This window comes from Pseudomonas parasichuanensis, assembly GCF_021601385.1.
GTDB lineage: Bacteria > Pseudomonadota > Gammaproteobacteria > Pseudomonadales > Pseudomonadaceae > Aquipseudomonas > Aquipseudomonas parasichuanensis.
Genome location: NZ_BQHO01000033.1, coordinates 1 through 56,628, shown reverse-complemented (window position 1 = coordinate 56,628; position 56,628 = coordinate 1). Strand labels below are relative to the sequence as shown.

General features: G+C 64.7%; 49 protein-coding genes and 1 pseudogene (1 of these 50 only partly in view). 22 read left to right on the top strand and 28 right to left on the bottom strand.

Translation table 11 applies throughout. The features are described from left to right. From L6D77_RS22235 to gloB, 11 genes and pseudogenes are all read right to left on the bottom strand, one after another. Positions 1–501, bottom strand: the 5' end (the start) of a protein-coding gene (locus L6D77_RS22235; protein ID WP_232883915.1) for a DUF2235 domain-containing protein. The gene continues 552 nt to the left of window position 1, outside the view; 501 of the gene's 1,053 nt are visible here — the first part of the coding sequence; the start codon lies at positions 499–501; its stop codon lies beyond the left edge, outside the window. A 502-nt stretch (positions 502–1,003) separates the two neighbouring features. Further along, positions 1,004–1,444, bottom strand: a pseudogene (locus tag L6D77_RS22230) (N-acetyltransferase family protein); the annotation flags it as partial. Between the two features lie 240 nt (positions 1,445–1,684). Continuing rightward, positions 1,685–1,954 carry a DUF3077 domain-containing protein gene (locus L6D77_RS22225; protein ID WP_232883916.1) on the bottom strand — a complete coding sequence of 90 codons (270 nt, stop codon included), beginning with the start codon at positions 1,952–1,954 and terminating at the stop codon, positions 1,685–1,687. Positions 1,955–2,124: 170 nt separating this feature from the next. Continuing rightward, a complete protein-coding gene (locus tag L6D77_RS22220; protein ID WP_232883917.1) occupies positions 2,125–2,370 on the bottom strand; it encodes a hypothetical protein in 246 nt (81 codons plus the stop codon). 468 nt (positions 2,371–2,838) lie between these two features. Continuing rightward, positions 2,839–4,449, bottom strand: coding sequence for an ABC transporter ATP-binding protein (locus L6D77_RS22215; RefSeq protein WP_232883918.1), 1,611 nt, complete (start codon positions 4,447–4,449; stop codon positions 2,839–2,841). Between the two features lies 1 nt (position 4,450). Next, positions 4,451–5,470 (bottom strand): ABC transporter permease, encoded by a 1,020-nt coding sequence (locus tag L6D77_RS22210; protein WP_125859437.1) that lies wholly within the window; start codon positions 5,468–5,470, stop codon positions 4,451–4,453. A 1-nt stretch (position 5,471) separates the two neighbouring features. Continuing rightward, a complete protein-coding gene (locus tag L6D77_RS22205) occupies positions 5,472–6,545 on the bottom strand; it encodes a microcin C ABC transporter permease YejB (RefSeq protein ID WP_125464850.1) in 1,074 nt (357 codons plus the stop codon). 1 nt (position 6,546) lies between these two features. Then, entirely contained in the window at positions 6,547–8,373 is a 1,827-nt protein-coding gene (locus L6D77_RS22200) for an extracellular solute-binding protein (RefSeq protein WP_232883919.1), read from the bottom strand. Beyond that, positions 8,370–10,202, bottom strand: a complete 1,833-nt coding sequence (locus L6D77_RS22195) for an extracellular solute-binding protein (RefSeq protein WP_232883920.1) — start codon at positions 10,200–10,202, stop codon at positions 8,370–8,372. The genes L6D77_RS22200 and L6D77_RS22195 overlap by 4 nt, the downstream gene beginning before the upstream one ends. A 235-nt stretch (positions 10,203–10,437) precedes the next feature. After that, entirely contained in the window at positions 10,438–11,865 is a 1,428-nt protein-coding gene (locus tag L6D77_RS22190; protein ID WP_232883921.1) for a lytic transglycosylase domain-containing protein, read from the bottom strand. Positions 11,866–11,965: 100 nt separating this feature from the next. Continuing rightward, positions 11,966–12,745: a hydroxyacylglutathione hydrolase gene (gene gloB / locus L6D77_RS22185; protein ID WP_232883922.1), complete on the bottom strand. Its 780-nt coding sequence runs from the start codon at positions 12,743–12,745 to the stop codon at positions 11,966–11,968. An 85-nt stretch (positions 12,746–12,830) separates the two neighbouring features. Here gloB and L6D77_RS22180 point away from each other — a divergent pair, with 85 nt between their 5' ends. The 4 genes from L6D77_RS22180 to L6D77_RS22165 all read left to right on the top strand — a co-directional run bounded on the left by L6D77_RS22180 (position 12,831) and on the right by L6D77_RS22165 (position 17,319). Next, on the top strand, positions 12,831–13,604 hold the full coding sequence (locus tag L6D77_RS22180; protein WP_232883923.1) for a class I SAM-dependent methyltransferase: 774 nt from the start codon (positions 12,831–12,833) through the stop codon (positions 13,602–13,604). A 13-nt stretch (positions 13,605–13,617) separates the two neighbouring features. Then, complete coding sequence (rnhA, locus tag L6D77_RS22175; RefSeq protein ID WP_232883924.1) at positions 13,618–14,070, top strand: ribonuclease HI; 453 nt, start codon at positions 13,618–13,620, stop codon at positions 14,068–14,070. 164 nt (positions 14,071–14,234) lie between these two features. Then, positions 14,235–14,990 (top strand): DNA polymerase III subunit epsilon, encoded by a 756-nt coding sequence (gene dnaQ, locus L6D77_RS22170; protein ID WP_232883925.1) that lies wholly within the window; start codon positions 14,235–14,237, stop codon positions 14,988–14,990. A 79-nt stretch (positions 14,991–15,069) separates the two neighbouring features. Next, positions 15,070–17,319 carry an Orn/Lys/Arg family decarboxylase gene (locus L6D77_RS22165; RefSeq protein ID WP_232883926.1) on the top strand — a complete coding sequence of 750 codons (2,250 nt, stop codon included), beginning with the start codon at positions 15,070–15,072 and terminating at the stop codon, positions 17,317–17,319. On the opposite strand, the gene L6D77_RS22160 is transcribed toward L6D77_RS22165, so the two are convergent. Continuing rightward, complete coding sequence (locus L6D77_RS22160; protein ID WP_110994558.1) at positions 17,303–17,521, bottom strand: hypothetical protein; 219 nt, start codon at positions 17,519–17,521, stop codon at positions 17,303–17,305. The two genes, L6D77_RS22165 and L6D77_RS22160, sit on opposite strands and share 17 nt — an antisense overlap. 157 nt (positions 17,522–17,678) lie before the next feature. On the opposite strand from L6D77_RS22160, the gene L6D77_RS22155 reads away from it, so the two are divergent. Beyond that, complete coding sequence (locus L6D77_RS22155; protein WP_232883927.1) at positions 17,679–18,239, top strand: NADPH-dependent FMN reductase; 561 nt, start codon at positions 17,679–17,681, stop codon at positions 18,237–18,239. 87 nt (positions 18,240–18,326) lie between these two features. Here the strand turns inward: L6D77_RS22155 and phnX are convergent, their stop codons facing one another. Together phnX and L6D77_RS22145 are read right to left on the bottom strand one after the other, a co-directional pair. Further along, positions 18,327–19,154 (bottom strand): phosphonoacetaldehyde hydrolase, encoded by an 828-nt coding sequence (phnX, locus tag L6D77_RS22150; protein WP_236170171.1) that lies wholly within the window; start codon positions 19,152–19,154, stop codon positions 18,327–18,329. A 34-nt stretch (positions 19,155–19,188) separates the two neighbouring features. Next, positions 19,189–20,295 carry a 2-aminoethylphosphonate--pyruvate transaminase gene (locus L6D77_RS22145; protein ID WP_232883929.1) on the bottom strand — a complete coding sequence of 369 codons (1,107 nt, stop codon included), beginning with the start codon at positions 20,293–20,295 and terminating at the stop codon, positions 19,189–19,191. Positions 20,296–20,409: 114 nt separating this feature from the next. Here L6D77_RS22145 and L6D77_RS22140 point away from each other — a divergent pair, with 114 nt between their 5' ends. The 8 genes from L6D77_RS22140 (at position 20,410) to L6D77_RS22105 (ending at position 32,609) form a co-directional block, all read left to right on the top strand. Continuing rightward, entirely contained in the window at positions 20,410–21,273 is an 864-nt protein-coding gene (locus L6D77_RS22140) for a LysR substrate-binding domain-containing protein (RefSeq protein WP_232883930.1), read from the top strand. 40 nt (positions 21,274–21,313) lie between these two features. After that, the gene (locus L6D77_RS22135) at positions 21,314–22,336 is read left to right on the top strand and encodes an AraC family transcriptional regulator (protein ID WP_232883931.1); all 1,023 of its coding nucleotides are present in this window, start codon (positions 21,314–21,316) and stop codon (positions 22,334–22,336) included. 76 nt (positions 22,337–22,412) lie between these two features. Then, positions 22,413–26,915 carry an NEL-type E3 ubiquitin ligase domain-containing protein gene (locus L6D77_RS22130; RefSeq protein ID WP_232883932.1) on the top strand — a complete coding sequence of 1,501 codons (4,503 nt, stop codon included), beginning with the start codon at positions 22,413–22,415 and terminating at the stop codon, positions 26,913–26,915. Between the two features lie 138 nt (positions 26,916–27,053). Further along, positions 27,054–28,700, top strand: coding sequence for an AMP-binding protein (locus tag L6D77_RS22125; protein WP_232883933.1), 1,647 nt, complete (start codon positions 27,054–27,056; stop codon positions 28,698–28,700). A 12-nt stretch (positions 28,701–28,712) separates the two neighbouring features. Then, positions 28,713–29,480, top strand: coding sequence for an SDR family NAD(P)-dependent oxidoreductase (locus L6D77_RS22120; RefSeq protein ID WP_232883934.1), 768 nt, complete (start codon positions 28,713–28,715; stop codon positions 29,478–29,480). 12 nt (positions 29,481–29,492) lie between these two features. Continuing rightward, positions 29,493–30,686: an acetyl-CoA C-acyltransferase gene (locus tag L6D77_RS22115; protein ID WP_232883935.1), complete on the top strand. Its 1,194-nt coding sequence runs from the start codon at positions 29,493–29,495 to the stop codon at positions 30,684–30,686. An 8-nt stretch (positions 30,687–30,694) separates the two neighbouring features. After that, the gene (locus tag L6D77_RS22110) at positions 30,695–31,822 is read left to right on the top strand and encodes an acyl-CoA dehydrogenase (protein WP_232883936.1); all 1,128 of its coding nucleotides are present in this window, start codon (positions 30,695–30,697) and stop codon (positions 31,820–31,822) included. 13 nt (positions 31,823–31,835) lie between these two features. Further along, entirely contained in the window at positions 31,836–32,609 is a 774-nt protein-coding gene (locus L6D77_RS22105; protein ID WP_232883937.1) for an enoyl-CoA hydratase, read from the top strand. A gap of 38 nt (positions 32,610–32,647) precedes the next feature. Here the strand turns inward: L6D77_RS22105 and L6D77_RS22100 are convergent, their stop codons facing one another. Continuing rightward, a complete protein-coding gene (locus L6D77_RS22100; RefSeq protein ID WP_232883938.1) occupies positions 32,648–37,195 on the bottom strand; it encodes a hypothetical protein in 4,548 nt (1,515 codons plus the stop codon). A 367-nt stretch (positions 37,196–37,562) separates the two neighbouring features. Here L6D77_RS22100 and L6D77_RS22095 point away from each other — a divergent pair, with 367 nt between their 5' ends. The 3 genes from L6D77_RS22095 (at position 37,563) to L6D77_RS22085 (ending at position 40,003) form a co-directional block, all read left to right on the top strand. Continuing rightward, positions 37,563–37,967, top strand: a complete 405-nt coding sequence (locus L6D77_RS22095) for a TraR/DksA family transcriptional regulator (protein WP_232883939.1) — start codon at positions 37,563–37,565, stop codon at positions 37,965–37,967. Positions 37,968–38,064: 97 nt separating this feature from the next. Next, positions 38,065–39,693, top strand: coding sequence for a methyl-accepting chemotaxis protein (locus tag L6D77_RS22090; protein ID WP_373870622.1), 1,629 nt, complete (start codon positions 38,065–38,067; stop codon positions 39,691–39,693). Positions 39,694–39,808: 115 nt separating this feature from the next. Next, positions 39,809–40,003 carry a hypothetical protein gene (locus tag L6D77_RS22085; RefSeq protein ID WP_232883941.1) on the top strand — a complete coding sequence of 65 codons (195 nt, stop codon included), beginning with the start codon at positions 39,809–39,811 and terminating at the stop codon, positions 40,001–40,003. A 5-nt stretch (positions 40,004–40,008) separates the two neighbouring features. On the opposite strand, the gene L6D77_RS22080 is transcribed toward L6D77_RS22085, so the two are convergent. Next, positions 40,009–40,206 carry a hypothetical protein gene (locus L6D77_RS22080; protein WP_232883961.1) on the bottom strand — a complete coding sequence of 66 codons (198 nt, stop codon included), beginning with the start codon at positions 40,204–40,206 and terminating at the stop codon, positions 40,009–40,011. A 314-nt stretch (positions 40,207–40,520) separates the two neighbouring features. Here L6D77_RS22080 and L6D77_RS22075 point away from each other — a divergent pair, with 314 nt between their 5' ends. Then, positions 40,521–40,991, top strand: coding sequence for a hypothetical protein (locus L6D77_RS22075; RefSeq protein WP_232883942.1), 471 nt, complete (start codon positions 40,521–40,523; stop codon positions 40,989–40,991). Next, positions 40,988–41,197, top strand: coding sequence for a hypothetical protein (locus tag L6D77_RS22070; RefSeq protein ID WP_232883943.1), 210 nt, complete (start codon positions 40,988–40,990; stop codon positions 41,195–41,197). The genes L6D77_RS22075 and L6D77_RS22070 overlap by 4 nt, the downstream gene beginning before the upstream one ends. Positions 41,198–41,210: 13 nt before the next feature. On the opposite strand, the gene L6D77_RS22065 is transcribed toward L6D77_RS22070, so the two are convergent. The 7 genes from L6D77_RS22065 to L6D77_RS22035 form a co-directional block, all read right to left on the bottom strand. After that, positions 41,211–41,576 (bottom strand): Na+/H+ antiporter subunit G, encoded by a 366-nt coding sequence (locus tag L6D77_RS22065; RefSeq protein ID WP_232883944.1) that lies wholly within the window; start codon positions 41,574–41,576, stop codon positions 41,211–41,213. Further along, positions 41,573–41,851 (bottom strand): K+/H+ antiporter subunit F, encoded by a 279-nt coding sequence (locus tag L6D77_RS22060; RefSeq protein WP_110994579.1) that lies wholly within the window; start codon positions 41,849–41,851, stop codon positions 41,573–41,575. Before L6D77_RS22060 ends, L6D77_RS22065 begins: the two co-directional genes overlap by 4 nt. After that, positions 41,848–42,336: a Na+/H+ antiporter subunit E gene (locus L6D77_RS22055; protein ID WP_232883945.1), complete on the bottom strand. Its 489-nt coding sequence runs from the start codon at positions 42,334–42,336 to the stop codon at positions 41,848–41,850. Before L6D77_RS22055 ends, L6D77_RS22060 begins: the two co-directional genes overlap by 4 nt. Further along, a complete protein-coding gene (locus tag L6D77_RS22050; RefSeq protein WP_236170170.1) occupies positions 42,333–44,012 on the bottom strand; it encodes a monovalent cation/H+ antiporter subunit D in 1,680 nt (559 codons plus the stop codon). The genes L6D77_RS22055 and L6D77_RS22050 overlap by 4 nt, the downstream gene beginning before the upstream one ends. Beyond that, complete coding sequence (locus L6D77_RS22045) at positions 44,009–44,353, bottom strand: Na+/H+ antiporter subunit C (protein ID WP_023632557.1); 345 nt, start codon at positions 44,351–44,353, stop codon at positions 44,009–44,011. The genes L6D77_RS22050 and L6D77_RS22045 overlap by 4 nt, the downstream gene beginning before the upstream one ends. After that, positions 44,353–47,259, bottom strand: coding sequence for a monovalent cation/H+ antiporter subunit A (locus L6D77_RS22040; protein ID WP_232883947.1), 2,907 nt, complete (start codon positions 47,257–47,259; stop codon positions 44,353–44,355). Before L6D77_RS22040 ends, L6D77_RS22045 begins: the two co-directional genes overlap by 1 nt. 149 nt (positions 47,260–47,408) lie before the next feature. Next, positions 47,409–48,353 (bottom strand): DMT family transporter, encoded by a 945-nt coding sequence (locus tag L6D77_RS22035; RefSeq protein ID WP_232883948.1) that lies wholly within the window; start codon positions 48,351–48,353, stop codon positions 47,409–47,411. Positions 48,354–48,437: 84 nt separating this feature from the next. On the opposite strand from L6D77_RS22035, the gene L6D77_RS22030 reads away from it, so the two are divergent. Further along, entirely contained in the window at positions 48,438–49,001 is a 564-nt protein-coding gene (locus L6D77_RS22030; protein WP_232883949.1) for a helix-turn-helix domain-containing protein, read from the top strand. Positions 49,002–49,005: 4 nt separating this feature from the next. On the opposite strand, the gene L6D77_RS22025 is transcribed toward L6D77_RS22030, so the two are convergent. Then, positions 49,006–49,554 (bottom strand): cysteine hydrolase family protein, encoded by a 549-nt coding sequence (locus L6D77_RS22025; protein ID WP_232883950.1) that lies wholly within the window; start codon positions 49,552–49,554, stop codon positions 49,006–49,008. 82 nt (positions 49,555–49,636) lie between these two features. On the opposite strand from L6D77_RS22025, the gene L6D77_RS22020 reads away from it, so the two are divergent. Together L6D77_RS22020 and L6D77_RS22015 are read left to right on the top strand one after the other, a co-directional pair. Beyond that, entirely contained in the window at positions 49,637–50,614 is a 978-nt protein-coding gene (locus tag L6D77_RS22020) for a GlxA family transcriptional regulator (RefSeq protein ID WP_232883951.1), read from the top strand. A 128-nt stretch (positions 50,615–50,742) separates the two neighbouring features. After that, positions 50,743–51,123 carry an antibiotic biosynthesis monooxygenase gene (locus L6D77_RS22015; RefSeq protein ID WP_232883952.1) on the top strand — a complete coding sequence of 127 codons (381 nt, stop codon included), beginning with the start codon at positions 50,743–50,745 and terminating at the stop codon, positions 51,121–51,123. Here the strand turns inward: L6D77_RS22015 and L6D77_RS22010 are convergent. After that, positions 51,102–51,872, bottom strand: coding sequence for an alpha/beta hydrolase family protein (locus L6D77_RS22010; RefSeq protein WP_232883953.1), 771 nt, complete (start codon positions 51,870–51,872; stop codon positions 51,102–51,104). The two genes, L6D77_RS22015 and L6D77_RS22010, sit on opposite strands and share 22 nt — an antisense overlap. Further along, positions 51,856–52,968 carry a DUF3182 family protein gene (locus L6D77_RS22005; RefSeq protein WP_232883954.1) on the bottom strand — a complete coding sequence of 371 codons (1,113 nt, stop codon included), beginning with the start codon at positions 52,966–52,968 and terminating at the stop codon, positions 51,856–51,858. The genes L6D77_RS22010 and L6D77_RS22005 overlap by 17 nt, the downstream gene beginning before the upstream one ends. Before the next feature lie 195 nt (positions 52,969–53,163). Between L6D77_RS22005 and L6D77_RS22000 the strand changes: the two genes are divergently transcribed. Next, a complete protein-coding gene (locus tag L6D77_RS22000; protein ID WP_232883955.1) occupies positions 53,164–54,966 on the top strand; it encodes an aminopeptidase P family protein in 1,803 nt (600 codons plus the stop codon). Positions 54,967–55,007: 41 nt separating this feature from the next. Here L6D77_RS22000 and L6D77_RS21995 read toward each other — a convergent pair whose 3' ends face one another. Both L6D77_RS21995 and rhtA read right to left on the bottom strand, forming a co-directional pair. Next, entirely contained in the window at positions 55,008–55,289 is a 282-nt protein-coding gene (locus L6D77_RS21995; protein ID WP_232883956.1) for a hypothetical protein, read from the bottom strand. A gap of 184 nt (positions 55,290–55,473) precedes the next feature. Next, entirely contained in the window at positions 55,474–56,361 is an 888-nt protein-coding gene (rhtA, locus tag L6D77_RS21990; RefSeq protein ID WP_232883960.1) for a threonine/homoserine exporter RhtA, read from the bottom strand. Between the last annotated feature and the right edge of the window lie 267 nt (positions 56,362–56,628).

Below are 56,628 nucleotides of genomic sequence, written 5' to 3'. Positions count from 1 at the left end.
AACCGTGTCCCAGATGCCCAGCATGTGGATGGTGATGGTGCGCGAGAAGTTGCTGCGAAAGAGTTGCGCGCTGTCCGAGTCGGCGCCTTCGTCGCGGGTGCGGTATAGGCCATAGGCCTCACGGGCCAGGTCGAGGTGCTCGGGCTTGAGCAGCCCCGCGTTGCGGATCAGGCCCACTAGGCTGCGTGCTGTGTAGGCGCCCCGGCTGAAACCGAAGATATGGACCAGGTCACCCGGCTCGTAAGTGCTTGCCAGGTGGCGATAACCGTCGAGGATTTTTTCTGAAAGGCCCACGCCGAAGGCGCCACCGCTTAGGCGGTCGTACCAGTCGGTGCCAACGCCTGCGTCGTACCATTTGTTCTGGGTTGTGCCGTCCTTGTCGCGAGCGAGCAGGGCAGCGTGCAACTTCCACACGTTGGTGCTTTTGCTGCCTTTGATTTCGGACTTCGTATCCGGGGTATTCCAGGTGCCGTCAAACGAGATGATGATTTTCTTGGGCATGGTCCGTTCTCCTTCGCCACTGTGCTGCCTGGGCTTTGAACCGCACTGGGCATGGGCGTGAGTAACGGGCTTTTTCGTGCAAGGTGCAGCGCAAATTACGGCAGGTGGTGCGCTGACAGATGCTCCCAGGGCCATTCGCAGGTGCTGTTCTCAGCGATCACTGTAGCCCTACATTTGTTGGGGTGCCGTGGAGGTTATGCCGGCAAAGCGGTACTTGGTTGATCAGCCGCAGGGCAACAGGTACGGTGGCCAGGTTTCACCATCATGGTCTGGCATTTCATTCGTAGCCCAGGTCCAGATCCTGTGCCTGGTCAGCCAGCGCTTTCATCGCCGCCCGGCTGATCCCGTCGCGCTTGTCCTTGTAGGCAATCAATTCAGCAAACGTAATAACGGGTTGACCGTCAGCGCTGGTAACAGGCATTGCCCCCACATCCAGCAACTGCGCCATATGCGCGCAAGAAACGTTGAGGGCATGGGCCGCTTGGGGAAGGGTCAGCGCAGTTTTTTCCATGACGATGGTGCGTTCCACACCATGGAACGCATCGCGAATCTTCTGGTACCCCAAGCGTGCGTAGAATGCTTGGGCAGTGATGGAAGACGGTACGCGCAGTGACTTGATGCCAGCCCTGACCGCTTGTGCATGGATGGCATCCATCAACTGTTTGCCTATGCCTGCCCCTTGGTGCGCTGGCGCAACAAATACCGTTCTCACAACATCACCATCCAGGCTTGCTGTCGCCAGCAATTGCCCTTGGCAGACCGCTACGAACACCACCCGGTTAGCGAGCAATGCACAGACCGCCGCAGGCGAAAAGCTCTGCTCGATCTGGGCGATCACCTCGGCTGGATAGTCCCGTGCGTTGGACTCACGCAGTGCCGTGATCACGATACGGCTGATGGCTTCTGCGTCGTCGCGCTGAGCGCGGCGGATATGACACTCCATGAATACCTCCCAAGTTGATGTCCCCACAGCCCAGCCGCTTCAACCGGCCGAACCGCTTTTCAACCAACACGCAATCCAGTGTAGGAGCGGCCTTGTGCCGCGAAAGGGCTGCGAAGCAGCCCCAGCGATGTCAGCGTGATAGGAGAGTCCGGGGCAGTGTTGCGACCCTTGCCGATCGTTTCGGCGCTCCGACAAAGCCGCTGCTACATCCCGGGGTCAGCTACTAAGCGGCTCCAATCCTCAGTGCTTCATCCCCAGCTCCGCATCATCCATCAACGCCTTGGCCAGCGCGCTCAGGTAATACGACGCCCACAGCAGTTGCGGCTTGTCTTCCATGATCCCGGTGATGGTCAGGTCGCGCACGCAGCCCATCAGCTCCGAGGCCTGGTCCCGTGCATGCTGGCAGGGGATGCCGGGCTCTATGCAGAACAGCGGGTCGGTCATCCCTTCGCCTTGGTAGAACTTGGTCTTGCCCACGGTGGTGCGGGGCGCGGTATCGTCTGTGTTCATTGCTCAATCTCCCTGAAATGATCGGTACCTGGGCGGGCCCTATCGCGGGTCAAACCCGCTCCCACGGATGCAGGCATAACCCTGCGGGCGGGGAGATGCGTGGGAGCGGCGGTGCGCCGATGCGACTTGCCCCGCGATAGCACCAGCCCAGGCGACACATCGCCAACGGCCTAGTGAAACGCCCGGCGCTCCATTTGCGGCATCTGCACCTGAATCAATGCCGACTCAAGCAGCACCCGCAGCGCCTCGATCTCATGCATCAACGCCATGATCAGGACCGACGCGGGCGCCTTGGGCTGGACCGAAATGACCTGATGCGCCACAGCCTGCACGCACAGCGCGTACTCCGCGGCCTGGATGAGGGTGTCTTCGAGGGAGTGGTGGTTGTGGGGTGGATCGGGAACAATCTTCAACATGACCTATTCCTTAAAAAGGGGCGGTCACCTGACTGCTGTCAAACAGAAGGGTGGCAGCTGTACGTGGGTTGACAGACCGGCGGAATAAGCAAAGTTCCGGCGCACGCAAGCGTGCCCGCACGTACAGCCACCATTGAAGGCTAGCCGTAGGCTTAATACCGTCGCGACCTGTCAAAGTCGATCGCTAGACTCAGCGACTCGCCGAGACTAGGGGGCTGCCAAAGCGACCGCAACGGAAAAAAGGCGGCAGGAGTATGTTTGGGAAATGGACTACAAGTAAGGGCTTTAATCTGAGTTTTCGTGACGGGTAGCGAAGTCAGCAGTTGTGGATATTGGCCGGTCCGGCTCACGAGATTCCTGTGGGAGCGGGTTCATCGGAGCGCCGAACCGCCGCGAACACCGGCGCAGCCGGTGCCATACACCGAGTCGCAGGCTTCGCGGGCAAGCCCGCTCCCACAGGGGCCAGTTTCAGGCAACAGCTGTCGTGCCCAAAAACGCCGCCTCCAACAATTGCCGCGTATATCCATGTTTTGGCGCATGGAATATCGCCCCCGCATCTCCCTGTTCCACTACCTGCCCATGCTTGATCACCATCAACTGATGACTCAACGCCTTAACCACCGCCAGGTCGTGGCTGATAAACAGGTACGTCAGGTTGTACTTAACCTGCAAATTGCGCAAAAGCTCCACCACCTGGCGCTGCACCGTCCGGTCCAGCGCCGACGTCGGCTCATCCAGCAAAATCAAAGCCGGCTTCAACACCAACGCCCGAGCAATCGCAATCCGCTGCCGCTGCCCGCCAGAGAACTCATGGGGATACCGATGCCGCGTACGCGGGTCCAGCCCCACTTCCTCCAGCGCCGCCACAATCGCCGCTTCCTGCTCGGCCGGCGTGCCGATCTTGTGAATCCGTAACCCCTCGCCAACGATATCCGCCACGCACATACGCGGGCTCAGGCTGCCAAAGGGGTCCTGGAACACCACCTGCATTTCCCGCCGCAGCGGCCGCACTTCCTTCTGGTTCAACCCTTCCAGGTTCTGCCCATGGAAGCGAATGCCGCCTTGGCTTGCAATCAACCGCAAGATGGCCAGCCCCAAGGTGGACTTGCCGGACCCACTCTCGCCAACAATTCCCAGCGTCTGCCCCTGGGGCAGGCTGAAGTTCACCCCATCCACGGCCTTCACATGGTCCACGGTCCGGCGCAGCAGCCCCTTCTTGATCGGGAACCACACCTTCAAATCCTTCACCTCCAGCAACGGCGCCCCTTCGGCGTTCGCTGCGGGCGCACCGCTGGGTTCGGCATTGATCAGCATCTGCGTATACGGATGCTGCGGCTTGCTGAACAGCGTGGCGCAATCGGCCTGTTCGACGATCTTGCCGCACTGCATCACGCACACGCGGTTGGCGATGCGGCGCACCAGGTTGAGGTCATGGCTGATCAGCAGCAGGGCCATGCCTAAGCGCGCTTGCAGCTCTTTGAGCAGGTCGAGGATCTTCAACTGCACGGTCACATCGAGCGCGGTGGTGGGCTCGTCGGCAATCAGCAGCTCGGGCTCGTTGGCCAGGGCCATGGCGATCATCACGCGCTGGCGCTGGCCGCCGGACAGTTCGTGTGGGAGGGCCTTCAAACGCTTGCGTGGCTCGGGGATGCCGACCAGTTCCAACAGCTCCAGGGTGCGGGCGGTGGCTTGCTTGCCGGTGAGGCCTTTGTGCAGCAGCAGGATTTCGTTGATCTGCTTTTCGATGCTGTGCAGCGGGTTCAGCGAGGTCATCGGCTCCTGGAAGATCATCGCGATACGGTCGCCGCGGATGCGCTGCATGGGCTTCTCGCCCAGGTGCAGCAGGTCTTTGCCGTCGTACTGGATGCTGCCGGACGGATGCCGGGCCAGGGGGTAGGGCAGCAGGCGCAGGATCGAGTGGGCGGTGACGGACTTGCCCGAACCGCTCTCGCCCACCAGGGCCAGGGTTTCGCCTTTGCGGATGTCGAAGCTGATGCCGTCGACCACACGGTTGACCTGGTCGCCGGTAACGAACTCCACGGCCAGGTCGCGCACTTCGATCAGGGTGTCTTGGCTCATGTCATTTCCTTGGGTCGAAGGCATCGCGGGCGGACTCGCCGATGAACACCAGCAGGCTCAGCATCACCGCCAGCACGGCGAAGGCGCTGATGCCCAGCCACGGCGCTTGCAGGTTGGACTTGCCCTGGGCCACCAGCTCGCCCAGCGACGGGGAACCGGCGGGCAGGCCGAAGCCGAGGAAGTCCAGGGCGGTGAGGGTGCCGATGGCGCCGGTGAGGATGAACGGCATGAAGGTCATGGTCGAGATCATGGCGTTGGGCAAAATGTGCCGGTACATGATCGGGCCGTTGCGCATGCCCAGGGCGCGGGCGGCGCGCACGTATTCGAGGTTGCGGCCACGCAGGAACTCGGCGCGCACCACGTCCACCAGGCTCATCCACGAGAACAGCAGCATGATGCCCAGCAGCCACCAGAAGTTGGGCTGCACGAAGCTGGCGAGGATGATCAACAGGTACAGCACCGGCAGGCCGGACCAGATCTCCAGGAAGCGCTGGCCGGCCAGGTCGACCCAGCCGCCGTAGAAGCCCTGCAGGGCACCGGCGATCACGCCGACGACGGAGCTGGCAAGGGTCAGGGTCAGGGCGAACAGCACCGAAATACGGAAGCCATAGATCACCCGGGCCAGCACGTCGCGGCCCTGGTCGTCGGTGCCCAGCAGGTTGTCGGCCGAGGGCGGCGCGGGGGCGGGCACTTTGAGATCGTAGTTGATGCTCTGGTAGCTGAACGGGATCGGCGCCCACAGCACGAAGGCGTCTTTCTTGGCCAGCAGCTCGCGGATGTACGGGCTCTTGTAGTTGGCCTCCAGCGGGAACTCGCCGCCGAAGGTGGTCTCGGGGTAGCGCTTGAAGGCGGGGAAGTACCACTGCCCGTCGTAGCGCACGGCCACCGGTTTGTCGTTGGCGATCAGCTCGGCACCCAGGCTCAGGCCGAACAGCACCACGAAGATCCACAGCGACCACCAGCCACGGCGGTTGGCCTTGAAGCGCTCGAAGCGCCGGCGGTTAAGGGGGGAGAGGGCCATGTCAGTGCTCCCGGCTGGCGAAGTCGATACGCGGATCGACCAGGGTGTAGGTGAGGTCGCCGATCAGCTTCACCAACAGCCCCAGCAGGGTGAAGATGAACAGGGTGCCGAACACCACCGGGTAGTCGCGGTTGATCGCCGCTTCGAAGCTCATCAGGCCCAGGCCGTCGAGGCTGAAGATCACCTCGATCAACAGGGAACCGGTGAAGAAGATGCCGATGAACGCCGAGGGGAAGCCGGCGATCACCAGCAGCATGGCGTTGCGGAACACATGGCCGTACAGCACGCGGGTGCGGCTCAGGCCCTTGGCCTTGGCGGTGACCACGTACTGTTTGTTGATCTCGTCGAGGAAGCTGTTCTTGGTCAGCAGGGTCATGGTGGCGAAGTTGCCGATCACCAGCGCGGTGATGGGCAGCACCAGGTGCCAGAAGTAGTCGAGGACTTTGCCGGTGGTGGACAGCTCGTCAAAGTTGTTGGAGGTGAGCCCGCGCAACGGGAACCAGTCGAAGTAGCTGCCGCCGGCGAACAGCACGATCAGCAGGATGGCGAACAGGAACGCGGGGATGGCGTAGCCGACGACGATGGCCGAGCTGGTCCACACGTCGAAGTGGCTGCCGTGGCGCACGGCCTTCGCGATCCCCAATGGGATCGACACCAGGTACATGATCAGCGTGCTCCATAGCCCCAGCGAGATGGACACGGGCATCTTCTCGATGATCAGGTCGATGACCTTGGCGTCGCGGAAGAAGCTGTTGCCGAAGTCGAGCTGGGCGTAGTTCTTGACCATGATCCACAGCCGTTCGGGCGCCGACTTGTCGAAGCCGTACATGCGTTCGATCTCGGCGATCAGGGCCGGGTCCAGCCCTTGCGCGCCGCGGTAGTTGGAGCCGGCCACCGACACTTCGGCGCCGCCGCCGGCGATGCGGCTGGTGGCGCCTTCGAAGCCTTCGAGCTTGGCGATCATCTGCTCGACCGGGCCGCCGGGGGCGGCCTGGACGATGATGAAGTTGATGATCAGGATGCCGAACAGCGTGGGGATGATCAGCAGCAGGCGGCGCAGGATATAGGCCAGCATGTCAGTTGGCCTCATCCGCAGGGGCGTCTGTCACGGCGGGGGTGACGTCGGGCTTGATCCACCAGGTGTCGATGCCGATGTCGTACCTGGGCGGCACCTGCGGATGGCCGATGTGGTTCCAGTAGGCCACGCGCCAGGTCTTGATGTGCCAGTTGGGGATCACGTAGTAGCCCCACAGCAGCACGCGGTCGAGGGCGCGGGTGTGGTCGATCAGGCTTTGGCGCGAGTTGGCGTTGATCAACTGCTCCACCAGTTGGTCGATGGCGGGGTCACGCAGGCCGATGAGGTTGCGGCTGCCGGGGTTGTCGGCGGCGGCGCTGGACCAGAATTCGCGTTGCTCGTTGCCGGGGGAGTTGGATTGCGGGAAACCGCCGACGATCATGTCGTAGTCGCGCGAGCGCAGGCGGTTGATGTACTGCGAAACGTCGACGCGGCGGATGTTCAGCTCGATGCCCAGGTCGGCGAGGTTGCGCTTGAACGGCAGCAGGATGCGCTCGAACTGGGTCTGGGCCAGCAGGAACTCGATGTTCAGTGGTTTGCCGTCCTTGTCGACCATCTTGTCGTCGACGATTTTCCAGCCGGCCTCCTGCAGCAGCTTGTAGGCTTGGCGCTGCTGCTCGCGGATCATGCCGCTGCCGTCGGTGACGGGGTTGTGGAAGGCTTCGCTGAACACTTGGTCGGGGACTTTGCCGCGCAGCGGTTCGAGGATTTTCAGTTCGGCCGGGGAGGGCAGGCCCTGGGCGGCCATGTCCGAGTTCTCGAAGTAGCTGCCGGTGCGCAGGTAGGCGCCGTTGAACAGCTGCTTGTTGGTCCACTCGAAGTCCAGCAGCAGGCTCAGCGCCTGGCGCACCCGCACATCCTGGAACACCGGCTTGCGCAGGTTGAAGATGAAGCCCTGCATGCCGACGGGGGTGCCGTTGGGCAGCTCTTCCTTGATCAGCCGGCCATCCCGCACGGCGGGTACGTCGTAGGCGGTGGCCCAGTTCTTCGCGCTGACCTCCAGGCCGTAGTCGAACTGGCCGGCCTTGAGCGCTTCGAGGGCGACGGTGTTGTCGCGGTAGGAGTCGAAGGTCATCACGTCGAAGTTGTAGAAGCCGCGGTTGATCGGCAGGTCCTTGGCCCAGTAGTCCTTGACGCGCTCGTAGCGGATCGAACGGCCGGCCTTCACGTCGGCGACCTTGTACGGGCCGCTGCCCAGGGGGATTTCCAGGTTGCCGCGGTTGAAGTCGCGGTTTTCATACCAGTGTTTGGGCAGCACCGGCAGCTGGCCGAGGATCAGCGGCAGCTCGCGGTTGTTGGTGTGCTTGAACTTGAACAGCACCTTGAGCGGGTCTTCGGCGACCACCTCGGCGACATCGCCGTAGTACTGGCGGTACAGCGGCGCGCCATCCTTGATCAGGGCGTTGAAGGTGAACACCACGTCCTCGGCGCGCATCGGGTGGCCGTCGTGGAAGCGCGCTTCGGGGCGCAGGTAGAAGCGCACCCAGCTGTTGTCGGGGGCTTTTTCGATCTTGCCGGCCACCAGGCCGTACTCGGTGAAGGGTTCGTCCAGGCTCTGGCGCATCAGGGTGTCGTAGATGCTGCCAACGTTGTCGGCGGGCACGCCCTTGTTGATGAACGGGTTGAGGCTGTCGAAGCCGCCGAAGCTGGACTGGCGGAAGGTGCCGCCCTTGGGCGCGTTCGGGTTGACGAAGTCGAAGTGCTTGAAGTTGGCCGGGTATTTCGGCGCTTCGTCGTACAGCGTCAGGGCGTGTTGCGGGGCGGCCATGGCCGGGAGCGTGAGGCAGGCCAGCAGCAGGCAGGCGGCCAGGCGCAGGGTCGGGGTCATTTGGCTTTCTCCGAAGTCTTCTTGATCCACCAGCTGTTCAGCCCGAGGGTGTAGGGCGGCGTGGTGACGAAGGCCAACCGGTTGCGGTAGGCCAGGCGATGGTTGTCCAGGTACCAGTTGGGGATCATGTAGTACTGCCATGAGAGCACGCGGTCCAGGGCCCGGGCGGCGGCGATCTGGTCATCGCGGGTGCGGGCGGCGAGCAGGGTGTCGAGCAGGTGGTCGACCACCGGGTCCTTCACGCCAGCATAGTTCTTGCTGCCCTTGGTTGCGGCCTGGCTTGAGTGGAAGTACAGCCACTGTTCGAGGCCGGGGCTCAGGGTCTGGTTCAGGGTCATCAGGATCATGTCGAAGTCGAACTGGTCGAGCCGTTGTTTGTACTGGGCGCGGTCGACGGTGCGCAAGCGCGCATCGATGCCGATGCTGGCCAGATTTTCGACATAAGGTTGCAGGATGCGTTCAAGGTTCGGGTTCACCAGCAGCAGCTCCATGCGCAGCTGCTGGCCCTTGCCGTCCACCAGGCGCTGGCCGTTGAGCTTGAAGCCGGCCTGGGCGAACAAATCAAGGGCCTGGCGCAGGGTCTGGCGGCTGATGCCACGGCCATCGGTGTGGCTGACCTGGTAGGGCTCGGTGAACAGCTTCTCGGGCAACTGGTCGCGGAACGGCTTGAGCAGCAGCCACTCCTTGCCTGTGGGCAGGCCGCTGGCGGCGAACTCGCTGTTGGGGTAGTAGCTGGTGGCGCGGCGGTAGGCGCTGCTGAACAGCGCGCGGTTGGTCCACTCGAAGTCGAGCATCAGGCCCAGCGCCTGGCGTACCCGAGGGTCGCTGAAGGTGGCGCGGCGGCTGTTGATGAACAGGCCCTGGGTTTGCGTGGGGATCTGGTGCGGGATCTGCGCCTTGATCACCTCGCCCCGGCGCACGGCGGGGAAGTTGTAGCCGTTGGCCCAGTTCTTGGCCTGGTGCTCGATATAGATGTCGAACTCGCCGGCCTTGAAGGCTTCGAAGGCCACGGTGGCGTCGCGGTAGAACTCGTATTCGACGCGCTTGAAATTGTACTTGCCCCGGTTGACCGCCAGGTCCTTGCCCCAGTAGTCCTTCACCCGCTCGAACACCAGGCGCCGGCCCGGCTGCACTTCGGTAATGCGGTACGGGCCGCTGCCCAGTGGTGGTTCGAAGGTGGTGGCCTTGAAATCGCGGTTTTGCCAGTAATGCTTGGGCAGCACCGGCATCTCGCCCAGGCGCAGGATCAGCAGCGGGTTGCCGGCGCGCTTGAACACGAAGCGGATGCGCAAGGGCCCGAGGATGTCGACGCGCTGCACCTCTTGCAGGTTGGTGCGGTACAGCGGGTGGCCGTCCTTGAGCAAGGTGCGGTAGCTGAAGGCGACGTCGGCCGAGGTGATCGGCGCGCCGTCGTGAAAACGTGCCTCGGGGCGCAGGTTGAACACCACCCAGCTGCGGGCCTCGCTGTACTCGACGCTGCGGGCGATCAGGCCATAGCTTGAGGTGGGTTCGTCGCCAGAGGGGTCGTACATGCCGGTGCCGACCATCAGCGGCTCGTTCAGCTCGCTGATGCCGTACTGCAGGAAGTTGGGCGTGGTGACCGGGCTCGAGCCCTTGAAGGTGTAGGGGTTGAGCGTGTCGAAGGTGCCGAATGCCATGGCCCGCAAGGTGCCGCCTTTAGGGGCTTGCGGGTTGACCCAGTCGAAGTGGGTGAAGGTGGCCGGGTACTTGAGCGTGCCGAACTGCGCGTATCCGTGGCTTTCGCTCACCATCGCGACGGCGGGGAAGCTCAAGGCCAGGCTGAGGGACAGCAGGAGGGGACGTATCAAGTCGGCATCCGATCCAGAAGGCGTTGGGCTTTGGTCGGGGTACAGTAACAGCTTGTCTGGAATGGAAAAAGGTGTGGGGCAGGGCTTTCGAGGTGTCTGCTTTGGGGGCTGCTGTGCAGCCCATCGCGACACAAGGCCGCTCCTACAGGGATAGCACAACACAGGGATTGGCTGATTAGCTGTAGCAGCGGCCTTGAGTCGCGAAAAGGGCGCAAGGCGCCCTCATGAATTCACATCAACGCGTCAGGTAGACGGTCAGGGTCTGCCCTGGCTTGAGCGCATGCCCGCTGCGCGGGTTCCAGCGCTTGAGGTGCTGCATCTCGACATTGAAGCGCTTGGCCACCAGGTAGTAGGAGTCGCCCTTGCGCACCTTGTACTGGGTGGAGCGCTGCTTCGAGTCGGCCACCCGGTTGGCGGCGGCGCTCGGTGCGCTGCCACCACGCAGGGCCAATACCTGGCCGACCTTGAGGCTGTTGCCGCGCAGGTTGTTCCAGCCCTGCAACTGCTTGACCGACACCCGGTTGGCCTTGGCGATGCTGCCCAGGTTGTCGCCGCGCTTGACCCGGTAGCTGCGTGCCGCCGGTGCCTTGGCCTCGGCCAGGGCGGCGTTGAACACGGCCTTGTTCGGCTGCAGGCTGACCAGCTCCTCGGGCTTGAGGTTGGACATGCGATCGGTCAGCAACTGCGCCTTGGCGGTGGGCACCAGCAGTTGCTTGGGGCCGTCCACGGTCATGCGCTTCTTGAACGCCGGGTTGAGCTGGATCAGCTCGTCCTCGTCGATGTCGGCGAAGGCGGCGACCCGCGACAGGTCGAGGCGCTCGCTGATGGCGACGGCTTCGAAGTAGGGTTCGTTGGCGATCGGGTTGAGGTTGACGCCATAAGCTTGCGGGGTGTTGACCACCTGCGACAGGGCCAGCAGCTTGGGCACGTAGTCGCGGGTTTCCTGCGGCAGCGGCAGGTTCCAGTAGTCGGTCGGCAGGCCAAGGCGTTCGTTGCGCTCGATGGCGCGGCTGACGGTGCCTTCGCCGGCGTTGTAGGCAGCCAGGGCCAGCAGCCAGTCGCCGTTGAACATGTCGTGCAGGCGGTTCAGGTAATCCAGCGCGGCGTTGGTCGATGCGGTGATGTCGCGGCGGCCATCGTAGAAGTTGGTCTGGCGCAGGTTGAAGTGGCGCCCGGTGGACGGGATGAACTGCCACATGCCGGCGGCGTGCGCGCGGGAGTAGGCCATCGGGTTGTAGGCGCTCTCGATGGCTGGCAGCAGGGCCAGCTCCAGCGGCATGTCACGTTCTTCGAGGCGTTCGACGATGTAGTGCAGGTAGAGGCTGCCACGCTCGCCGGCGTTCTCGAGGAACGACGGGTTGCTGGCGAACCACAGGCGCTGCTGCTCGATGCGCGGGTTGACGTCCATGCCGTCCTGCAGGGCGAAGCCCTGGCGCATGCGCTCCCATACATCCTGCGGGGCCTGCTCCTTCGGTTTGACCAGCAGCGGGGCGGGCTTGTGCTTGATCCGCGCCTGGTAATTGTGCGCGCGAACGCTGTCGGATTCGTCGAGCTGACGGGTGCTCTGGCAGCCGACCAGGGTGGCGGCCAGCGCCAGTGCACTGATCTGGGCCAGTCGCGTCAGGGCGACCGAATGAGAGGTTCTGCGGCTAGTGGAAGGCATCGGCTGGAACAGGTATCCGGGCAAAAAAGTTCGGCGATTCTAGAAACCGGTCCCGGCCGGGTCAACCTTTGCACCTGTGTCGCGATATATCTTGGGGTTATCAAAACACATCCTTCCAAGACCTCAAGGCAGCAAAAACAGTGGCTTGGGTGTCGTTGGAATGCCCCTTCCATTCGTCTGCTTTTTGTTTAACGGATGTTTCAGCAGTGCGCAGGAAGGGGTTGGTCTGGCGCTCCAGGCCAATGGTTGACGGCAAACTGATGCGATTGTCGGCGCGCAGCCGGGTAACGTCTTCGAATCGCTGCAGAACGTGCGCGTTGTGCGGCTCTACGGCGCGGGCGAAGCGCAGGTTGCTCAAGGTGTATTCGTGGGTGCAGTAAACCTGTGTTGCGGCGGGCAGGGCGGCCAGGCGCTGCAATGAATGGTGCATCTGCTCGGGTGTACCTTCGAACAGGCGGCCACAACCGGCGGCGAACAGGGTGTCGCCACAGAACAGTAGCGGTGTGGTCGATTGCGCAGTGTAATAGGCGATGTGCCCAAGGGTGTGGCCTGGCATGGCCAGTACCTCGAAGTCCAGCCCCAGCACCTGCACGCGGGCGTTGTCTTCCAGGGCCAGGTCGCGGGCCGGGATGCGTTCGTGGGCCGGGCCGCAGACGCGGGCGCCGGTCGCCATTTTCAGCGTTTCGACGCCGCCGACGTGGTCGTGGTGGTGGTGGGTGACGAGGATATCCGTCAGTGCCCAGCCTGGGTGGGCATCGAGCCAGGCCTGCACCGGCCCGGCATCACCGGGGTCCACCACCGCGCAGCGACGATTGGCAGTATCCTGTAACAACCAGATGTAGTTGTCGGAGAAAGCGGGTAGGGCATCGATCTGTATCATGGTGCGGATCCGTATCGCCAAGCCTGGACATTGAAGGCATCTTAGCCGCGATGGCGCGGCCGGAGAACCTTCGAGGGAGAACGCAATGACCGACCAAGCCTTCGCCCAGGCCGACCCCGAGTGGGTTGAGCTGATCAGCCTGGCCCGCGAGTGGTTCAACGGGCCGCTCGGGCGGTTGATGCTCGAGGAAGAACAGAAACTGCTCGAACAAGAGCTCGGCCGCTTCTTCGGCGGCTATCTGGTGCATTACGGCCCCGGTGCCGACGCCCCGCCCAGTGCCCCCCAGGTGCAACGCAACGTGCGCCTGGGCGCGCCGCTGCCGGGGGTCGAGATCGTCTGCGAGGAGCAGGCCTGGCCGCTGTCGGAGCACGCCGCCGACGTGGTGGTGCTGCAACATGGCCTGGATTTCAGCCTGTCCCCCCATGGCCTGCTGCGCGAAGCGGCCAGTGCGGTGCGCCCGGGCGGCCACTTGCTGATCGTCGGTATCAATCCCTGGAGCAGCTGGGGCATGCGCCATTTCTTCAGCCACGGCGCCTTGCGCAAGGCGCGCTGCATCCCGCCGTCGCGGGTGGGCGACTGGCTCAACCTGCTGGGCTTCGCGCTGGAGAAACGCAGGTATGGGTGCTATCGTCCGCCGCTTGCCTCGGCGGCCTGGCAGCAACGCCTGGCCGGCTGGGAGCGCATCGCCGGTGGCTGGCAGACGGCCGGTGGTGGTGTCTATCTGCTGGTGGCACGCAAGATCATGGTCGGCCTGCGGCCCCTGCGCCAGGAGCGCCGCGAGCCCATGGGCAAGCTGCTGCCACTGCCGCTGGCCAAGGTCAACCGCAACGCCAGCAACCCCGATATCGAAAAGCATTGAAGATGAGTGGTACATGAGCGAAAGCGATAGCGTCGAGATCTACACCGATGGCGCCTGCAAGGGCAACCCAGGCCCAGGCGGCTGGGGCGTGCTGATGGTGTTCAAGGGCGTCGAGAAGGAGTTGTGGGGCGGCGAGCGCGAAACCACCAACAACCGCATGGAGCTGATGGCCGCGATCGAAGGGTTGAAGGCGCTCAAGCGTGAATGCGAGGTGGTGCTGACCACTGACTCGCAGTATGTGATGAAAGGCATCAACGAGTGGATGGTCAACTGGAAGAAGCGTGGCTGGAAGACTGCCGCGAAAGAACCGGTGAAGAACGCTGACCTGTGGATGGCCCTGGATGAGCAGGTCAATCGCCACAAGGTGACCTGGAAGTGGGTGCGTGGGCACATCGGCCACCCGGGCAATGAGCGCGCTGACCAGCTGGCCAACCGCGGCGTCGAAGAGCTGCGCGCCAAGCGTTGATGTCCTTATGGGGCTGCTGCGCAGCCCTTCGCGGCTAAAGCCGCTCCCACAGTATTCACGCGCTCCAGTGTAGGAGCGGCTTTGGCCGCGAAGGGCCGCAAAGCGGCCTCGAGTCCGGTATACTCCCGCCCCGAATTCAAGCACCGCATGTTGGAGTCCCCCGCGTGGAGCAGCAGCAAGACAAACGGTTCATCATCCTCGACACCGAAACCACGGGTATGCCGGTGGCCGACGGCCACCGCATCATCGAGATCGGCTGTGTCGAGGTTGTGGGCCGGCGCCTGACCGGGCGGCATTTCCACGTCTACCTGCAGCCCGACCGCGAAAGTGACGAGGGCGCCATCAACGTGCACGGCATCACCGACGCCTTCCTGGTCGGCAAGCCGCGTTTCGGCGATGTGGCCGAAGAGTTCTTCGACTTCATCCAGGGCGCCACCCTGGTCATCCACAACGCGGCGTTCGACGTTGGCTTCATCAACAACGAATTCGCCCTGCTGGGCCAGCACGACCGCGCCGATATCTCGCAGCACTGCCCGATCCTCGACACCCTGATGATGGCGCGCTCGCGCCACCCAGGGCAGCGCAACAGCCTGGATGCCCTGTGCAAACGCTACGGCATCGACAACTCCGGCCGTGATCTGCACGGCGCATTGCTCGACTCGGAACTGCTGGCCGACGTCTACCTGGCGATGACCGGTGGGCAGACCAGCCTGTCGCTGGCCGGTGACGCTGCCGGCGATGAAGACGGGCAGGGCAGCACCGGTAGCGAGATCCGCCGGATTGTCGGGCGCGCACCGGGGCGGGTGATCTTGCCTAGTGAAGAAGAACTGGCAGCCCATGCCGAGCGTCTGGCGGCGGTCGCCAAGTCGGCCGGTGGGCCGGCGATGTGGCAGGTGCTGAGCGAAACGCCTGCCGACTGATTTATTGGCAGTGCCGGCCTTTTCGCCGGCAAGCCGGCTCCTACACTGAGGGAAATCGCACTCAGGAGGTAGCCGCCTGATGTACAAGGACCTCAAGTTCCCCATCCTCATCGTCCACCGGGCGATCAAGGCCGACAGCGTCGCCGGCGAGCGCGTGCGTGGCATCGCCGCCGAACTGGCCCAGGACGGTTTCACCATCCTCGCCGCCGCCGACTACACCGAAGCGCGCCTGGTCGCCGCCACCCACCACGGGCTGGCCTGCATGCTGATCGGCGCCGAAGGGGCCGGCGACAACAACCACTTGCTGCAGCACATGGCCGAACTGATCCGCCTGGCCCGCCTGCGTGCACCGCACGTGCCGATTTTCGCCCTGGGCGAGCAGGTCACCCTGGAAAACGCCCCCGCTGAAGCCATGAGCGAGCTCAACCAGCTGCGCGGCATCCTTTACCTGTTCGAAGACACCGTGCCCTTTCTTGCCCGTCAGGTGGCACGGGCGGCACACAACTACCTCGATGGCCTGCTGCCGCCGTTCTTCAAGGCGCTGGTGCAACACACCGCACAGTCGAACTATTCATGGCACACGCCGGGCCACGGCGGTGGCGTGGCTTACCGCAAGAGCCCGGTGGGGCAGGCCTTCCACCAGTTCTTCGGCGAGAACACCCTGCGTTCGGACCTGTCGGTCTCGGTGCCCGAACTCGGCTCGCTGCTCGACCACACTGGCCCCCTGGCCGAGGCCGAGGCCCGCGCTGCGCGCAACTTCGGCGCCGACCACACCTTCTTCGTCATCAACGGCACCTCCACCGCCAACAAGATCGTCTGGCACGCCATGGTCGGGCGTGATGACCTGGTGCTGGTGGACCGCAACTGCCACAAGTCGGTGGTGCACGCGATCATCATGACCGGCGCCATCCCCCTCTACCTGTGCCCGGAGCGCAACGAACTGGGCATCATCGGGCCGATCCCGCTCAGCGAGTTCAGTGCCGAATCGATCCAGGCGAAGATCCAGGCCCACCCGTTGGCCCAGGGCCGGGCGGCCAGGATCAGGCTGGCGGTGGTGACCAACTCCACCTACGACGGGCTGTGCTACCACGCGGGGTTGATCAAGCAGGCGCTGGGCGCCAGTGTCGAGGTGCTGCATTTCGACGAGGCCTGGTTCGCCTACGCCGCTTTCCACGACTTCTTCACCGGCCGCTACGCCATGGGCACGCCCAAGGCCGACGATGGTCCGCTGCTGTTCAGCACCCATTCCACCCACAAGCTGCTGGCCGCCTTCAGCCAGGCGTCGATGATCCATGTGCAGGATGGCGCCACCCGCGCGCTTGATCGCGACCGCTTCAACGAAGCGTTCATGATGCACATCTCCACCTCGCCGCAGTACAGCATCCTGGCCTCGCTGGACGTGGCCTCGGCGATGATGGAAGGCCCCGCCGGGCGTTCGCTGCTGCAAGAGATGTTCGACGAGGCGCTGAGTTTTCGCCGGGCCCTGGCCAACCTGCGCGAGCACATCGCCGCCGATGACTGGTGGTTCAGCATCTGGCAGCCACCGGCGACCGAGGGTACTCAGCGCCTGGCGGCAGCGCACTGGCTGTTGCAGCCGGGGGCAGAGTGGCATGGCTTTGGCGAGGTGGCGGACGACTACGTGCTGCTCGACCCGCTCAAGGTCACCCTGGTGATGCCGGGGCTGAACGCCGGTGGTGTGCTGGGCGAGCACGGCATTCCGGCGGCAGTGGTCAGCAAGTTCCTCTGGGAGCGCGGGCTGGTGGTGGAGAAGACCGGGCTGTACAGCTTCCTGGTGCTGTTCTCGATGGGCATCACCAAGGGCAAGTGGAGCACCCTGCTCACCGAACTGCTGGAGTTCAAGCGCCATTACGATGGCAATACCGCGCTGGCGCAATGCCTGCCCAGTGTGGTCAGCGAACAGCCCGCGCGCTACCAGGGGCTGGGCCTGCGTGACCTGTGCCAGCAGTTGCACGACTGCTACCGCACCAATGCCACCGCCAAGCAGCTAAAACGGCTGTTCACCAAACTGCCGGAGGTCGCCATGAGCCCAGGCCAGGCCTATGACCGGATGGTGAAGGGGGAGGTTGAAGCGGTGCCGATCGAACAGCTGCTGGGCCGGGTGGCGGCGGTGATGCTGGTGCCGTACCCGCCGGGTATCCCGCTGATCATGCCGGGCGAGCGGTTCACCGAGGCGACCCGCTCGATCCTCGATTACCTGGCGTTTGCCCGGGCCTTCGACCAGGGTTTCCCGGGCTTTGTCGCCGATGTGCATGGCTTGCAGCACGAGCACGGGCTGTACACGGTCGACTGCATCAAGGAATGCGAATGATCTCGACGCCGGTCTGGGCCAGCTCGAAACGGTCCTCGCCCAGGTAGTTGACCCGGTCGCCAATGGCCAGGCGGTAGGTGGTGATGGGGGCACCGAGGGTGCTGCCGTCGGCCTGGAGCGTCGACTCCTGGAACTCGTGCACGGGATAGATACGGCCTTCGGCGTCGCGGGCGTGGAACTGGCCGACCATTACTGCTGCCATTTTGGGTGGAACCCTCTGAAACGTTGGGGAAATGTCTGAAGCCATAGACCAGCGAAACGCCTGGGAGTTTTTGCCCGGGCACAAAAAAATCGGGAGCCCGAGGAACGGTCATCTATAACTAGTACGTCCCATTTCCCACGCAGAGGATGCAAACGCCATGAGCCAGGTTTATACGGTAGCGGTCGTTGTCGGCAGCTTGCGCAAGGACTCCTACAACCGCAAGGTGGCCCGCGCGCTGTCTGAGCTGGCACCGTCCAGCCTTGCCCTGAAGATCGTCGAGATCGGCGACTTGCCGTTGTACAACGAAGATGTCGAGGCCGAGGCACCGCCTGAGGCATGGAAGCGCTTTCGTGACGAGATCCGGCGCAGTGACGCGGTGCTGTTCGTCACGCCTGAGTACAACCGTTCGGTGCCCGGTGGCTTGAAGAACGCCATCGATGTGGGCTCGCGGCCCTATGGGCAGAGCGCCTGGAGCGGCAAGCCGGTGGCGGTGGTCAGTGTGTCGCCGGGGGCCATCGGCGGCTTTGGTGCCAACCATGCCGTGCGCCAGTCGCTGGTGTTCCTCGACATGCCCTGCATGCAGATGCCCGAGGCTTACATCGGTGGGGCAGCGACGCTGTTCGAAGACAGCGGCAAACTGAGTGAGAAGACCCGGCCGTTCTTGCAGGCGTTCATCGACAAGTTCGCCTCGTGGGTGAAGTTGAACAGGGCGGTCTGAGTCGAAAAATCGCGGGGCAAGCCCCTCCCACGCCAGCGTGCACTGGCAAGGTGTGGGAGTGGCTTTGCCCCGCGATGAAACCTTGCATCAAGCGCTTTGCGGCATCTCGCCCTTGGCCAGGCGCCGGTTGATATCGGCAATCACCTCGGGCAACTCATTGATCGTGTCGATCAGGTAGTGCGGGCGCGAGCTGGCGAACAGCTGGTGAATTCGCTTGCGCTCGCTCTCCAGTTTCTCTGCGCTCAGCGCCTGGTAGCCTTCCCAGGTCAGGCCCAGGGCATTGCCCGAGCACACCAGCGCCACGGTCCACATCCCGGCGCGGCGGCCTTCGAGAATACCCGGCACGGTGTCGTCCACCTTCACGCACGCCGCCACATCATCGATGCCTAAGGCAATCACGTTGGCCAGGGCCTGGGCCGGCCACGGGCGGCCGTTCGGGGTTTCGTCGGTGGCCACCACGTGGTCGGCGACGTAGCCATTCTGTGCGGCCAGCTCGACCACTTTGTCCATCACCACTTTCGGGTAGCCCGAGCACGAGCCGATCTTCAGCCCGTCCTCGCGCAGCCCGGTGAGGGTGTCCAGTGCGCCGGGGATAAGCGCCGAGTGCACGGCGATCTTCTCGATCTGCAGGGGCATGAAGCGTTCGTAGATGGCGGTTACGTCATCGTCGGTGGGCGTGCGGCCAAACACCTTGCAGTAGCGCTCGGCGATCTCCGGTACGTCGCACAGGGTGCGAATGTGGTCCCACTTGCCCATGCCCATCGGGCCGCGGGCCTCTTCGATGGACACTTGCACGTCGAACTCGGCGAAGGCCTCGACGAAAATCTGGGTGGGGGCGAAGGAGCCGAAGTCGACCACGGTGCCGGCCCAGTCGAGGATGGCGGCTTGCAGCTGGGTAGGGTTGCTGTAGTTCATGTGCGCATGTTCCTGAAGTTGGGTAGGCGGAGGGTCAGATGTCCAGCACTTCCATTTCCCGCAGCACTTCGGCCACGGCGTTGACGGCGGCCTGCATGCCGTCCGGGCCGACCACGCCGATGCAGCCGACGCGGAAGGTTTCGACCTGGGTCAGCTTGCCTGGGTAGAGGATGAAACCCTTGGCCTTGACCCGCTCGTAGAAGTCCTTGAACTGGTAGCGGGCGTCGGTGGGGGCGTGGAAGGTGACGATGATCGGCGCCTGGATGGCGGCGGGCAGGAAGCTCTGCAGGCCGATCCTGGCCATGCCGTCGAGCAGGGTCTTGCAGTTGTCGGCGTAGCGCTGGTGGCGTGCCGGCAGGCCGCCTTCCTCAGCGTACTGCTGCAGCGCTTCGTGCAGCGCGGCGACCACGTGGGTCGGCGGCGTGAAGCGCCATTGGCCGGTCTTGGCCATGTAGGCGTGTTGGTCCTGCAGGTCCATGGCCAGCGAGTGGGCGTTGCCTTCGGCGGCGGCCAGGGCGGTTTTCTCGGCGAAGACGAAGCCCATCCCCGGCACGCCTTCTAGGCATTTGCCGGACGCTGCGATCAGCGCCTCGAAGGGGACTTGCCGGGCATCGATCGGCAGCGCGCCGAACGAGCTCATGGCGTCGATGATCAGCCGTTTGCCGTGGCGCTTGATCACCTGGGCGATCTCGGGCAGCGGATTGAGGATGCCAGTGCTGGTCTCGCAGTGGATCAGGGCCACGTGGGTAACGGCCGGGTCGGCAGCCAGCAGGCGGTCGACGTCTTCGGCGGTGGTCGGCTGGTCTTCGGCGGTTTCGAAGGTGCTGTAAGAGCGGCCCAGTACCTTGCAGATTTTCGCCAGGCGCTGGCCGTAGGCGCCATTGATCAGCACCAGCACCTTGCCGTCACGCGGCACGAGGGTGCCGATGGCCGCTTCCACGGCGAAGGTGCCGCTGCCTTGCAGGGGCACGCAGTGGTGGCTGGCGGCACCGTCGATGATCGCCAGCAGCTGCTCGCAGACGCTGGCGGTCAGCTGGTTGAAATCGCGGTCCCAGGAGCCCCAGTCCACCAGCATGGCTTGGCGGGTGCGGGCGGACGTGGTCAGGGGGCCGGGGGTCAGCAGGATCGGGGCGTTGCTCATTCCGTGGTTCCTCACATGCGGTGGGCTGGAAACTTATGGGGCCTAGGTTGCAATTCGCAGGTGTATCATTCAAATTGTTTGTTGTTATGCCAGCCATAAGTCAGGCCGATAGATATGAACCTGTTCCAGCTCCGCGCCTTCGATGCCGTCGCCCGTGAAGGCAGTTTCACCCGCGCCGCCGAGCGCCTGTTCATCAGCCAGCCGGCGGTCACCGGGCACGTCAAGGCGCTGGAGGAGCACTACCAGATCACCTTGCTGCGGCGCACCGCGCGGCGGGTAGAGCTGACCGAGGAGGGCACCCGGCTGGCGGCGATCACCCGGGCCATGTTCGGCCTTGCCGAGGAAGCCCAGGCGATGCTCGAAGCCAACCGCCAGTTGCTGACCGGGCGCCTGGAAGTGGCTGCCGACGGGCCGCACCGGGTGATGCCGATGCTGGCGCTGCTGCGCGAGCGCTACCCCGGCATCACCGTCAACCTGCGCCTGGGCAATGCCCAGGAGACCCTGGCCGCATTGCTGTCCGAACATGCCGATGTTGCGGTGCTGACCGAGATCGAACCGCGCAAGGGCCTGCACCTGCAGAGCCTGTGCCAGTCGCGCTTGTGCGCGCTGTTGCCGGCGGGGCATGCCTGGGCCAAGGCTGACGGCGACCTGCCGCTGGCCGCGCTGGACAAGCAGATCATGGTGTTGCGCGAGCCGAGCTCGACCACCCGGCGCACCTTCGACAAGGCTTGCGCCGAGGGCCGTGTGCAGCCACGGGTGCTGCTGGAGCTGGACAGCCGCGAGGCAGTCACCGAGGCAGTGGCGGCCGAGCTGGGCATTGGCGTGGTGTCGTCCACAGAAGTGGCCCATGACCCGCGGGTGGTGGCACGGCCGTTGAGCGGTGCGGGGCTGGTCAACCAGCATATGATCGGCTGCCTGGAGCGACGTCGCGAGCTGCGCCTGATCCAGGCGTTTCTGGGGCTGGCCGCCAGTGTCTGAGCGGCCTAAGATGGCCGCCACGGAGCGCAGCGGACAGCCGATGAGCGAGAAAGACACCATCTCCATGCAACTGGTGCGTGAGGCCCTGTTGCAGACCTGCCCGGCTGGCGCGGCGGATGCCGTGCTGCTTGGCCGTGCCGGTATCGATGCCGGCCAGTTGGAGTTGCCCGAGGCGCGGGTCAGCGCGGAGTCCTACGCGCGCCTCTGGCGCCTGCTGGCGCGACGCTGCAACGATGAGTTCTTCGCCATGGACTCGCGCGGCCTGCGCAGTGGCAGCCTGGCCTTCATGTGCCGCGCGGCCATGGCCCAGCCGACCCTGGCCGAGGGTTTGCACACCGCCCTGGGCTTTCTCAGTCTGATGCTCGAAGACCTGCACCCCGGGCTGGTGCGCCAGCCAGGCCTGGCCGAGATCGTCATCAACGAGCCTTGTGACGAGCCGCGCCGAGCCTTCACCTACTTCACCTTCTGGATGATCGTGCATGGCGTGGCCTGCTGGCTGGCCGGGCGGCGTATACCGATCCTGGCCATCGACCTGCGGTGTGCCGAGCCACCGTTCTGCGACGACTACCGGGTGATGTTCTCCGAGAACCTGCAGTTCGACCGCCCGCGCACGCGGATGATCATCGCCGCCGACTGCCTGGACCTGCCGCTCAAGCGCACGCCCGAGGAACTGCAGCGTTTTCTTGCCGAAGCACCGGGCAACATTCTGGTCAAGTACCGCGACCCGGCCAGCCTTGGGCGGCGCATCCGCCACGACCTGCTCGGCCTGGACCCGGCGCGCTGGCCTGATGGCGACAGCCTGGCCCGCCAGCTGTGCCTGTCACCCTCCACCTTGCGCCGGCGCCTGGCCGACGAGGGGCAAACCTACCAAGGGCTCAAGGACAGCGTGCGGCGCGAGCTGGCGATTGCCTGGCTGGCCGAGGCCGAGCCAGGCCTGGGCGAGATTGCCGAGCGCCTGGGTTTCGCTGACAGCAGCTCGTTCTACAAGGCGTTTCGCAAGTGGTTCGGCTGCAACCCCGGGCATTATCGGGCGCTGATCCAGGCCCGCGACACGACAGGCTGAAGGGGTGGTTTTCCCGCTGCCGTCGTGATGATCACGGTCCCACTGTGGAGCCCCCTCCACCTCAAGGACGATCATCATGTCAGTGACTGCGTCAACCCATCCAAAGCTGCTCAATGCTACCGATGACTTCATCGGTGAAATCCTGCCGGGCTGGCTCAAGCTCGCCACACCCGATCAGCTCAAGACCTTGCGTGCCTGCTTTGAGGCGCACCACGACAGCCAGCAAGTGCTGCGTAAGACGCTGGGGCAGCTCAAGGCTCCCGCAGCCTACGGCAAAGCGCTTCTGGCACCTGCACTCCAGACGCTGACGGGGCAGACGCTCGACCTGGACAAGGCGCAGTGGCGCGAGCGCGGCCTGGGGTTTGACGCAGCCCTCAACAGGGCTGAATTCAAAAATAGCTATGCCCCGGCCTTGCAGCGCTTGTTGCAGAACTTCAAGCAGGGCCAAAGCTTCTATGACGGCACTGCTCTGGTTTATCCCGCGGATCCGGCCACTCAGGCTCCGGAGCAGGTGCTGACCACACAGATGGACGGGTTGGTGACGCTGTGCCGCACGTTGGATGTGGGCGGCAACTACCAGAAACACCTCGACGAGGTATTCGATGGCCCGTTCATGACCGTGCTGGCCAAGGACCTGCGCCTGCAGTTGGCACTGGCCACGCAAATTGCCTCGCTCAAAGGGCAACTGACCGCAGACGACCTGAGGATGCTGAGCCGGGTTACCCAGCAGCAGGCGATCAGCCACTCCAAGAGCGTCAGTGTCAGGTGCGGTGAGGTCAAGGTGTTGGATGCACGGGTCGATGGTGCGCTGGCGTTCGAGCTGCGCGGCAGTTGGGAGTACAACGGGCAGGGCGCGACATTGCCGATCAAGCCGCTGAAGGGGGTGATCCTGTACCTGCCGATGGACCGGGAAAAACCACTACAGCACTACACGAACTGGGGTGAAGCGAACCTGGCCCTGGGCGAAAAGGTGCGCGACGCCGCCTACCGCCAGGCCTTGGAACAGCGGATCGCCCTGGCGGATCGGGCGGCCTACCTGACGACCCTGGGCAAGCGCCTGAGTGACCCGAACACCGATATGCAGGCGTCGTTCTCAGAGGTTACCGCTGAGCTGTTCGACACCGTGGCGGGCCGGCATCTGCAGCGCATTCGTAACGATGCGCAGTTCCTTGTGGTGCCCACGGCAATGGTCGATGCCGCTGTGTCGAGTGCGCGGGCCAAGGCGTTGCAGACGGCCGGGCTGGTGCTGCTCGGCCTCGCCGGTTTGTTCGTGCCGGGCGTCGGGGCGGTGCTGTTGGCCGACATGATCCGTCAGACCCTGCAGGAGGTTTACGCAGGGATCGACGACTGGAGCCAGGGTCATCGGCACGAAGCGCTCGAACACCTGCTCGGCGTGGCGCAGACCTTGGCAATTGCCGGGGCGACCGTTGGCGTGGCGCGTTTCGTGCGCAGCACCTTCGTCGAGGGCCTGGTACCGGTGCAAACCCAGGATGGCAGGCAACGGCTGTGGTCCGACGACCTGGCGTGCTTTGCGCGCAGTGCGCCGGCCGAAGGGCTGGTCGAACTGGACAACGGGCTGTTGAGCGACGGCCATGACCACTGGTGGCGGGATGCCGAGGGCCGGTACTACCGGGTCCGTCCGAGTGATGGGCGCAGCACCTGGCAGCTGGTTCATCCGACGGACGCGTCTGCTCCTGCGCCGCAGTTGGAAAGCAATGGCGAACGGGCCTGGCGCCTGACCTCCGAGCACCCGCTGGAGTGGGCGGGGGAGCGGGCACTGCTGGCGCGCCTCTGGCCGCCGGCGGGCCGGCTGGATGAACCGCGGGTAGGTGACATCCTCAGGGTGGCCGATGTCGATCAGGCGCAGTTGCGCGGCTGGCTGGTGGAGGCCAGGCCGATGCCCGTGGCGTTGCGTGACACCCTGGAACGCTTTGCGGTGGACGCTCGGCTGCAAGCCTTCTTCGATCAGGTAGACGAGGGCCAGGCCAGCGACGCTGAACTGCTGGCGTGGTGTGTCGAAAAACAGGATCTTGCCGGCGAGCCCTTCGCAGAACAGTTGGCCGCCATCAGGGAAGATGCCCCGCACTTGAGGGCGCAGATGCTTGAGCACTTCTCCCGTGGATACCTGCGCCAGGATGCGCAGCTGGCCCTTCTGCAGCGCGATTTTCCAGGTTTGCCGGATGCCTATGCCCTGCGTTTGCTGGAGCAGGTCACGGCCGATCAGCGCGAGCGAATGATCGCCGAGTCGCGGATCCCCCTGGCGGTCGCCGAACAGGCGCGCGCGTTGCTGCGCGTGGCCCAACTGACGCGCATGCGTGAGGGGTTGTACCTGCGGGGCAGTTACAGTGAACTGACCACCGAGCTGGTGTTCGCCCTGCTGCGGCGCAGGGTGGGCGTGCAAAGTTCGTTGAGCCTGGTCTTGCGCGAGGGTTCCGATGTCGGCCCGACCCTGGCGCGCCTGTATCCGGAAAGCGGGGCCGGGCAGATCACCACGATCATGGTGCGGCGCGACGGCCGCTTGCGGTTGTATGACCAGGATGGCCGCGATGCGGATATCGAAGTGGCCGAGCCCTGCGGGTTGCCGGAAGTGCTGTTGGCGTGGTTGCCCCAGGCCGACCTGCAACGGTTGGGTTGGCAAGGCGCAGACGCCAGCGAACGCGTGCTGGCCGACCTTCGCGCGTGGCTGCCGGCGGATAGCCTCGCCTTGTCGCGGCTGGTCGGGCTGCGTCAGCAGCGGCCGTGGTTCGTCCCGCTGCAACGCTTGGAGGATGGTCGGCCCGGCTACCCCCTCAGCGGCCGGCGGTCCGGGCGGACGATGAGCCACACAATCTTACGTAACCGGGTGCGGGCCCTGTATCCCGGTTTCAATGATCGTCAGGTGGACACCTTCGTCGATATCCTCCTTGAGCAGCCCGGTTCGGCGTACGCCAACCTGCAGGTGCATGAACGCGCTTTTCGTCAGCTCGACGAAGTGCTGAATCGCTGGGTCACGGCGGAGCAAGCCATCCCGCGCCAGGACTTGCGCAGGCTGGTCGCCAGGGAACTGCTGCGCAGCTGGCGCCTGGAAGGCGAGCCGGTGGTGGCCGAGCCGGGTGATCCGGAAGGTCGCCGGTTGGGGCTGATCGGCATTCCCGTCGGCAGTCTGCCCGAGTTGCCCGCCGGTGCCGATTTCAGCCATGTCACCGACCTGACACTGGTTGGCCTGCGCCTGGAGCGCCTGCCGTCGGGCTTCCTGCGCAGTTTCCCGCAGTTGCGCAGGCTTATCCTGAGCAACAATCGATTGCGGGCCATCCCGGACGATATCGGTCGCCTGACGCATTTGCGGATGGTGAACCTGGCACGTAACCAGATCCGGCTAACCACAGGCGGCGCCCAGGTGCTTCGCAACCTGGCAACCATGCGCCACCTGGATCTGAGCAACAACCCGCTGGGCACGGTGCGCCTCAATTTCAACCAGATGTCCCGCCTGCGTGAGATCAACCTGCAACGTACCGGCTTGCAGGCCATCCCGCCAGGGTTGGAGTGGTGTGGCTTCCTCGATTATGCCGACCTGCGCCACAACCAGATCATGAGCGTGCCCCAGGCCTTGCTGAACGCCCCATTCGAGATTCGCCAGGCGCTGGACTTGACGGGTAACCCGTTGTCAGTGGCAACCCGCCTGCGCCTGCGTGCGCCCCTCAGCTTGCCGCTGCGCGGCGCCAGTGCGCTGGTACAGCCTGTCGCAAGCCGTACCCTGTGGCTGCAGACCCTGGAGACAGATCAGCAGGGCTTGCGTGGCGAGCAATGGGACACCTTGCGCAACGAGCGGGGCGGCGAAGGGTTCTTCGAGCTTTTGCAGGAACTGAGCGAGACCAGCGATTACCGTCGGGCTCGCGCAGACCTCGGGCGCCGTGTCTGGGAAGTGATCGAATCCGCCGTGCAGGACGGAGCCCTGCGCGAGGAGTTGTTCAACCTGGCGGGTAGCCAGCGTACGTGCGTGGACAGCGTGGCCTCTTGCTTCAGTACCCTGGAGGTGCGCGCGATGGTTGCCAGTACGCTGCGCGAGCTCGATCCGGAGCAGGCGGTGGTGGCTCGTTTGAACCTGGCGCGTCGGTTGTTTCGCCTGGACCAGGTGGAGCGTATCGCGCGTGCCGACATCACCCAGCGCAATGCCGAGGGTATCGGCGTTGACGAGATTGAGGTGAGCCTGGCCTATCGCACGAGGCTGGCCACGGTACTCGACCTGCCCGGGCAACCCAGGACCATGCAGTTCGAGGGCATTGCCGAGGTGAACCAGGAACAACTGGACAGCGCTGCGCGCGAAGTGCGCACCCGCGAAGCCGGGGATGGCCTGGCCGAGTACATCAGCCAACGGGATTTCTGGTTGGCGTACCTGCGCGGTGAGTATGCCGAGCGCTTCACGGCGGCAGAGCAGCCATTCTGGGACCAACTCGATGCGTTGGAGCAACAGCGGCAACCGGAAAGTCAATACCTGGCTGCCATGAACCAGCTCGCCCGTGACCGCGAGAAGGCACTGCAGCAACTGGCCTTGCAACTGACCCGCGAGGCATTGGCCGCGCAAGGCAGCGGCGGGCATTGATCGACGCGGCAATGCGGTTGGCCAATGCCAAACCGGTCATCCAGATTGACGCCTTTGGCCATTGCCGGGGTGGGTGAGCGGCGCGAACATCGTCAGACCAATGGTGCACTCCAACAATAACAAGCCAGGAGTCTGACGATGCGCGATTACGCCGAGGCCGCCCGTTCGTTCAACTACGCCCAGGCCGCTGCTGAGGCCTTGCATGGCAACCTCGAAGCCCTCAACGCCTGCGTCGAATGCTGTGACCGACATGTGGGCGAGGACAAGCCTGCGCTGATCTGGGAAGACCGCGACGGCAACGGTGGCCGCTACAGTTTCGAACAGTTGCAGGCGCTTGCCGCGCGCTTCGCCAACGTGCTCGGTGCGCAAGGCGTGGTGGCGGGGGACCGGGTTGCCGGCCTGATGCCGCGCACGCCCGAACTGCTGGTGACGATCCTTGCCACCTGGCGCCTGGGCGCGGTGTACCAGCCGTTGTTCACCGCCTTTGGCCCCAAGGCCATCGAGCACCGCCTGGAACAATCCCATGCGCGGGTAGTGATCACCGACCGTAATAACCGACCCAAGCTCGATGATGTTGTCGGTTGCCCGACGGTCATCACCGTGGACGCGGCAGTGGGCGAGCTGGACTTCCATCAGGCGCTCGAGGCGGCTGATGCGCATTGCGAACCTGTCATGCGTACGGGCAACGACCCCTTCCTGCTGATGTTCACCTCCGGCACCACCGGGCCGGCCAAACCCCTGGAAGTACCGCTGCGTGCCATCGTCGCCTTCCAGGGCTACATGCGCGACGCCATCGGCCTGCGCCCGCAGGACAACTTCTGGAACCTGGCCGACCCGGGCTGGGCCTACGGTCTGTACTACGCCGTCACCGGCCCGCTGGCGCTGGGCCATGCCACCACCTTCTACGATGGGCCGTTCAGCGTCGAAAGCTGTGCGCGGGTCATCGCCAAGCTCGGCATCACCAACCTCGCCGGTTCGCCCACCGCCTACCGCCTGCTGATCGCCGCCGGCGAGCAGTTCGCGGCGCCGATCAAGGGCCGCCTGCGGGTGGTCAGCAGCGCCGGCGAGCCGCTCAACCCGGAAGTGATCCGCTGGTTCGCCGACGAACTGGGGGTGACGATTCACGATCACTACGGCCAGACCGAACTGGGCATGGTGCTGTGCAACCATCATGCGCTGGAGCACCCGGTACACCTCGGCTCGGCAGGCTTCGCCATCCCCGGCCACCGCATCGTGGTGGTGGATGGGCAGGGCGGCGAACTGCCGGCCGGGCAGCCGGGCATTCTGGCGGTGGACCGCGAGCAGTCGCCGCTGTGCTGGTTCGCTGGTTATCACGGTTTGCCGACCAAGGCCTTCGTCGGCAAGTACTACCTGTCCGGCGACACCGTCGAGCTCAATCAGGATGGCAGCATCAGCTTCGTCGGCCGTAGCGACGATGTGATCACCACCTCCGGCTACCGGGTCGGCCCGTTCGACGTGGAGAGCGCGCTGATCGAGCACCCGGCGGTAATCGAGGCGGCGGTGATCGGCAAGCCCGACCCCGAGCGCACCGAGCTGATCAAGGCATTCGTGGTACTGGCCAAGGGTTACGCGGGCAGCCCCGAGCTTGAGGAAACCCTGCGCCAGCATGTGCGCCAACGCCTGTACGCCCACGCCTACCCGCGTGAAATCGAATTCGTCGGCGAGCTGCCCAAGACCCCGAGCGGCAAGCTGCAACGCTTCATCCTGCGCAACCAGGAAGTCGCCAAACAACAAGCCGCGCAGCCGATCGCTGCGGGCGCCTGAAGGAAACCCGACATGCATATCCAGAACAAGCACTTCATCGTCAGCGGCGCGGCCTCGGGCCTGGGCGCCGCCACCGCGCAAATGCTCATCGAAGCCGGCGCCAAGGTCATGCTGGTCGACTTGAACGCCGCCGTCGTCGAGGCCAAGGCTCGCGAGCTGGGCGACAATGCCCGCTTCGCGGTGGCCGACATCAGTGACGAGCAGGCCGCCCAGGCGGCAGTCGCTGCTGCCGTCAGCGCCTTCGGCAGCCTGCACGGGCTGGTCAACTGCGCCGGCATCGTCGGTGCCGAGAAAGTACTGGGCAAGAACGGCCCGCACGCCCTGGGCAGCTTCGCCAAGGTCATCAACGTCAACCTGATCGGCAGCTTCAATCTGCTGCGTCTGGCCGCTGCGGCCATGGCCGAAGGCCAGGCCGACGAGGGCGGTGAACGCGGGGTGATCATCAACACTGCCTCCATCGCCGCCTACGACGGCCAGATCGGCCAGGCCGCCTATGCCGCGTCCAAGGGCGCGATTGCCAGCCTGACCCTGCCGGCCGCCCGTGAACTGGCGCGCTTCGGCATCCGTGTGATGACCATCGCCCCAGGCATTTTCGAAACCCCGATGATGGCCGGCATGACCGAGGAAGTGCGCGCGTCCCTGGCTGCCGGGGTGCCATTCCCGCAGCGCCTGGGCCGCCCGCAGGAATACGCCGCGCTCGCCCGCCATATCATCGAGAACAGCATGCTCAACGGCGAGGTGATCCGCCTCGACGGCGCGCTGCGCATGGCTGCCAAATAAGGAGCAATGAACATGACCCTCGCCAATGACCCGATCGTTATCGTCAGCGCCGTGCGCACGCCCATGGGCGGCCTGCAGGGCGACCTCAAGAGCCTGACCGCGGCGCAACTGGGCAGCGCGGCGATCCGCGCCGCCGTGGAGCGCGCCGGCATCGATGCCGCCAGTGTCCAGGAAGTGCTGTTCGGCTGCGTGCTGCCTGCCGGGCAAGGCCAGGCCCCGGCCCGCCAGGCCGCCCTGGGCGCCGGTCTGGACAAGCACACCACCTGCACCACCCTGAACAAGATGTGCGGTTCGGGCATGCAGGCGGCGATCCTGGCCCATGACCAACTGCTGGCCGGCAGCGCCGAGGTGATCGTCGCCGGTGGCATGGAGAGCATGACCAATGCCCCCTACCTGCTGGACAAGGCCCGTGGCGGCTACCGCATGGGCCACGGCAAGATCATCGACCACATGTTCATGGACGGCCTGGAAGACGCCTACGACAAGGGCCGGCTGATGGGCACCTTCGCCGAGGATTGCGCGCAGAACGGCGCCTTCAGCCGTGAGGCCCAGGACAACTTCGCCATCGCCTCGCTGACCCGGGCGCAGGAGGCGATCACGAGCGGTCGCTTTGCCGCCGAGATCGTTCCGGTTGAAGTTACAGAAGGTAAAGAGAAGCGTGTCATCAAGGATGACGAGCAACCGCCCAAGGCGCGCCTGGACAAGATCCCGCAGCTCAAGCCGGCCTTCCGCGAAGGCGGCACCGTAACGGCTGCCAACTCAAGTTCGATCTCCGACGGCGCCGCGGCGCTGGTGCTGATGCGCAGCTCCCAGGCCGAGAAGCGCGGCCTGAAACCCCTGGCGGTGATCCATGGCCACGCGGCTTTCGCCGACACCCCGGCGCTGTTCCCCACCGCCCCCATCGGCGCCATCGACAAGCTGATGAAGCGCACCGGCTGGGATCTGGCAGAGGTCGACCTGTTCGAGATCAACGAGGCCTTCGCCGTGGTTACCCTGGCGGCCATGAAGCAGCTCGACCTGCCCCACGACAAGGTCAACATCCATGGCGGCGCCTGCGCCCTGGGCCACCCGATCGGCGCCTCCGGCGCACGCATCCTGGTGACCCTGCTGTCGGCCCTGCGCCAGAACAACCTGCGCCGTGGCGTGGCAGCCATCTGCATCGGCGGTGGCGAGGCCACGGCCATGGCCGTCGAATGCCTGTACTGAGGTGAACCATGCTGGTAACTGACGAGCAACAACAGATCGCCGACGCGGTGCGCAGCTTCGCCCAGGAGCGGCTTAAACCGTTCGCCGAGCAATGGGACAAGGAGCACCGCTTCCCCAAGCAGGCCATCGGGGAAATGGCCGGGCTTGGCCTGTTCGGCATGCTGGTGCCGGAGCAGTACGGTGGCAGCGATACGGGCTATGTGGCCTACGCCATGGCCCTGGAAGAAATCGCCGCAGGCGACGGTGCCTGTTCGACCATCATGAGCGTGCACAACTCGGTGGGTTGCGTGCCGATCCTCAAGTTCGGCAGCGAGGCGCAGAAGCAGCAGTTCCTCACGCCGCTGGCCAGTGGCACCATGCTCGGCGCCTTCGCCCTGACCGAGCCCCAGGCCGGCTCCGACGCCAGCAGCCTGAAAACCCGTGCGCGCCTGAACGGCGACCACTACGTGCTCAACGGCAGCAAGCAGTTCATCACCTCAGGGCAGAACGCCGGGGTGGTGATCGTCTTCGCCGTCACCGACCCTGACGCCGGCAAGCGTGGCATCAGCGCGTTCATCGTGCCCACCGACGCCCCCGGCTACCAGGTGGCGCGGGTCGAGGACAAGCTTGGCCAGCATGCCTCCGACACCTGCCAGATCGTCTTCGACAATGTGCGCGTGCCGGTGGCCAACCGCCTGGGCGAAGAAGGGCAGGGCTACAAGATCGCCCTGGCCAACCTCGAGGGCGGGCGCATCGGCATCGCCTCGCAGGCGGTGGGCATGGCCCGCGCCGCCTTCGAGGTGGCCCGCGACTATGCCAACGAGCGGCAAAGCTTCGGCAAGCCGCTGATCGAGCACCAGGCCGTGGCCTTCCGCCTGGCCGACATGGCAACGAAGATTGCCGTGGCCCGGCAGATGGTGCTGCACGCCGCTGCCTTGCGCGATGCCGGGCGCCCGGCGCTGGTAGAGGCCTCGATGGCCAAGCTTTTCGCCTCGGAAATGGCCGAAAAGGTCTGTTCGGATGCCTTGCAGACGCTCGGTGGTTATGGCTATCTGAGCGACTTCCCGCTGGAGCGCATCTACCGTGATGTGCGGGTCTGCCAGATCTACGAAGGCACCAGCGACATTCAGCGCATGGTCATTGCGCGCAATCTTTGAAGGAGCAGTCTGCATGGCATTCGAAACCATCCTGTTGGACATCCACGGCAAGGTCGGCCTGATCACCCTCAACCGCCCGCAGGCGCTCAACGCCCTGAACGCGCAGATCGTCGGCGAGATCAACCAGGCCCTGGACCAGCTCGAGCGTGACCCGAACATCGGCTGCGTGGTGCTGACCGGCTCGGCCAAGGCCTTCGCCGCTGGCGCCGACATCAAGGAAATGGCCGACCTTAAGTACCCGCAGATCTACGTTGAAGACCTGTTCAGCGACGCCGACCGCGTCGCCAATCGCCGCAAGCCGATCATCGCTGCGGTGTCTGGCTTTGCCCTGGGCGGTGGCTGCGAGCTGGCAATGATGTGCGACTTCATCCTGGCCGCTGACAACGCCAAGTTCGGCCAGCCGGAAATCAACCTCGGCGTGCTGCCGGGCATGGGCGGCACCCAGCGCCTGACCCGCGCGGTGGGCAAGGCCAAGGCCATGGAACTGTGCCTGTCCGGCCGCCTGATGGGCGCCGAGGAAGCCGAACGTGCCGGCCTGGTGGCACGCATCGTGCCGCAGGCCGAGCTGGTGGAGGAGGCGCTGAAGGTGGCGGCGACCATCGCCAGCAAGTCGATCCCGGTCAGCATGATGGTCAAGGAGAGCGTCAACCGCGCCTTCGAAGTGACCTTGAGCGAGGGTGTGCGTTTCGAGCGCCGGGTGTTCCATGCGGCGTTCGCCACCGAAGACCAGAAGGAAGGCATGTCCGCGTTCATCGCCAAGCGCGAGGCGCAGTTCAAGGACCGTTGACCGGCATGGGCGCTGCCCTGGCAGCGCCTTTGCCCGGATTACAGGTTGAAGAAATACTGGCCGGCGGCTGCGCTGGTGATGGGTGCGCGATAGACCTCGACCACTTTGCCTGTGGCATCGGTGTATCGCTGCCCGGCAACGTGACGCTGGGCGGCGCTTTTCAGGTGCCCGGCAGTGAAGTCGGCCTTGGGTGTGTCCAGCGCGGGGTAGTGAAAGTGCGCATACCACAGCACTGTCCCCTGATGGCTGATGCCGTATTCATCGAAATAGTCGACCGGTCGGCCCTTGACCTTGGCCAGCCGGGTGCGGGTGCCCATGCGCTGGATCTGCACCGCGCCCTGCTCAAGCAGAAACTGCACTTCGCCCATGCGCGGCTGTTGCGCAATGGCGGCTTCAATGCGCCGCTGGGTTGCTGCGACGTGCAGTTCATCGGCCAGGTTGCGCAGCGCCCCGACCATCCGTTCGGCGTCCAGCCCGTGGCTCGCTTCATCGGTTTGATTGTCTTCGGTGAGGCGGCGTTCGATGTTTTCGGCCTGGGTCAGCAGGCGCGCGCGGTGGTGTAGCAAGGCCTCTTCGATCTCCACTGGCAGGTAGTGGTCGGCCGCCCTGTGCAGCTTGCCCATCTCCTCCCGTGCCTTGGCCAGCAAGGTGCTGGCGTCCCTGAGCAACCGCTTGAGCTTCTGCCTGCCAGGCAGGACGGGCGCCTTCTGCACTTTCAGCTCCACCCAGTTGCCGTGCTTCAGGTGGTAGGTTCGCCCGGCCGTCTTGTTGTCAGGCCCAGGGATGTCGACGGTGTTCACATCACCTTCGCGTGGTGCGGCCAACAGCAGGCCGTGCTCGGCGGTTTCGATCAACCCAGGCACCTTGTTGCGCAGTTGGACCAGGGTGCTGACCGGTGGGAAATCCGGTAGCTCGGCGAGGTCGGCGGCTATCTGCTCGAGGATACGGCCAAGCGTGCTCTGCAGCTTGCGCAGCGGCTGTTGGGCGGCTTCGCCTGGCAGTTCTTCGGCGACCTTGCCCAGGTGACGCCCGGCCGCCATGAAATGCTCCTGGATACTGCGCAGCAGCCGCGCCGCCACTTCCGTATCGGGGTTCTGCAGCTTGAACAGGGTGGCACGCTGGGCGATCCCGAGGCTGATGTTGTCCAGGAAGCGGTCGCACCAATACACCGCAACGCTGGTCAGCCCATGGCCCAGGGTCAGCCGATTGAGTTGTACTTCCAGCTGCAGGAACTGAAGGTCGAGCTGTTGCTCAAGTGTTGCGGGTACGGACGCGGCGAGGTCTCGCCAGGTGACGATGTCGGGGGTTTGCTGGCTGGCCAGCCTGCCCAGTTCGGTCTGGCACTGGCGCAAGCGTTTGTTGTTTTCGAGCCGCTGGTCCAACAATTGCTCTTGCAGGTCCAGGCGCCTGAGGACAATGAGCTCATCGGCCTTGGAGAGGGATTCGAGCGATGCATCGAAGACCTGCAGCAGTTGATCGCGGACCGGACGAAAGCGTTTGATCAGGATTCGATTGAGCGCCCGCAGGCAATAACCGGCCTGATGCAGCGCATAGGCATGGACGAGCTTGAACATGCGGATTGGTTGTATGGCGTTGCGGGTGGTTGCGTGCTCCAGGTGTGTCATCCAGAACCCGTACAGGGCCTGCATCTTGTCCTGGCACTGACTCAGGGCGTTGTCGGTGGTGGCGACGCTGACGACATTGTCGATGGTCTGCATCTCCTTGTACTTGGCGTCGAACATCAGCTTATCGGCGCTCAACAGGTCGTTGGCCGTGTGAAACGCAGCTTCTTTGTTCAGCTGCAGCTTGCGGATCTGTTCTGACAGGGGCATGCCACCTTTCAGGCGCAGGCCGAGGTCCAGCTGCCAGCGGCCGGCTTCATCACGCTGCAGCCACGGGCCTGGGCCAAGGTCCGGGCCGATGATCCGCGTCTGGCTACCGGTGCTGTTGGTCTCGACCCGGTAGGGCTTGCCGTCCAGCAATGTGTAGAAATGAGTGTCATGCAGGTACAAGCCACGTAATGCGCCAGTCGGCACCGGGGCACCGAGTGAGGCGGGGGCAAGCCCGGCCTGCAGCGCCTCGAGGGCCGTGCGTTGCGTGAGGGTCAGGTGGCGGTCAGGGCGCGACCAGCTGAAGTCGAGTGTTGGAAGCACCCTGTCGACTACCGGTATCGGCCTTGGCAGGGCCGGGGCGGGCTCCGGCAGCGTAGCCGGGATGGCGGCAACCTCGGGTTCCTCGCCGTGCTCCAGGCGCAGGCGGAAGATCGAGTGGGAGAACAGCAAGATGGCGATGTTCACCAACAGGTTGACCATGGCCAACTGGTGATCGCCCGGGTTGCGCTGCGCATCGGACTCGACGTAATCGGCGATGGCCACTTCCATCTGCGCAAGCCAGGCCACCTTGCCCAGGGTGCCGCCTGCCAGTGGCAGCAAGGTGTTGAACAGCAGCCAGCCGAGTTGCTTCCAGCTTGCCCAGCGGGTCTGTGCGGTAGTGGCTGCGTGCGCCTCGAAGCGTTCGATCGATTCGTTCACGCAGGCCAGGTAGAGCGTTGCGCCCGGGTCGTCAAGCGCAGGCTCGACACTGAGGCTGACCGGGGCGGGTGTGCTCAACGGTACGGCGCTGGTGTCGTCGAGCGGGACGAACAGGTGCGGTTCGAGAAAACCACCATGGGCATAGAACCTGCGGTCTTCGGCGGGCAGGCGCTGCAGCAGGTCATCTTGCAGGTCACCAGGAGTACTGATAGCCACGAACAGCGCCAGGCGGTCGCTGAAATACAGCAGTGAATCCTCGTGCAGTGGGCGATACAGCAGGCAGGCATCGGCTCCAGGGGCTTGCGGCTCGATCAGCCAACAATTGCGCGGGTGGTCGGGCGTCGCGCCGGGCGACTTGATAAAGCCCAGCGCACGCATGACCCAGCGTGACGTAGCCTCGCCCGCGGTGGTCGCGAACACTTGCGCGACATGGCTGCTGATCTGCGGGTCTGGCAGCTTGCCGCGCAGGTACAGCTCCATGGCCAGGGCCGGCAGCTGGGTGCGCAGTTGGGCGCTGAGCAAGCGCTGGCGTTGTGCACGCGGCTGGGCAGCGTCCAGCAATCTGCTGCGCAACATGGCCGGGTAGGCGCTGGCGATGTCCAGTTCGCTGACCAGGGTGCGCAGGTAGTTTTCGTTCATCCAGGCCGGCAACGGCTCATCGCCGCTGTCAATCAGCTCCACGCGCCCAGGCTTGAGCAGGCCCAGGTTGCCGATGGCCAGTTGGGCGAGCGAGTACGTCACTGGCGTCACCGCACCGGAGGTGACGATAACGCCCTGGCTTGGCGCGGCCGCTGCCGCGGTCTGGTGGTTGATGACCTGCACCTGTTCGGGCTTGAGGGCGCTGTCCGGGTGATCGGCAGCCAGGCGCTCTGCCAGCCGGCGGTTGGCGAAGTCTTCAGCGTTGTCGATGCCGTCGAGCCAAAACTGGCCATCGACGTCGTGATAACCCTGGGCGACATCGATCAGCAGCGTGCTGTACTGCAGCAGTGGCTTGCTCGGGGCATCGCGCAGCCAGTCTGGCAACTGCGTGGCAAGCGGCTGGCGGCGCAGGGCTTCGGCACTGCTGCACAGGTCGATCATGTCGGTCAGCCGGTCCAGGTCCAGGCTCATGTCGATGGCGTCCAGCTTGCTGCGGTATTGCCCGGCAATGTGCTGTATCACCTGCAATTGCTGGTTCAGCAGGCCGAGGGCCTGGGCTTCGAACGGCGAATGGCTGATGGCGCCGATGCTTACCTCGCGGGCACTGGTGTGGGCGTTGTCGGGCCAGCAGCGGGCGATGGCGTCCAGCAGGTGCTGGCGTGAGGTGAAGCTGAGCAACTTGCCGGTGAGGGTGTACAGCAGGGTCAGCTCGCGCCCCGGGTCGCGGTCGTTGTGCTCGATCAGCACGGCGCTACTAAGGTCGACATCGAGCTTGCCGTCGGCCGCGAAGTCGACCGCCAGCGTCGAGACGGCCAGCCCGTTGGTGTTGCTCCAGGCGTTGCGCTGGCTTGGCACGGGATGATCGTGTACCAGCGTGGCGGCGGCCAGGGCGAAGTGTGGCAGGCTGGCTGCCTGGTCGTGCGTGCCGATCGCGTCCTGCAACTGTTTGCGCAGGTAAGCGGCGTACCAGCCCCAGGGCGTCTGGCCATCGCTGCCTGCGCGGCTCCAGTAGGCGATCAGCTGCTGCTGGTAGTTTTCCAGCAGGTGCGGTGCGGCCTCGTTGATCAGCAGTTCGACGTCGTGCAGGTCGAGGTCGACCTGCCAGGCAGGGTCCGCTGACAGGCGGGTAGTCAGGGCATCTTCACCCGGGGTCAGGTTGAGGGTATGGCGTTGGCAGTAACGCTCCACCAGCACCTGGGTCAGTGGGCGTATCCATGTCTTGCCTGGGGTTCGCTGACGACTGGCGAGGTACAGGGCGCGTGGGTTGTGAAGGGGGCTCAGCTGGCGCTGCCGCCATTGTTCCTCAAGCAGGTCGGCGGCGGTCTCGAGCAGCGCTGGGCGTTGGTTGAAGTGCCTGGCGACCTGGCAGTCGAGATCGCTGAAGAGGGTCAGGCGTTGATGCAGGTTGTCGCTCATGGTCACGAAGGCTCCTTGGTTGAAGGGGCCCATCTGGCGATAATCGACGGTGCCTGCGGCGTTAGCCTGTTACCACCTTGCGGCGTGACGGTTGGCAGATGGCGTGGCGCTCGGGCATTTGTTGCGGCATATTGCTCGGTGACGCCTGGTAGACGCACCAACCTTGGAAAACTGGGCACCAGCGGGCGGATTCCTCGGTATTTCGGTCAAATCTGCCGTCATTTCTGTTGCCCCTTGCCGCTTGGCACCTTAGACTGCCGCCCCCTGTAAAAGAGTGCCGGTTGGCGCTTGAAGAATTCCGCTGCCGATGAGCCATCATCGGCAGCACTCGAATCGCCCAAATGCACATTTTTTCATAGAGAAATCGATGACCAAGGAACAGTTGCTGGCCATGTCGGCCGATGACTACATGAATGCCGACCAACTGGCGTTCTTTACCAAGCTGCTGCAAGCGATGAAAGTCGAGACGCATGAGCGCATCGAACTCAACCGCACTGCCATCGAAGGCCTGGATACCCCGTCGGATCCTGCTGACGTAGCCTCGGTCGAGGAAGAGCGCACTTGGCTGGTCAACGCCATCGACCGCGATCAGCGCCTGCTGCCGCAGCTGGAGATGGCCCTGGACCGTATCGGCGACGACAGCTTCGGCTGGTGCGACGACAGCGGCGAGCCGATCGGCCTCAAGCGCCTGCTGATCAGCCCGACCACCAAGTACTGCATCGAAGCCCAGGAGCGTCACGAACAGCTCGACCGCCACCAGCGGCAGATCTGACACCCGACGCACTGCGCAAGGCCCCACGGAGCGATCCCTGGGGCCTTTGTGTTTTCTTGCCTTGCATCAAGCGTGACCGTCATACATCCAAGGGACTATGGATAGTGGCGTTATGGTGGCGTTTAATGGCGTCACAATAACGACACGCGGACGGACCACGACGATGATGCGAGAAGGAACTCGGCTGGCTGTTGCCATCGCCCTGCTACAGGGTGCCGTGCTGTGCGCGCTGCTGACGGCCATGGCTTACGCCGGGCTGGCGCTATATATGGCCCTGCCGTTGACGCTGCTGGTGTTGTGGCTGCCGCATCTGCGCCGCGCACCGGTAACGACGCAGGTGGAGGAGGCTGCGCAGGACAATGACCTGATTCAGCAACTGGCCCGGGGCACCAGCCACAATGCGCTGTCGGCTGCGGCGGTGGCTCACTCGGTGCAGCAGCTGGCTGCGCGGGTGCAGTCGCAGTTGGGCGCGGCCGAGGAGATTGTCGGCAGCGCCGAGATCATGATCGCCACCGAACAAACCAGTGCCCAGCTCAGTCAGCAGGCCCTGGAAGCCGCCCGCTCGGCCCATGGCAGCAGTGTCGCCGGCAGTGCGGTGTTGGCCGAGTCGATCCAGCGCATGCACGACCTGAGCCAGCGCGCCACCGCCAGCCGTGAGCTGATCGAGGCGCTGCACCTGCGCAGCGAGGACATTGCCCGGGTAACCCTGGTGATCCAGGCCATCGCCAGCCAGACCAACCTGTTGGCGCTCAACGCCGCCATCGAGGCGGCGCGGGCGGGTGAGCATGGCCGCGGTTTCGCCGTGGTCGCCGACGAAGTGCGCGGCCTGGCCGGGCGCACTGCCACTGCCACGCAGGAAGTGGGGCAGATGGTGGCCGATATCCAGGAACGCACCGCCCAGGTGGTCACGCAGATCCGCGCATTGGCCGATGACCTGGGCAGTGGCGTGGCGCAGGTGGAGCAGACCGGCGGGCAACTGGCACAGATCGCCAGCCTGGCCGCCAGCGTCGAAGGGCAGGTCGGCGCAATTGCCGCAGGCACCCAGACCAACCGCACTCAGCTCGACACCCTGTTCCAGGCCGTGGCGCAGGTGCGCAGCGACCTGGCGGTGAGCGACCAGCAAACTCGTCGCCTGGCCCAGGCCTCCGTGCAGATGGAGGGCCAGGTAGAGCGCTTGAGCGAACGCCTGGCCGAGGTCGGGCTGGATGCCTACCACCAGCGGGTGTTCGAACTGGCGCAAGGCGGGGCGCAGCAGATTGCCGAGCGGTTCGAGGCCGATATCGAGCAGGGGCGGGTGGCGCTGGAGGATTTGTTCGACCGCCAGTACCGGCCGATTGCCGGCATGCAGCCACCACGTTTCAGCACGCGCTTCGACCACTACACCGACACGGTGTTGCCGCAGATCCAGGAGCCGCTGCTGCAGCATGAGGGGTTGGTCTATGCCATCGCCTGTACCCAGCAGGGCTATGTGCCGACCCACAACAACGCCTTCAATCGGCCACTGACCGGCGACCCGGTACAGGATACGGCGCATAACCGCAGCAAGCGCACCTTCGACGACCGCACCGGGATCCGCTGCGGCAGCCATCAGCAGCGGGTCTTGCTGCAGACCTACACCCGCGATACCGGTGAGCTGATGCATGACCTGTCGGTGCCGATCTACGTCAAGGGCCGCCACTGGGGTGGCCTGCGCCTGGGCTACCGCCCTGAACCCGGGCTTGATTGAGCTGATTTGTTGCCTCAGGTGCAATACAGCTCTACCGGCATGGACTTTTTCCTGAAGCGCGCAGCACGTATCATGGCCACATCGTTAGGTTGCTAATTAAATTCCGGAGGGAATGATGAATAGCCAAGTCGATGTGGCGGTGATGATCGGCACAGGTGTTCCAAGCGCGTTGCAGGCCATGGGCAAGCGGGTGTGCTGGGTGGTGCTGGTCAATGGAGAGCGCCGGGGCACTGCCTTTGCCAGCCGCAGCGAAGCACTGGAGTGCCGGGCAGCCTGGTTGGCGCAGCTGGCGCGGGGCAAGGTAGCCTGAGGGGTTCAACGTTCCAGCTGGCGGGCAAGCTCGCAGGCATCCTGGTGACGTTGGCGGAATCCCTTGACCCTTCCAGTGGTGCTTTCGGTGATATGGAAGAAGGCGACACCGGCAGGCACGACAATGAAGCGCGCTTGGCGTGCAGCGGCCATATTGCAGGAAATGTGTTGCGCCTCTCGACGGATTTCAGTGTTTTCGGGCATATTCGTTCTCCTGTAATGCGCGATTGAAGGCCAGGCTTGTTTTCTTTCAAGGACCTGACGCTTTCTATCGCATCTTTTCTGGCAGTTTTGATGTCAGGCATTACGGTTCCTATTACGGAATCACGCCGAAGCTTACCCCGCGCGCCCGAACGATGAATGGGTGAAGTACTTCCCGGTTATCGCTTGGCCGTCTCGCGTGGAAACTCCGCGGCGTGATTGCAAAGTCCTGTGGACGATGACTTTAAAAGGCTGGCACCTGGCGCGAAGCGGCGCCTGGGTGCTGGCCTGCAGTAATTGATGTGAGGAGCTCTTCATTGGCAGTCAGTACTCTGGATACCCATGCGTTGTTTGCCCTGGGCGACTTGCGCGCCAAGTTGGTCAAGTTGTTCAACGGGCGGTTCATCTACGTTACCGAGCAAAACCCTGAAGGCCTGTACATGGCCGAGATCGATCCCGACGGCACCATGGTGGTCGATGACAAACAGCGCCTGGAGCTGAAAGTGGGCGACCACTTCCGTGCGGCGGTGCTGCCCAGCCGTGAAGGCGGCAAGCTGGAGCTGCGCTTTCGCGAGATCAAGTTGAATGTCTACGGGCAAGGCGACTATGCCTTCGTCCGCGTGCCCGAGGGTGAGGGCATCGTGTTTCGCGAGGGGCAGGGCGTGATGCTGGTATTCGCCGCCGAGCAACAGGTACAGGAAGGCCTGGGCAAACTGCTCAAGGCAGTGACCGGCAAGGTTGCCAAATGGCGCAAGGGCGAGCTGACCACCTTCAAGGCCAGCGAATGAGTGACCAGGCGGCGCCGGGCTCACGTGCCGACTTCCACCAGCGCCACCAGGCCCAGGCCATAGCCTTGGCCGAGCAATTACTGGCGCGCCGTGAAGCGCTGCAGGGCGCCTGGCTCGCCTGGGTGGCCGGCGAGCTCTATCAGCTCAGCCCACCGCCCTATGCGGCGATGGTGCGGCGTGAGCTGCAGCGCCTGGCTGGCGGCTGAGCTGGCGACAGTTTCAGTTGCCGCGGTCGCGTCCGCTGCTGACTTCTTCCGGTACATCCTCGCCCGAGGTGCGTTTGCGAAACAGCGCCGCCCGGGCCAGCAGCAGGGTGGTGACCGGCACGGTGATCGACAGCAGGATCGGGATCAGCCAGGCATGCAGCACCGGGCTCTGCTTGAGCTGCGAGAAGTACAGGATCGACGCCAATGCCACGCACCAGGCACCGATGGTCGAGGCCAGCGCGGGTGGGTGCATGCGCTGGAAGTAATCCTTCAACCGCACCAGGCCGATCGCCCCGACCAGGGCGAACAGGCTGCCGACAAGCAGCAGCGCCGAGACCGCCAGCTCCAGCCAGAACGGCAATACCAAGACTTCATTCATTCGATCACCTCGCCTCGCAGCAGGAACTTGGCCAGGGCGAACGAGCCGACGAAGCCGAACAGGGCGATCAGCAGAGCGCCTTCGAAGTAGGTGTCGCTGGCGTAGCGGATGCCCAGTACCAGCATCATCAGCATGGCCAGGATGTACAGGTAGTCCAGCGCCAGCACCCGGTCCTGGGCGGAGGGGCCGCGGAACAGCCTGATCAGTGCCAGGCCCATGGCCAGGGCGAAAATGAACAGGCTGGCGAGGACGGCGTTGGCAAGCAGGCCGCTCATTCGAAAATCTCCATCAGCGGGCGTTCGTAGGTGTGCTTGAAGTGCTCGATGAACGCCGCTTCGTCGTCCAGGTCGAACACGTGCAGCAGCAGCACGCTGCGGTCCAGGGCCAGTTCCGACCAGACCGTGCCCGGCACCACCGTGGTAATCATCGACAGCGCCGCCAGGCCGTGCGCATCGCGCAGCGCCAGCGGTATGTGAACGAAGGCCGAGCGTGGCGGGGTGCTGCCGGCACGCAGCACGCCACGGGCCACCAGCAGGTTGGAAACGATCACGTCGATGCCCACCCGGCCGATCAGCCGGGCGATCACCAGTGGCCTGCGTATGTGGGCGTGCTGCGGGCGCAGGGGCGCCATCAGGATCGGTGCGAGGATGCCCAGCGCGGCGCCCAGCAGCAGGTTGCCCGGGCTGACCGACAGGTTCAGCAGCAGCCACAGGACGAACAGCGAAAGCGACAGCAGCGGCGCGGGGAACAGGCGGTTCATGGCTGCACCTGCGCATTCAGGGTGGTCGGGCCCGGCACTGGCCGGGTGGCCATGACGGCCTGGATGTAGGCGTCGGGTGCCTGCAGGCTGGCCGCGGCGTCCTGGGTGTAACGCAGCAAGGGTTCGGCCTTGAGGCTTAGGAAAATGCTCAGGCCCAGCAGGATGACAATCGGCAGGCATTCATAGCGGCGCAGCAACGGTGACTGGCGTTCCTCGGGCTTCCAGAAGCGCTGGATGCCGACCCGGCCAAAGGCGATCAGCGAAGCCATGCCGGAGAGGATCAACAGGGTGACCAGCGTCCAGCCGGCAGCGCCCAACGGCTGCCCTGGTGCGACGCCCAACCCTTGCGGGTTGAACAGCGCGCTGATGAGGTTGAGTTTGCCGATGAACCCCGACAGCGGCGGCATGCCAATGATCAGCAGGGCGCAGGCGATAAAGCTCAGGCCAAGGAAGGCCATGGTCCAGGGGATGATCTGGCCGATCACCGCTTTCTGTTCGTCGTCCAGGTTGATGCCCTTGGGCGGGTGCAGCGACTCCAGCGGCGAGGGCATCGCATCCTCTTCATCGTCCAGTGGCACCTCGTTGGCCGAACGCGAACGCTCGACCAGCTCGGCCAGCAGGAACAGTGTGCACAACGCCAGGGTGGAGCTGGCCAGGTAGAACAGCGCAGCGCCGGTCAGCACTGGCTGGCCGAAACCGACAGCGGCCATCAGCGTACCGGCCGACACCAGGATGCTTAGCGCCGCCAGGCGCTCCAGGCGCTGGGCGGCAAGGATCGACACTGCGGCCACCGCCAGCGTCGCCAGGCCGCCATACACTAGCCATTCGCCGCCGAAGTTCGCCGAGGCGCCGGCCTGCCCGGAGAACAGCAGGCTCCACAGCCGCAGTACGGCATACAGGCCGACCTTGGTCATGATCGCGAACAGCGCCGCCACCGGTGCGCTGGCCGAGGAGTAGGCCGGTACCAGCCAGAAGTTCAGCGGCCAGATCCCGGCCTTGGCCAGGAAGGCAATGGCCAGAATTGCCGCGCCCGCATGCAGCAGGCCACGGTCGGCCTCTGGCACCAGCGGCACCTTCAGCGCCAGGTCGGCCATGTTCAGGGTGCCGGTGACGCCATAGAGCATGGCAGCGCCCACCAGGAACAGCGACGAGGCGAACAGGTTGATGGCGATATAATGCAGCCCGGCCCGCACCCGCGCACGCCCCGAGCCATGCAGCAGCAGGCCGTAGGAGGCCGCCAGCAGCACCTCGAAGAACACGAACAGGTTGAACAGGTCGGCGGTGAGGAAGGCGCCGTACAGGCCCATCAGCTGGACCTGGAACAGTGCGTGGAAGCTGGCCCCGGCGCTGTCCCAGCGGGCCCGGGCGAACAACAGCGCGCAGCTGCCGACGATACCGGTCAGCACCAGCAGCAACGCCGACAGGTGGTCCACCACCAGGGCGATGCCGAACGGCGCCGGCCAGTTGCCCGGCAGGTACACACCGATGGACTCGGCCTGGCCCTGGGTACGCACCCACATGAGCAAACTGACGGCGATGACAAGGCCGGCGAAGGTCGACAGCAGGTTCAAGCGGGCCTTCAGCCAGCGGTGCCTTTCGCCAATCAGCAGCATCAGCGCCGCGGTGACCAGCGGCAGCAGGATCGGCGCGATGATCAGTTGGTTCATCCCACTCATTCGTCACGCTCCCGGCCATCCACATGGTCGGTGCCGGTCAAGCCACGGGAGGCCAGCAGCACCACCAAAAACAGCGCGGTCATGGCGAAGCTGATGACGATGGCGGTGAGGACCAGTGCCTGGGGCAGCGGGTCGGTGTAGTGCAACAGGTCGTGGGGCACGCCGTCCTTGATGATCGGTTCCTTGCCGATGAACAGGCTGCCCATGCTGAAGATGAACAGGTTGACCCCGTACGACAGCAGGCACAGGCCCATGATTACCTGGTAGGTACGCGGGCGCAGGATCAACCACACCCCCGAGGCGGCCAGCACGCCGATGGCGACTGCGATGACTTCTTCCATCAGGCGGCTCCTGCTTGGCTGGACTTGGCGGGGCGATAGGCACGCACCGACTGGTGCGCCAGCGCGGTGAGGATGAGCAGTGTCGAGCCGACCACCACGGTGAACACGCCGATGTCGAAGAACAGCGCGCTGGCCACGTGCACGTCACCCAGTAGCGGCAGGTGCAGGTGGGCGGTGTGGGTGGTCAGGAACGGGTAGCCCAGGCCGATGGCACCAGCCCCGGTGAGGGTGGCGCAGAGCAGGCCCGTGCCCATCCAGCGCAGCGGGCGCAGGCTCATTTGCGCCTCGACCCACTGGGTGCCGGCGACCATGTACTGCAGGATGAACGCCACGGACATGACCAGCCCGGCGACGAAACCGCCGCCCGGCTGGTTGTGACCGCGCATGAACAGGTACATCGACACCAGCAGCGCGATCGGCAGCAGCAGGCGCACCAGGGCGGCCGGCACCATCATGAAGCCCAGCGCGGTGTCGGTGGCGTGGCGCGGGTTGACCAGGTCGGTGACCACGTCCGGCGCCAGCTGGCGTTGCTGGGCAGGCAGCTGCATGCTCTCCTTGGGCGGGCGGAAGCGGCGCAGCAGGGCGAATACGGTGAGTGCCACGGCCACCAGCACGGTGATCTCACCGAGGGTGTCGAAGCCACGGAAGTCCACCAGCATCACGTTGACCACATTGGTGCCACCGCCTTGCGGCAGGGCCCGGCTGAGGTAGAACGAGGAGATGTCGTTGGGCGTGGGGCGAGTGAGCATGGCGTACGACAGCAGCGCCATGCCGCCACCGACCAGCACTGCCAGCACCAGGTCGCGCAGGCGGCGCAGGCGTGCGCGGTCCTGGCTGCCGGGCAGTGGCGAGACGCCTTCGATACGCCGGGGCAGCCAGCGCAGGCCGAGCAGCAGCAGGACGGTGGTGACCACTTCGACTGCCAACTGCGTCAGCGCAAGGTCGGGGGCGGAGAACCAGACGAAGGTGATGCAGGTCATCAGGCCGCAGACGCTGACCATGATCAGCGCCGCCAGGCGGTGGTACTTGGCTTGGTAGGCGGCACCGATGGCGCAGGCAATGGCGATCAGCCACAGCGCGACGAACACCCCGGAACCGGGGATCTTCGGCCGGTCGCCCCAGCTCAGGCCGTTGTACAGCAGCGGCATGAAACCAGCGATAAAAGCGGCCAGCACCAGCATGAACAGTTGCGTCTGCAGGCGGCGGGTAGTCAGCAGTCGCTCGATGTGCCGGGCCAGCAGCATCAGGTGCACCAGCCCCTGCTCGAACAGGCGCTTGCCATTGACGCGCCCGATCAGCGGTGGATTGGCAAAGCGGCCGCGTTGCAACTGCTTGCGCAGCAGCAGGTAGAGCACAATGCCGCCGCACATGGCGATCAGGCTCATCATCAGCGGGGCGTTCCAGCCGTGCCAGACGGCCAGGCTGTATTCCGGCAGGGTGCCGCCGACCACCGGCAGGGCGGCGGCGGCCAGCAGCGGGCCGACGGATTGCGCCGGGAAGATGCCGACCACCAGGCAGGTGAGCACCAGCAGCTCGACCGGTGCGCGCATCCAGCGCGGTGGCTCGTGGGGCGTGTGCGGCAAGTCCTGTGCCGGCGGGCCGAAGAACACGTCGACGGTGAAGCGCAGCGCATAGGCCACGCTGAAGGTGCCGGCCAGGGTGGCGATCACCGGCAGGGCGGCCTCGACCCAGGCGGTTGAATTGATGAACACGGTCTCGGCGAAGAACATTTCCTTGGACAGGAAGCCGTTCATCAACGGCACGCCGGCCATCGAGGCACTGGCGACCATGGCCAGGGTGGCGGTGAACGGCACCAGGCGGAACAGGCCGCTCAAGCGGCGGATGTCACGGGTGCCGCTTTCGTGGTCGATGATCCCGGCGGCCATGAACAGCGAGGCCTTGAAGGTGGCGTGGTTGAGAATGTGGAACACGGCGGCCACGGCGGCCAGCGGGCTGTTCAGGCCCAGCAGCAGGGTGATCAGGCCCAGGTGGCTGATGGTCGAGTAGGCCAGCAGGCCTTTGAGGTCGTTCTGGAACATCGCGGCGAAGGCGCCGAGCAGTAACGTGGCGGCGCCGGCACCGCCGACGATCCAGAACCATTCCTCGCTGCCCGACAGCACCGGCCACAGCCGGGCCAGCAGGAACACCCCGGCCTTGACCATGGTCGCCGAGTGCAGGTAAGCCGAGACCGGGGTGGGCGCCGCCATGGCATGGGGCAGCCAGAACTGGAAGGGGAATTGCGCGCTCTTGCTCAAGGCGCCGATCAGAATCAGGGGCAGCAGCACCGGGTACAGCGCATGCTGGCGGATGGTGTCGCCGGCAGCCAGGACCTTGTCCAGGTCGTAGCTGCCGACCACATGGCCGAGCAGCAGGGCCCCGACCAGCAGGCACAAGCCGCCGGCGCCGGTGACCATCAGTGCCATGTAGGCGCCGCGGCGGGCGTCGGCGCGGTGGTGCCAATAGCCGATCAGCAGGAAGGAGAACAGGCTGGTGAGTTCCCAGAAGAACACCAGCTGGATCAGGTTGCCGGAAATCACCAGGCCGAGCATGGCGCCCATGAACGCCAGGAAGAAAGCGAAGAAGCGCGGCACCGGGTCCTGGGGCGACATGTAATAGCGCGCGTACAGCGACACCAGGGTGCCGATGCCCAGCACCAGCAGGCTGAACAACCAGGCGAAGCCGTCCATGCGCAGCACCAGGTTCATGCCCAGGCTGGGCAGCCACAGCAGCTCTTCGCGAATGACGCCGCCGTCGGCGACCTGGGGGTACAGCAACGCCACCTGGACGGTGCCGACCAGGGCCACGAGCCCGGCGAGAATGGACTCTGCGTTGCGTGCGTTGTGCGGCAGGACAGCCGCCAGGCAACTGCCGACGAAGGGCAGAAGCAATAGCACAATCAATGACATAGCGTTCTGTTCTGAGAAGTTTGCCAAGGATCATACGTGCCGGGGTGTGTATCACCAACACGCAAGCGGTTGCAGGATCCTACAAATGTGCTGTGACAAGCTGTTTTTTTATAACAGTTCTTTACAAAGCATAGCGGGTGTTGGCCGCATCACAGCCCGGCTTCACGTTGGCGCTCGTCGTCGTCCTGCAGCGCGGCGGCCTCGTCGCTGCGGCGGATCTTCAGCTCGCTCACCACCACAGCCAACACGATCAGCAAGCCGCCGATCAGTGCAATACCGGGCAGGCGCTCACCGGCAATACGCCCGACAACGCCGGCCCATACCGGTTCGCCGGCGTAGATCAGAGTGGCGCGGGTGGGCGAGACCGACTGCTGCGCCCAGTTCATCGCCACCTGGATCACCGCGCTCATGGCACCCAGGCCGACGGCGCTGACCAGCAGCAACCAGGAGAAGTCGGGGAGCTGCTCCTGGGTCGGCACGATCATCAGGAACGCCAGCGCCGAGGCGGTCGCCAGTTGCACCACGGTGACCCGGCGCACATCGACCTTGCCGGCATAACGGCTGATCAGGATGATTTCGCCGGCAATCGCCACGGCGCTGACCAGTGTCACCAGCTCACCTTCGCTGAAGTGCAAGCTGCCACCCTCGGGCCCGGCCAGCAGCATCAGGCCGGCGAAGGCCAGGCAGATGCCCAGGCTTGGCATCAGGCCGGGGCGGCGCCCCAGCACCAGCCATTGCAGCAGTGGCACGAAGGGTACGTACAGCGCGGTGATGAACGCCGACTGGCTGCTGCTGATGGTCTGCAGGCCCATGGTCTGCAGGCCGTAGCCGAGCATGATCGACACCCCGATGAGCATCCCGGCCTTCAGTTCGGTGAAGGTCAGCCCGGGCAGCGAGCGGGCCGAGACCAGGCCGACGAACAGCGCGGCGGCGGCGAAGCGCAGGCCGACGAAGAACATTGGCCCGCTGACGCTCATGACGGTGTGCACGATCAGGAAGGTGCCGCCCCAGAGCATGGTGATGAACACCAGCACCAGCTCGGCCTTGCTCAGGCGGAAGGTGACGGCGGGCTTGCTGTGGGTGGCTTGGCTCATGGGCTTGCGTGCTCGGCAGGGGCGGCGCACAATCCGCCGCAAAGTGGGCAGTATACTGCGCAATTCTTACCGGTGAGCAATATAGTGCACAAAGAATCCGAACACCGTGCCTCGGTGTTGCAGCATGTCAGTCAGAACGTTCGCCGCCTGCGTGGCGACGCCGGTCTCAGCCAGGCGGCCCTGGCCGAGCGTTCCGGGGTTAGCCGGCGGATGCTGGTGGCGATCGAGGCGGGCGAAAAGAATGTCAGCCTGACCACCCTCGACCTGATTGCCGAGGCGCTGGGTGTGGCCTTCAGCACGCTGATCCAGGCGCCCGACCAACGCGACCCGAGCCGCATCGACGAGCTGGCCTGGGCCGGTGAGCACCCCGGCAGCCGGGCGGTGCTGCTGGGCAGCAGCCCGGCCCGGCGCGAGGCGGAGCTTTGGGAGTGGACCCTGGCACCCGGCGAGTGCTACGCCAGCGAGGCTGACGCGGCGGGTTGGAGCGAGCAGATCTACGTCGCCGAAGGGCAGTTGACGCTGGTCATCGAAGGCGTCGAGCACCACTTGATGACCGGTCAGTTCCATGTGTTCCCCAGCAACTGCCGCTATGCCTATCGCAACGATGGCCAGCTGGCCGTGCGCTTCGTGCGCAATGTGGTGATCTGAGCGGTCAACCCTTGAGCAGTTCGTCGGTAGTGACCACCTTGGCGTAGGCGAAGGCCAGTGCGGCCATCACCGAGGCGTGCACCTCGGCAGCGGGTACCCGCTTGCCGTCGAAGGTAAGCGGCAGGGTGGCGCAGGCGTCATGGGCCACGGTGACGTCATAGCCGTAGTCTGCTGCCGCCCGGGCGGCGGCATCGACACACATATGGCTCATGCTGCCGGCAATGGTCAGCGCCTTGACATCGTGTTGGTCGAGCAGCGTCTTCAGGTTGGTGTCGCGGAAGCTGTTGACCTTGTGCTTGAGCACAACGGCCTCGTTGGCGGTTGGCTCGACCTTGGGGTGAATGTGCGCACCGGCCGAGCCGGGGGTGAAGAATGGCGCGTCGCTGCTCTCGAACTCGTGACGCACGTGGACCACCAGGTCGCCCCGTTTGCGTGCAGCGTGCAGTAGTTTGGCGGCGTTGTCGGCGGCGGCCTCGGCACCGTCGAGGGTCCATTTGCCGCCTGGGAAGTAGTCGTTCTGGATGTCGATGATGATCAGTGCCTGCTTGCTCATGGTGCCTCCTGCGGCAGTAGTGATGAACTGCTGATAGTTATAGGCTTGAAGGACCGGATCGAGGATTGGCGCGAGCGACACAATGACGGCAAAAACTGACAGCCTGGAAATTGGCGTGCTGCTGTACCCGGGTGCGCAGAGTGCGGCGGTGCACGGTTTGACCGACCTGTTTATGGTGGCCAACCGGGTTGCGGCTGAGCTGGGTGAGCACCAGTTGCCGCTGCTGCGTGTCAGCCACTGGCAGCTCGACGCGGCTGGGCAACTGCAGGTCATTCACGACAGCCTGCCGCAGGCCGGGCATGCGCCACGGGCCCTGTTGATTCCCCCTAGCCTGGCCGCGACGCCTTCCGGTGAGCTGCTGGCCGCTCATCGCCCCGCGCTCTGCGACTTGCATGGCCAAGGGACTGTGCTGGCGTCGGTGTGCATCGGGGTGTTCCTGATCGCGGGCAGCGGCCTGCTCGACGGGCGATCGGCCTGCACCCACTGGAACTACGCCCAGGCCTTGAGCGAGCGCTTCCCCAAAGTACGTGTGGCGACCAGCCAGCCACTGCTGGACGATGGCGATATCGTCACGTCCGCCGGCCTGATGGCCTGGACCGACCTGGGGCTGCACCTGATCGAGCGCTTCCTTGGCCACACCCTGGCCCGTGAGACCGCCCGCTACCTGGCGGTGGAGCCTGCGCCGGCGCCTCTGCCGGGGGCGCTGTTCACCCCGCGGCTGGAGCATGGCGACGAGGCGGTGCTGCGGGTGCAGCATTGGTTGCAGGGTGAGCAGGCTCGCGACGCCGGCCTGGCCGACATGGCCCGTTGTGCCGGGCTTGAGCCGCGCACCTTTCTACGGCGCTTTCGTGCCGCCACCGGCTTGCGGCCCACCGAGTATGCACAGCAAGTGCGGGTTGGCCGCGCCTGTCGGCTGCTGGAGTTCACCCGGCGCAGCGTCGACCAGATCGCCTGGGGCGTTGGTTACCAGGACCCCAGCGCCTTTCGCAGGGTGTTCCAGCGCCACACCGGCATGACCCCCAGTGACTACCGGCGGCGGTTTGCGGTTGGCAGCGAGTGAGTATGTAGCGGACACGTCGTTCCGGGGAGAAGAGTCCCTGTAAGGAGAAAGTCCTTGACCTTGAGTTAACTGGAGGTTTTAACCTGCGCGCCAACAGGCTGCAAGTGGCCCAAGCAAGGAGACAGTCCATGGTGGTCAATGCCCACTCCCTGTGGTTCACCCAGATGATCGAGTACGACGTCCCGCCCCTGCATCAGCAGGCGCTGGCCCAGGCCCTGGTCGCGCGCAGCGAGCACTTGGCGCAGCGCTGCGAAGGTTTGCAGGGCGTCAGCATCCAGGCCAGTGACGACGGCCGCCGAGTGCTCCAATACCTGCAATGGCAGTCGCGTGGTGCATGGGCGGCGGCCGCCGGCAGCTTCGTCGAGGAGCCGTTCCTTGAACTGTTGAGCCAGCACCAGGCCCGAGGCGTCCACTTCGCGGCCTACCAGACCTTGCGTAGCCTGGTACGGGGTGCCGATGGCGGCCTGCACTGCCAGGTCGGCGAGGCTCAGGCGTACCAGGGCGCGTAGTGCGGGTAGCGGTCCAGGCGTGCGCCGACGACCATCTCGCTAACCCAGGCGCTCAGCAGCGCGCTGTAGGCTTTCTGGCTCTCTTCGCTCGATAGTGCGTGATCGGCGCCATCGACTGTGCGGTGGGTCAGTGAGTGCGCGCTGACGAACGCCGAGCGGTAGCTCATGAGGGTGCTGTGCGGTACATAGTCGTCCTGTTCGGACTCCACCAGCAGCACGTCGCCGGCGAATTCCGCGCAGGCGGCGAGGGCGCTGTTGTCGGCCGGGCTCAAGGCGCGCAGGCGATAGGCGTTGAGGCGTTGACGGTCCAGGGCCTGCTTGGGGCTGTCCCATTCAGCGTCCCAGTACAGTGCCGGCACCCTCAGCGCCAACCATTTCACCGCTCGCTGGCGGGTGAGCAGGGTGGCCAGGTAACCGCCATAACTGCTGCCGATGACGGCCATGGCGGCGGGGTCGACGGCGGGGTGGTTGGCGAGGCGGTCGTAGGCGGCCAGCAGGTCGGCGAGGTTCTGCTCGCGGGTGACGGTCAGGCGCTGGCTGGCAGTCTTCTCGTGGCCGCGCAGGTCGAAAGTCATGCACACGCAGCCCAGCCCGGTGATCTGCCGGGCCCGCGCCAGGTCGCGTTGCTGGCTGCCGCCCCAGCCGTGGACGAAGAGGATGCCCGGCATCTTGCTGCCGGGGCTGACCAGGGTGCCGGCGATGCTTTCGCCTTCGACGGCCAGCTCGATGGTTTCACTTTCGATGGTCATGGTCGCGGATCCGTGCATATTTGCTGAGTTGTCCGAGTTCACTGTCATGCCCCTGATAGAAGAGGGTGGCGTCGGCCGGGAGTTGGGCTTTGCCGAACACTTCGTGGGTTGATGCGCGCACCTGCTGCAAGGCCGGGTCGTCGGCAAAGGCCAGCAACGCGAGGATCTCGGCGCTGCTGGCGCCACCCGGGCGCCATGACTGCTCCAGTACGCCGCTGCGCAGGTGGCCGCGCGGGTCGGTACCGCGGGCGATGTCGTAGTTGCGTCGCGAGGCGATGAAGCCGGGGAAGTGACGTTCGGCAGCCCGCTCGTAGGTCATGGCCTGGTTGATGGCCAGCCGCAGGTGGTCTTCCAGCGGCAACTGCAGCAGTTGCTGGTAGTCGCCGCGTACCACGTGCAGGTCGGAGCCGCCGTACACCTCGGTGCCGGCGTGGTCGTGGGTCAGCTGCTGGGTGCCGTGGTAGCTCAGGGTGAGCCCGGCGACACGCACCTGGCCGACGCTGAAGGTTTCGACGTCGCTCAGGTCCTCTTCCAGCACCAGGCCCCATACGGCGAGCTGTTGGTCGTCCATCGACTGCAGCAGTGTGTCCAGTTCTTCGCGCCGGGTGATGACCTGTTGGCCACGACCGGCGCAGGCCAACACCGGCTTGATGCGAATACGGCCTTCGGCAAGCAGCAGGATGGCGGCACGGCGCGCGTCGTCCTTGCTGAAGACGGTGTAGCCGCGCAGCAAGGCGTTGCTGGCATTCTGGGCGAACGCATCCGTCCAGCCCGGCGGGAAGCTTGCCCCGGCGGGCAGGGGGTGGGAGATGGCCTTGGTGGCCATGAAGGGGTGGCTGACCAAACCGCCGAACAGGTCGTGCTCGCTGTGGATGCCCAAGGGGGCGTAGCGTGCCGGGTCGATCAGGGTATCGGTGGCCAGGTAGTAGTAGTGGGCATCGTCGGATGGCGGCAGGCCGGGTTGGGCTCGCGGCAGGTGCAGCAGCTGTGCAAGGCCGTCGGCCAGTTTGAGCTGCACCGCGTGTTCGTGGTCCGAAGTGTGCTCGCGGGTGTCGAGCAGCGCGACGGCGGTTTTCGGCTCGCGGGAGTGGGGCATGGGAGCCTCGCGTGCACTGAAGGGTGTATGGGCTGTGAAGGCATCTGGCGGGCAAAGTTCAGCGGGATTGATCGGCGGTTTACAGGGCGCATGGGGCAATCCTGGCCCTGTTCCCGTCGTGAAGATTGCGGGCGGTGGCCGCCTGTTCCATTATCGACGGCCTGGATCAGTCGAGATGTGTCCGCAGGAGTGCGCATGAACAGTCAGTCCCCCCTTCAGGAAACCGTACCGGTGCGTCTGGCCCGAGTGCGTCAGGTCATGGCCCGCGAGGGGGTCGATGCCCTGTTGGTGCCTTCCGCCGACCCGCATTTGTCCGAATACCTGCCGGGCCATTGGCAAGGGCGGCAGTGGTTGTCCGGTTTCCACGGTTCGGTGGGTACGCTGGTGGTGACGGCGGACTTCGCCGGGGTGTGGGCTGACAGCCGTTATTGGGAGCAGGCGGACAAGGAGCTGGCGGGTAGCGGTATCGAGCTGATGAAGCTGCGGCCCGGGCAGCCGGGTGCGCTTGAGTGGTTGGGCGAGCATGTCCAGGGCACGGTCGCCGTGGACGGCGCGGTGATGGCGTTGGCTTCGGCGCGTCAACTTAGCGAGCGCTTGCAAGCCCGGGGTGTGAGCCTGCGTACTGACCTTGACCTGTTTGATGAGGTTTGGACTGACCGGCCGCCCTTGCCGGGTAATCCGGTGTACCAGCACCTGTCGCCGCACGCCACGGTCAATCGCGCGGAAAAGCTTGCCGAGTTGCGTCGCACGCTGCAGGGCAAAGGTGCTGATTGGCATTTCATCGCCACCCTCGATGACATTGCCTGGCTGTTCAACCTGCGTGGTAGCGATGTGTCCTACAACCCGGTCTTTGTCTCATTCGCACTGGTCAGCCAGGACAAGGCCTACCTGTTCGTGGGCAAGGACAAGGTCGATGAGCATTTGCGCCAGGTGCTGGCCGCCGATGGCATCGAAGTGCGCGATTACACCGAGGTGGGCAGCGCGCTGGCGGCAATCCCCGCTGAAAGCAGTTTGATGGTGGACCCGGCGCGGGTCACCTGTGGATTGCTGGATCAGCTTGTGAGCCAGATACGGCTGGTGGAATCCATCAACCCCACGACCTTGAGCAAGTCGCGCAAGGGGGAGGAGGATCTGGTGCATATCCGCAAGGCCATGGAGCAGGACGGCGCGGCGCTGTGCGAATTCTTCGCCTGGTTTGAAGCCCACCAGCGGCAGCAGGTGATCACCGAGCTGACCATTGACGAGCAACTGAGTGCGGCGCGTGCCCGACGGCCGGGCTTCGTATCGTTGAGCTTCTCGACCATCGCCGCCTACAACGCCAATGGCGCGATGCCCCATTACCATGCCACCGAGCAATCCCATGCGGTGATCGAAGGGAGTGGTCTGTTGCTGATCGATTCGGGTGGCCAGTACCTGGGTGGCACCACCGACATCACGCGCATGGTGCCCATCGGTGAACCCAGCCATGAGCAGAAGGCCGATTGCACGCGGGTGCTCAAGGGCATGATCGCGCTGTCACGGGCGAAGTTCCCGCGAGGCATTCCTTCACCGATGCTCGACGCCATCGCTCGAGCGCCGATCTGGGCCGACCAGGTCGATTACGGGCATGGCACTGGTCATGGTGTGGGCTATTTCATGAATGTGCACGAGGGGCCGCAGGTGATTGCCTACCAGGCGGCGGTCACGCCACAAACGGCGATGCAGCCGGGAATGATCAGCTCGATCGAGCCCGGCACCTATCGACCAGGGCAGTGGGGGGTGCGGATCGAGAACCTGGTGGTCAATCGCGAGGCTGGCAGCAGCGCGTTCGGTGACTTCCTTGAGTTCGAAACCTTGACCTTGTGCCCGATCGATACGCGCTGCTTGTTGCCCGAGCAACTGGGTCGCGAAGATGCCGATTGGCTCAATAGCTATCACAGGACGGTGCGGGAACGGCTGTCACCGTTGCTCCAGGGGGATGCGCTGGCGTGGCTGGAGCGGCGCACGGCGGCGATCTGAAACCAATGAAAAGGGCAGCCTTGAGGCTGCCCTTTGCGTATCTACTTGCAGATCACGATCATGCTGCGGCTGGTGTAGCCGGCGGGGTTGATGCCGAAGATGTAGTCGCCGGGCTCTTCATCGCTGTCCCCGGAGCGAGCGATGACTTTGTAGCCCTTCTTGCCACAGGAGCTCGCAGCTTTGCTGTAGCACTTGTCCCACGATGAAGAGAGGCCCGAGCAGTTGATGTGCATGCCTTTCTTCCCTCGCTTTACCTCTGTCTTGGCAGTCGCGGCACATCCAGCAATGGCCAAGATGGCCAGGATGAGAAAAATACGTTTCATTCCTGTCCTTATGCGGGCCCGGTTATGGCTGGGCCTGTTGTCAGCGCTTCAAGTCTTCCCTGAGATCCCCTGCGTCCATTTGCAGCCAAGTAGATAGCGTCTTGATTATGATTTTGTGACAGCTTAATCAGCCAGAGGGAGTGGTACAAGGCCGGGCAAGTTTTAAATGCAAATATTTCTCAAATCAGTCGGCGGCCACGACGGGGGCGGCGTCTCGCCGCATCGACAGTGTTGCACCGACCGATGCGGTGATGATGGCAAGGATGGCCAGCCATTGCCAGGCGGTGAGTTTCTCGCCGAGGAAGATCAAGCCTGAAAGGGCCCCGAACGCCGGTTCAATACTCATCAGAGTACCGAATGTCCGTGCGGGCATGCGGGTCAGGGCGACCATTTCAAGGCTATAGGGGAGTGCTGTCGACAGGATCGCGACACCCAGTGCCACCGGGAGCAAAGTGGGGGTAAGCAGTGCGCTGCCAGCATGAACAATACCTATCGGGGCAACGAACAGTGCGGCGATCACCACCCCCAGCGCGGCGGTCTGGATGCCGTTTTCGGCTCCGGCGCGCTGGCCATATAAAATGTAGAGCGCCCAACATACGCCTGCCCCCAGCGCATAACCGGCACCCAGCGGGTCTATGCTGGCGCCGGACTGGCCGACGGGGATCAGCAGCAGCAGGCCAACCACCGCCAGGCCAACCCAGACAAAATCCAACGCCCGACGCGAGGCCCATAGCGCAACGGCCAGCGGGCCGGTGAACTCGAGTGCTACGGCGATTCCCAAAGGGACGCTACGCAACGACATATAAAAGAGGAAGTTCATTCCGCCCAGGGCCATGCCATAGATGATCACGCTGCGCAGGGTGTTGGCATCCAGGCGAGCGCGCCATGGGCGCAGCAGCAACAGCATGATGATGCTGGCGAAGATCAGGCGCAGGGTGGTGGTGCCTTGTGCACCTACGACAGGGAACATGCTCTTAGCCAGCGACGCGCCGGACTGGATCGAAGCCATGGCGATCAGCAGCAGGCCGATGGGGAACAGCGTGGCGGCCAGGCTGCGGTGGGGGGTGTTCATTATAGATAGGCGTTCCATGGTTGCGCGGCGGGTTGAGCAGTATAGTGCGCAATGTGGGGTGGGGTGTGCAAGAAGGTTGTGGCTCGTACAAACACCATACAGTCGTGATATGGCCTTTTCTCTTTATATTGCAACCTATCGAAATTAAAGGTTGACGGGGTTTCAGATCCCCTTATAATGCGCCCCACTTCCAGCGACAACGGAACGCAAAACTCCTTGAGATTCAACGAGTTAAGCGATTCGAAAGGTCCGGAAGCGTTTCGGTCT

Coding starts and splice junctions, on each gene's coding strand:
- L6D77_RS22205 (WP_125464850.1), bottom strand. CDS start 6,545: ATGCTGGCCTATATCCTGCGCCGCCTGCTGCTGATCATCCCCACGCTG.
- L6D77_RS22200 (WP_232883919.1), bottom strand. CDS start 8,373: ATGACCCCGACCCTGCGCCTGGCCGCCTGCCTGCTGCTGGCCTGCCTC.
- L6D77_RS22060 (WP_110994579.1), bottom strand. CDS start 41,851: ATGAGCGGCCTGCTTGCCAACGCCGTCCTCGCCAGCCTGTTCATTTTC.
- L6D77_RS22050 (WP_236170170.1), bottom strand. CDS start 44,012: ATGAGTGGGATGAACCAACTGATCATCGCGCCGATCCTGCTGCCGCTG.
- L6D77_RS22025 (WP_232883950.1), bottom strand. CDS start 49,554: ATGAGCAAGCAGGCACTGATCATCATCGACATCCAGAACGACTACTTC.
- L6D77_RS22005 (WP_232883954.1), bottom strand. CDS start 52,968: ATGCCCCACTCCCGCGAGCCGAAAACCGCCGTCGCGCTGCTCGACACC.
- L6D77_RS22225 (WP_232883916.1), bottom strand. CDS start 1,954: ATGAACACAGACGATACCGCGCCCCGCACCACCGTGGGCAAGACCAAG.
- L6D77_RS22000 (WP_232883955.1), top strand. CDS start 53,164: ATGAACAGTCAGTCCCCCCTTCAGGAAACCGTACCGGTGCGTCTGGCC.
- L6D77_RS22070 (WP_232883943.1), top strand. CDS start 40,988: ATGAGTGACCAGGCGGCGCCGGGCTCACGTGCCGACTTCCACCAGCGC.
- L6D77_RS21995 (WP_232883956.1), bottom strand. CDS start 55,289: ATGAAACGTATTTTTCTCATCCTGGCCATCTTGGCCATTGCTGGATGT.
- L6D77_RS22105 (WP_232883937.1), top strand. CDS start 31,836: ATGGCATTCGAAACCATCCTGTTGGACATCCACGGCAAGGTCGGCCTG.
- L6D77_RS22215 (WP_232883918.1), bottom strand. CDS start 4,449: ATGAGCCAAGACACCCTGATCGAAGTGCGCGACCTGGCCGTGGAGTTC.
- L6D77_RS22115 (WP_232883935.1), top strand. CDS start 29,493: ATGACCCTCGCCAATGACCCGATCGTTATCGTCAGCGCCGTGCGCACG.
- rhtA (WP_232883960.1), bottom strand. CDS start 56,361: ATGAACACCCCCCACCGCAGCCTGGCCGCCACGCTGTTCCCCATCGGC.
- L6D77_RS22020 (WP_232883951.1), top strand. CDS start 49,637: ATGACGGCAAAAACTGACAGCCTGGAAATTGGCGTGCTGCTGTACCCG.
- L6D77_RS22095 (WP_232883939.1), top strand. CDS start 37,563: ATGACCAAGGAACAGTTGCTGGCCATGTCGGCCGATGACTACATGAAT.
- L6D77_RS22120 (WP_232883934.1), top strand. CDS start 28,713: ATGCATATCCAGAACAAGCACTTCATCGTCAGCGGCGCGGCCTCGGGC.
- L6D77_RS22125 (WP_232883933.1), top strand. CDS start 27,054: ATGCGCGATTACGCCGAGGCCGCCCGTTCGTTCAACTACGCCCAGGCC.
- L6D77_RS22130 (WP_232883932.1), top strand. CDS start 22,413: ATGTCAGTGACTGCGTCAACCCATCCAAAGCTGCTCAATGCTACCGAT.
- L6D77_RS22110 (WP_232883936.1), top strand. CDS start 30,695: ATGCTGGTAACTGACGAGCAACAACAGATCGCCGACGCGGTGCGCAGC.
- L6D77_RS22035 (WP_232883948.1), bottom strand. CDS start 48,353: ATGAGCCAAGCCACCCACAGCAAGCCCGCCGTCACCTTCCGCCTGAGC.
- L6D77_RS22160 (WP_110994558.1), bottom strand. CDS start 17,521: ATGGCAGCAGTAATGGTCGGCCAGTTCCACGCCCGCGACGCCGAAGGC.
- L6D77_RS22135 (WP_232883931.1), top strand. CDS start 21,314: ATGAGCGAGAAAGACACCATCTCCATGCAACTGGTGCGTGAGGCCCTG.
- L6D77_RS22190 (WP_232883921.1), bottom strand. CDS start 11,865: ATGCCTTCCACTAGCCGCAGAACCTCTCATTCGGTCGCCCTGACGCGA.
- L6D77_RS22045 (WP_023632557.1), bottom strand. CDS start 44,353: ATGGAAGAAGTCATCGCAGTCGCCATCGGCGTGCTGGCCGCCTCGGGG.
- L6D77_RS22015 (WP_232883952.1), top strand. CDS start 50,743: ATGGTGGTCAATGCCCACTCCCTGTGGTTCACCCAGATGATCGAGTAC.
- L6D77_RS22140 (WP_232883930.1), top strand. CDS start 20,410: ATGAACCTGTTCCAGCTCCGCGCCTTCGATGCCGTCGCCCGTGAAGGC.
- L6D77_RS22085 (WP_232883941.1), top strand. CDS start 39,809: ATGAATAGCCAAGTCGATGTGGCGGTGATGATCGGCACAGGTGTTCCA.
- L6D77_RS22145 (WP_232883929.1), bottom strand. CDS start 20,295: ATGAGCAACGCCCCGATCCTGCTGACCCCCGGCCCCCTGACCACGTCC.
- rnhA (WP_232883924.1), top strand. CDS start 13,618: ATGAGCGAAAGCGATAGCGTCGAGATCTACACCGATGGCGCCTGCAAG.
- L6D77_RS22010 (WP_232883953.1), bottom strand. CDS start 51,872: ATGACCATCGAAAGTGAAACCATCGAGCTGGCCGTCGAAGGCGAAAGC.
- L6D77_RS22180 (WP_232883923.1), top strand. CDS start 12,831: ATGACCGACCAAGCCTTCGCCCAGGCCGACCCCGAGTGGGTTGAGCTG.
- L6D77_RS22100 (WP_232883938.1), bottom strand. CDS start 37,195: ATGAGCGACAACCTGCATCAACGCCTGACCCTCTTCAGCGATCTCGAC.
- L6D77_RS22210 (WP_125859437.1), bottom strand. CDS start 5,470: ATGGCCCTCTCCCCCCTTAACCGCCGGCGCTTCGAGCGCTTCAAGGCC.
- L6D77_RS22090 (WP_373870622.1), top strand. CDS start 38,065: ATGGATAGTGGCGTTATGGTGGCGTTTAATGGCGTCACAATAACGACA.
- L6D77_RS22040 (WP_232883947.1), bottom strand. CDS start 47,259: ATGTCATTGATTGTGCTATTGCTTCTGCCCTTCGTCGGCAGTTGCCTG.
- L6D77_RS22080 (WP_232883961.1), bottom strand. CDS start 40,206: ATGCCCGAAAACACTGAAATCCGTCGAGAGGCGCAACACATTTCCTGC.
- phnX (WP_236170171.1), bottom strand. CDS start 19,154: ATGAACTACAGCAACCCTACCCAGCTGCAAGCCGCCATCCTCGACTGG.
- L6D77_RS22065 (WP_232883944.1), bottom strand. CDS start 41,576: ATGAATGAAGTCTTGGTATTGCCGTTCTGGCTGGAGCTGGCGGTCTCG.
- L6D77_RS22155 (WP_232883927.1), top strand. CDS start 17,679: ATGAGCCAGGTTTATACGGTAGCGGTCGTTGTCGGCAGCTTGCGCAAG.
- gloB (WP_232883922.1), bottom strand. CDS start 12,745: ATGATACAGATCGATGCCCTACCCGCTTTCTCCGACAACTACATCTGG.
- L6D77_RS22220 (WP_232883917.1), bottom strand. CDS start 2,370: ATGTTGAAGATTGTTCCCGATCCACCCCACAACCACCACTCCCTCGAA.
- L6D77_RS22165 (WP_232883926.1), top strand. CDS start 15,070: ATGTACAAGGACCTCAAGTTCCCCATCCTCATCGTCCACCGGGCGATC.
- L6D77_RS22055 (WP_232883945.1), bottom strand. CDS start 42,336: ATGAACCGCCTGTTCCCCGCGCCGCTGCTGTCGCTTTCGCTGTTCGTC.